At 60.4% G+C, this 52,101-nt stretch carries 49 protein-coding genes, 1 tRNA gene and 1 pseudogene; 31 read left to right on the forward strand and 20 right to left on the reverse strand.

Annotation, left to right across the window (positions count from 1 at the left end; genetic code table 11):
• The 10 genes and pseudogenes from DV520_RS08590 to DV520_RS08630 all read left to right on the forward strand — a co-directional run.
• Nucleotides 1-370 (forward strand): annotated as a pseudogene (locus DV520_RS08590) (argininosuccinate lyase); the annotation flags it as partial.
• The gene (gene argC / locus DV520_RS08595) at nucleotides 367-1,302 is read left to right on the forward strand and encodes an N-acetyl-gamma-glutamyl-phosphate reductase (RefSeq protein ID WP_117142455.1); all 936 of its coding nucleotides are present in this window, start codon (nucleotides 367-369) and stop codon (nucleotides 1,300-1,302) included. The pseudogene DV520_RS08590 and the gene argC, both read left to right, overlap by 4 nt.
• A gap of 66 nt (nucleotides 1,303-1,368) precedes the next feature.
• Entirely contained in the window at nucleotides 1,369-2,604 is a 1,236-nt protein-coding gene (argJ, locus tag DV520_RS08600) for a bifunctional glutamate N-acetyltransferase/amino-acid acetyltransferase ArgJ (protein ID WP_117142456.1), read from the forward strand.
• Between the two features lie 28 nt (nucleotides 2,605-2,632).
• Nucleotides 2,633-3,487 (forward strand): acetylglutamate kinase, encoded by an 855-nt coding sequence (gene argB, locus DV520_RS08605; protein WP_117142479.1) that lies wholly within the window; start codon nucleotides 2,633-2,635, stop codon nucleotides 3,485-3,487.
• 212 nt (nucleotides 3,488-3,699) lie between these two features.
• Complete coding sequence (locus DV520_RS08610; RefSeq protein ID WP_117142480.1) at nucleotides 3,700-4,878, forward strand: aspartate aminotransferase family protein; 1,179 nt, start codon at nucleotides 3,700-3,702, stop codon at nucleotides 4,876-4,878.
• A 21-nt stretch (nucleotides 4,879-4,899) separates the two neighbouring features.
• Entirely contained in the window at nucleotides 4,900-5,808 is a 909-nt protein-coding gene (argF, locus tag DV520_RS08615) for an ornithine carbamoyltransferase (protein WP_117142457.1), read from the forward strand.
• 256 nt (nucleotides 5,809-6,064) lie between these two features.
• Entirely contained in the window at nucleotides 6,065-6,277 is a 213-nt protein-coding gene (locus DV520_RS08620; RefSeq protein ID WP_021920861.1) for a FeoA family protein, read from the forward strand.
• 120 nt (nucleotides 6,278-6,397) lie between these two features.
• Nucleotides 6,398-8,419 (forward strand): ferrous iron transporter B, encoded by a 2,022-nt coding sequence (gene feoB / locus DV520_RS08625; RefSeq protein WP_117142458.1) that lies wholly within the window; start codon nucleotides 6,398-6,400, stop codon nucleotides 8,417-8,419.
• Between the two features lie 4 nt (nucleotides 8,420-8,423).
• Nucleotides 8,424-8,597 (forward strand): FeoB-associated Cys-rich membrane protein, encoded by a 174-nt coding sequence (locus DV520_RS12320; RefSeq protein ID WP_021920864.1) that lies wholly within the window; start codon nucleotides 8,424-8,426, stop codon nucleotides 8,595-8,597.
• A gap of 66 nt (nucleotides 8,598-8,663) precedes the next feature.
• Complete coding sequence (locus DV520_RS08630) at nucleotides 8,664-9,023, forward strand: heavy-metal-associated domain-containing protein (protein WP_021920865.1); 360 nt, start codon at nucleotides 8,664-8,666, stop codon at nucleotides 9,021-9,023.
• A 165-nt stretch (nucleotides 9,024-9,188) separates the two neighbouring features.
• Here DV520_RS08630 and DV520_RS08635 read toward each other — a convergent pair whose 3' ends face one another.
• From DV520_RS08635 to DV520_RS08645, 3 genes are all read right to left on the reverse strand, one after another.
• A complete protein-coding gene (locus DV520_RS08635; protein WP_021920866.1) occupies nucleotides 9,189-9,689 on the reverse strand; it encodes a methylated-DNA--[protein]-cysteine S-methyltransferase in 501 nt (166 codons plus the stop codon).
• An 83-nt stretch (nucleotides 9,690-9,772) separates the two neighbouring features.
• Nucleotides 9,773-10,759 carry an Ig-like domain-containing protein gene (locus DV520_RS08640; protein ID WP_117142459.1) on the reverse strand — a complete coding sequence of 329 codons (987 nt, stop codon included), beginning with the start codon at nucleotides 10,757-10,759 and terminating at the stop codon, nucleotides 9,773-9,775.
• A gap of 54 nt (nucleotides 10,760-10,813) precedes the next feature.
• Nucleotides 10,814-11,941 carry an FtsW/RodA/SpoVE family cell cycle protein gene (locus tag DV520_RS08645; protein WP_021920868.1) on the reverse strand — a complete coding sequence of 376 codons (1,128 nt, stop codon included), beginning with the start codon at nucleotides 11,939-11,941 and terminating at the stop codon, nucleotides 10,814-10,816.
• Between the two features lie 182 nt (nucleotides 11,942-12,123).
• Here DV520_RS08645 and tsaE point away from each other — a divergent pair, with 182 nt between their 5' ends.
• From tsaE to DV520_RS08705, 12 genes are all read left to right on the forward strand, one after another.
• Complete coding sequence (gene tsaE / locus DV520_RS08650; protein ID WP_117142461.1) at nucleotides 12,124-12,549, forward strand: tRNA (adenosine(37)-N6)-threonylcarbamoyltransferase complex ATPase subunit type 1 TsaE; 426 nt, start codon at nucleotides 12,124-12,126, stop codon at nucleotides 12,547-12,549.
• Between the two features lie 35 nt (nucleotides 12,550-12,584).
• Nucleotides 12,585-13,307 carry a tRNA (adenosine(37)-N6)-threonylcarbamoyltransferase complex dimerization subunit type 1 TsaB gene (gene tsaB, locus DV520_RS08655; RefSeq protein ID WP_117142481.1) on the forward strand — a complete coding sequence of 241 codons (723 nt, stop codon included), beginning with the start codon at nucleotides 12,585-12,587 and terminating at the stop codon, nucleotides 13,305-13,307.
• A gap of 23 nt (nucleotides 13,308-13,330) precedes the next feature.
• Nucleotides 13,331-13,960, forward strand: a complete 630-nt coding sequence (gene upp / locus DV520_RS08660) for a uracil phosphoribosyltransferase (RefSeq protein WP_021920871.1) — start codon at nucleotides 13,331-13,333, stop codon at nucleotides 13,958-13,960.
• A 168-nt stretch (nucleotides 13,961-14,128) separates the two neighbouring features.
• A tRNA-Leu gene (locus tag DV520_RS08665) sits at nucleotides 14,129-14,216 on the forward strand.
• A gap of 135 nt (nucleotides 14,217-14,351) precedes the next feature.
• Complete coding sequence (locus DV520_RS08670; RefSeq protein ID WP_021920872.1) at nucleotides 14,352-15,500, forward strand: AI-2E family transporter; 1,149 nt, start codon at nucleotides 14,352-14,354, stop codon at nucleotides 15,498-15,500.
• A 102-nt stretch (nucleotides 15,501-15,602) separates the two neighbouring features.
• Entirely contained in the window at nucleotides 15,603-16,199 is a 597-nt protein-coding gene (locus DV520_RS08675) for a TetR/AcrR family transcriptional regulator (RefSeq protein ID WP_117142462.1), read from the forward strand.
• Nucleotides 16,200-16,269: 70 nt separating this feature from the next.
• The gene (locus tag DV520_RS08680; protein ID WP_117142463.1) at nucleotides 16,270-17,058 is read left to right on the forward strand and encodes a class I SAM-dependent methyltransferase; all 789 of its coding nucleotides are present in this window, start codon (nucleotides 16,270-16,272) and stop codon (nucleotides 17,056-17,058) included.
• A gap of 161 nt (nucleotides 17,059-17,219) precedes the next feature.
• Nucleotides 17,220-18,752 carry an amino acid adenylation domain-containing protein gene (locus tag DV520_RS08685; protein WP_117142464.1) on the forward strand — a complete coding sequence of 511 codons (1,533 nt, stop codon included), beginning with the start codon at nucleotides 17,220-17,222 and terminating at the stop codon, nucleotides 18,750-18,752.
• Complete coding sequence (locus DV520_RS08690) at nucleotides 18,730-19,530, forward strand: GNAT family N-acetyltransferase (protein WP_117142465.1); 801 nt, start codon at nucleotides 18,730-18,732, stop codon at nucleotides 19,528-19,530. Before DV520_RS08685 ends, DV520_RS08690 begins: the two co-directional genes overlap by 23 nt.
• Complete coding sequence (locus tag DV520_RS08695; RefSeq protein WP_021920877.1) at nucleotides 19,527-19,754, forward strand: acyl carrier protein; 228 nt, start codon at nucleotides 19,527-19,529, stop codon at nucleotides 19,752-19,754. Before DV520_RS08690 ends, DV520_RS08695 begins: the two co-directional genes overlap by 4 nt.
• A 2-nt stretch (nucleotides 19,755-19,756) precedes the next feature.
• Nucleotides 19,757-21,331 carry an MBOAT family O-acyltransferase gene (locus DV520_RS08700; protein ID WP_021920878.1) on the forward strand — a complete coding sequence of 525 codons (1,575 nt, stop codon included), beginning with the start codon at nucleotides 19,757-19,759 and terminating at the stop codon, nucleotides 21,329-21,331.
• A 15-nt stretch (nucleotides 21,332-21,346) separates the two neighbouring features.
• The gene (locus tag DV520_RS08705) at nucleotides 21,347-23,197 is read left to right on the forward strand and encodes a polysaccharide deacetylase family protein (RefSeq protein WP_117142466.1); all 1,851 of its coding nucleotides are present in this window, start codon (nucleotides 21,347-21,349) and stop codon (nucleotides 23,195-23,197) included.
• An 85-nt stretch (nucleotides 23,198-23,282) separates the two neighbouring features.
• On the opposite strand, the gene DV520_RS08710 is transcribed toward DV520_RS08705, so the two are convergent.
• Entirely contained in the window at nucleotides 23,283-26,747 is a 3,465-nt protein-coding gene (locus DV520_RS08710; RefSeq protein ID WP_165850078.1) for an S-layer homology domain-containing protein, read from the reverse strand.
• 720 nt (nucleotides 26,748-27,467) lie between these two features.
• A complete protein-coding gene (locus tag DV520_RS08715; protein WP_021920882.1) occupies nucleotides 27,468-28,808 on the reverse strand; it encodes an MATE family efflux transporter in 1,341 nt (446 codons plus the stop codon).
• A gap of 224 nt (nucleotides 28,809-29,032) precedes the next feature.
• On the opposite strand from DV520_RS08715, the gene trkA reads away from it, so the two are divergent.
• From trkA to DV520_RS08730, 3 genes are all read left to right on the forward strand, one after another.
• Nucleotides 29,033-30,397, forward strand: a complete 1,365-nt coding sequence (trkA, locus tag DV520_RS08720; protein WP_117142468.1) for a Trk system potassium transporter TrkA — start codon at nucleotides 29,033-29,035, stop codon at nucleotides 30,395-30,397.
• Between the two features lie 92 nt (nucleotides 30,398-30,489).
• Nucleotides 30,490-31,926, forward strand: a complete 1,437-nt coding sequence (locus DV520_RS08725; RefSeq protein WP_117142469.1) for a TrkH family potassium uptake protein — start codon at nucleotides 30,490-30,492, stop codon at nucleotides 31,924-31,926.
• A 213-nt stretch (nucleotides 31,927-32,139) separates the two neighbouring features.
• On the forward strand, nucleotides 32,140-34,263 hold the full coding sequence (locus DV520_RS08730; RefSeq protein ID WP_021920885.1) for a sodium-translocating pyrophosphatase: 2,124 nt from the start codon (nucleotides 32,140-32,142) through the stop codon (nucleotides 34,261-34,263).
• A 76-nt stretch (nucleotides 34,264-34,339) separates the two neighbouring features.
• On the opposite strand, the gene DV520_RS08735 is transcribed toward DV520_RS08730, so the two are convergent.
• Complete coding sequence (locus tag DV520_RS08735) at nucleotides 34,340-35,047, reverse strand: hypothetical protein (protein WP_021920886.1); 708 nt, start codon at nucleotides 35,045-35,047, stop codon at nucleotides 34,340-34,342.
• 211 nt (nucleotides 35,048-35,258) lie between these two features.
• On the opposite strand from DV520_RS08735, the gene DV520_RS08740 reads away from it, so the two are divergent.
• From DV520_RS08740 to DV520_RS08755, 5 genes are all read left to right on the forward strand, one after another.
• Complete coding sequence (locus DV520_RS08740; RefSeq protein WP_021920887.1) at nucleotides 35,259-36,197, forward strand: metal ABC transporter substrate-binding protein; 939 nt, start codon at nucleotides 35,259-35,261, stop codon at nucleotides 36,195-36,197.
• A complete protein-coding gene (locus tag DV520_RS08745; RefSeq protein ID WP_021920888.1) occupies nucleotides 36,194-36,979 on the forward strand; it encodes a metal ABC transporter ATP-binding protein in 786 nt (261 codons plus the stop codon). The genes DV520_RS08740 and DV520_RS08745 overlap by 4 nt, the downstream gene beginning before the upstream one ends.
• 56 nt (nucleotides 36,980-37,035) lie before the next feature.
• A complete protein-coding gene (locus DV520_RS08750; protein WP_117142483.1) occupies nucleotides 37,036-37,821 on the forward strand; it encodes a metal ABC transporter permease in 786 nt (261 codons plus the stop codon).
• Between the two features lie 123 nt (nucleotides 37,822-37,944).
• Nucleotides 37,945-38,097 carry a hypothetical protein gene (locus DV520_RS12325; protein WP_021920890.1) on the forward strand — a complete coding sequence of 51 codons (153 nt, stop codon included), beginning with the start codon at nucleotides 37,945-37,947 and terminating at the stop codon, nucleotides 38,095-38,097.
• Nucleotides 38,098-38,126: 29 nt separating this feature from the next.
• Nucleotides 38,127-38,453: a PadR family transcriptional regulator gene (locus DV520_RS08755; protein ID WP_117142471.1), complete on the forward strand. Its 327-nt coding sequence runs from the start codon at nucleotides 38,127-38,129 to the stop codon at nucleotides 38,451-38,453.
• A gap of 75 nt (nucleotides 38,454-38,528) precedes the next feature.
• Here the strand turns inward: DV520_RS08755 and DV520_RS08760 are convergent, their stop codons facing one another.
• From DV520_RS08760 to DV520_RS08775, 4 genes are all read right to left on the reverse strand, one after another.
• Complete coding sequence (locus tag DV520_RS08760; protein WP_242984676.1) at nucleotides 38,529-38,969, reverse strand: CD1247 N-terminal domain-containing protein; 441 nt, start codon at nucleotides 38,967-38,969, stop codon at nucleotides 38,529-38,531.
• 29 nt (nucleotides 38,970-38,998) lie between these two features.
• Nucleotides 38,999-39,562 (reverse strand): elongation factor P, encoded by a 564-nt coding sequence (efp, locus tag DV520_RS08765; RefSeq protein ID WP_021920893.1) that lies wholly within the window; start codon nucleotides 39,560-39,562, stop codon nucleotides 38,999-39,001.
• A 216-nt stretch (nucleotides 39,563-39,778) separates the two neighbouring features.
• On the reverse strand, nucleotides 39,779-40,651 hold the full coding sequence (locus DV520_RS08770) for a TIM barrel protein (protein ID WP_021920894.1): 873 nt from the start codon (nucleotides 40,649-40,651) through the stop codon (nucleotides 39,779-39,781).
• Nucleotides 40,648-41,151 (reverse strand): YqeG family HAD IIIA-type phosphatase, encoded by a 504-nt coding sequence (locus DV520_RS08775; protein ID WP_021920895.1) that lies wholly within the window; start codon nucleotides 41,149-41,151, stop codon nucleotides 40,648-40,650. The genes DV520_RS08770 and DV520_RS08775 overlap by 4 nt, the downstream gene beginning before the upstream one ends.
• A 119-nt stretch (nucleotides 41,152-41,270) precedes the next feature.
• Between DV520_RS08775 and DV520_RS08780 the strand changes: the two genes are divergently transcribed.
• Nucleotides 41,271-42,062 carry a hypothetical protein gene (locus tag DV520_RS08780; protein WP_021920896.1) on the forward strand — a complete coding sequence of 264 codons (792 nt, stop codon included), beginning with the start codon at nucleotides 41,271-41,273 and terminating at the stop codon, nucleotides 42,060-42,062.
• 97 nt (nucleotides 42,063-42,159) lie between these two features.
• Here DV520_RS08780 and rpsU read toward each other — a convergent pair whose 3' ends face one another.
• The 10 genes from rpsU to DV520_RS08830 form a co-directional block, all read right to left on the reverse strand.
• The gene (rpsU, locus tag DV520_RS08785) at nucleotides 42,160-42,342 is read right to left on the reverse strand and encodes a 30S ribosomal protein S21 (RefSeq protein WP_021920897.1); all 183 of its coding nucleotides are present in this window, start codon (nucleotides 42,340-42,342) and stop codon (nucleotides 42,160-42,162) included.
• Between the two features lie 195 nt (nucleotides 42,343-42,537).
• Nucleotides 42,538-44,952 (reverse strand): leucine--tRNA ligase, encoded by a 2,415-nt coding sequence (leuS, locus tag DV520_RS08790; RefSeq protein WP_117142474.1) that lies wholly within the window; start codon nucleotides 44,950-44,952, stop codon nucleotides 42,538-42,540.
• 87 nt (nucleotides 44,953-45,039) lie between these two features.
• Entirely contained in the window at nucleotides 45,040-45,402 is a 363-nt protein-coding gene (rsfS, locus tag DV520_RS08795; protein WP_021920899.1) for a ribosome silencing factor, read from the reverse strand.
• A 55-nt stretch (nucleotides 45,403-45,457) separates the two neighbouring features.
• Complete coding sequence (locus DV520_RS08800; protein WP_117142475.1) at nucleotides 45,458-47,050, reverse strand: LCP family glycopolymer transferase; 1,593 nt, start codon at nucleotides 47,048-47,050, stop codon at nucleotides 45,458-45,460.
• Nucleotides 47,047-48,255 (reverse strand): nicotinate (nicotinamide) nucleotide adenylyltransferase, encoded by a 1,209-nt coding sequence (gene nadD / locus DV520_RS08805; protein ID WP_117142476.1) that lies wholly within the window; start codon nucleotides 48,253-48,255, stop codon nucleotides 47,047-47,049. Before nadD ends, DV520_RS08800 begins: the two co-directional genes overlap by 4 nt.
• Before the next feature lie 24 nt (nucleotides 48,256-48,279).
• Nucleotides 48,280-48,609, reverse strand: coding sequence for a YhbY family RNA-binding protein (locus DV520_RS08810; RefSeq protein ID WP_021920750.1), 330 nt, complete (start codon nucleotides 48,607-48,609; stop codon nucleotides 48,280-48,282).
• Nucleotides 48,593-49,192, reverse strand: coding sequence for an XTP/dITP diphosphatase (locus DV520_RS08815; RefSeq protein WP_117142477.1), 600 nt, complete (start codon nucleotides 49,190-49,192; stop codon nucleotides 48,593-48,595). Before DV520_RS08815 ends, DV520_RS08810 begins: the two co-directional genes overlap by 17 nt.
• Nucleotides 49,189-49,914 carry a ribonuclease PH gene (rph, locus tag DV520_RS08820; RefSeq protein ID WP_117142478.1) on the reverse strand — a complete coding sequence of 242 codons (726 nt, stop codon included), beginning with the start codon at nucleotides 49,912-49,914 and terminating at the stop codon, nucleotides 49,189-49,191. Before rph ends, DV520_RS08815 begins: the two co-directional genes overlap by 4 nt.
• A gap of 54 nt (nucleotides 49,915-49,968) precedes the next feature.
• Entirely contained in the window at nucleotides 49,969-50,835 is an 867-nt protein-coding gene (gene ftsY, locus DV520_RS08825) for a signal recognition particle-docking protein FtsY (protein WP_021920753.1), read from the reverse strand.
• Between the two features lie 26 nt (nucleotides 50,836-50,861).
• On the reverse strand, nucleotides 50,862-52,101 hold a 1,240-nt coding region (locus DV520_RS08830; protein ID WP_148881884.1), incomplete at its 5' end, for a coiled-coil domain-containing protein.

The raw sequence follows: 52,101 nt of genomic DNA on the forward strand, positions 1-52,101 counted from the left end.
GCCCGTCTTCACCGCCATGATCGACACCCTCACGGTCAACCGGGCCAACATGCGCCGGGCCGCCAACGGCGGTTTTATCTCCGCCACCGACTGCGCCGACTACCTGGCCAAAAAGGGCATGCCCTTCCGGGAAGCCTACGGCATCGTGGGCAAGCTGGTGGGGCACTGTATGGACACCGGCCACTCCCTGGAGACCCTCCCCCTGGAGGAGTATCAAAAGGTCTCCCCCTATTTCCAGGCCGACGTCTACGACGCCCTCTCCTTAGAAACTTGTGTGGAAGGACGGAAGGTCTACGGCGGACCGGCTCCGGAGGCAGTGAAAGTCCAAATGGAACACCTCAAGCAGTTTATCCAGGAGCGTGAAGCATGAAACCTGTGATTTTCATCGACGGACGGGAGGGCACCACCGGCCTGCAAATCTACGACCGGCTGACCCCCCGCCAGGATATCGAGCTTCTTCTCATTGACGAGGAAAAGCGCAAGGACCCGGCGGAACGGAAGAAATGCCTCAACGCCGCCGACCTGGTCTTCCTGTGCCTGCCCGACGAGGCGGCCCGGGAGGCGGTGGCCATGATTGACAATCCCAACACCCGGGTGATCGACGCCTCCACCGCCCACCGCACCGCCCCTGGTTGGGACTACGGGTTTCCTGAGCTCTCCCCCCACCATCGGGCGAGGATCGTCTGTTCTAAGCGGGTGGCCAACCCGGGCTGCCACGCATCTGGCTTCATTGCCTCCGTGTATCCCCTGGTCCAGTTGGGTCTGATTCCCCCGGACCATCCCCTGTGCGCCTACTCCCTGACCGGTTACTCCGGTGGGGGCAAGAAGCTCATCGCGGAGTATCAGGACCCCCATCGGGACCCCCGGCACGCCTCCGCCCGCATCTACGGCACCAATCTCCACCACAAGCATCTGCCGGAGATGGTCCACGTCTGCGGTCTGGCCGCCCCGCCGGTCTTCCACCCCATCCTGGGGGACTATATCCAGGGCATGGCCACCACCGTCCTGCTCCGCAACGACACCCTGCCCGGCCGCCCCACCGCCCAAGAGATCCACCAGGCGCTGTCCAGCTATTATGCGGGGCAAACCTTTGTCTCCGTGGCGCCTTTTGGCGGAGATGAGCCTGTGATCTACTCTGACACCCTGGTGGGCACCAACCAGCTGCGATTGATCGTCTGCGGTCACGAAGCGCAAACCACTGTGACCGCTCTCTTTGACAACTTAGGCAAAGGGGCCTCCGGCGCGGCGGTCCAAAATATGAATCTGATGCTGGGTTTTGCGGAGACCGCCGGTTTAGAATAACCGGCCGAGAGGGGCTCACTTCCCTATGCTTTTCTACACCATTCTCACCAAGGAGGTTTTTCTGTTATGAACATTATCACCGGCGGTGTCACCGCCCCCAAGGGTTTTCAGGCCGCGGGCATCCACTGCGGCATCAAAGACAACTTCACCACGCCCCAGCCTGACAAAAAGGACCTGGCCATGATCCTCTCCTCCGTCCCCTGCGCTGCCGCGGGCACGTATACCCGCAATGTGGTCAAGGCCGACCCGGTGATCCTCACCAAGGAGCACCTGGCCGACCACCAGGCCCGGGGGATCATTTTTGACAGCGGCAACGCCAACGCCTGCGCCCCCAAGGGCAGGGAGAACGCCCAGCGGATGGCCCAGGCCGCCGCTGCCGCCACCGGCCTGCGGCCCCAGGACTTCGCCGTCTGCTCCACCGGCATCATCGGTGTGGAGCTGAACATCCAGGCCATTGAGAAGGGGGTTCCCTCCCTGGTCGCCGCTCTGGCGGACACCCCCCAGGCCTCCCTGGACGCCGCCCACGCCATCCTCACCACCGACCTGAAGGTGAAGGAGATCGCCGTCACCGTGGAGCTGGGGGGCAAAACCGTCACCATCGGGGCCATCGCCAAGGGCTCCGGCATGATCCACCCCAACATGGGCACCATGCTCTGCGGCATCACCACCGACTGCGCCATTGACGGGGCCCTCCTGCAGGACATGCTCCGCCAGGTGGTCACCAAGACCTTTAACCGCATCACCGTGGACGGGGACACCTCCACCAACGACACCTGCGTCGTTCTGGCCAACGGCCTGGCGGGCAACCCCGCCATCACCGGTCCCGGGGAGGACTACGACATTTTCTTTGCCGCCCTGCGCCACGTCTGCGAGTACGAGGCCAAGATGATCGCCAGCGATGGCGAGGGCGCCGGCCGGCTCATCACCTGCACCGTGATGGGGGCCGAGACCGAGGAGCAGGCCGAGCAGATGGCCAAGGCCGTGGTCCGCTCTCCCCTGGTGAAATGCGCCGTTTTCGGCACCGACGCCAACTGGGGGCGGGTGCTGTGCGCCATCGGCTATTCCGGGGCGCAGTTTGATCCCAAGGACGTGGAGGTGAAGTTCCTCTCCCGGGCAGGAGAACTGCTGGTGTGCGCCGGAGGGCAAGGGGTGGCCTTCGACGAGGCACTGGCCAAGCGGGTCCTGTCGGAGGACGAGGTGGTCATCCAGGTGACCCTCACCAGCGGCAGCGCCACCTGCTCCTGCTGGGGCTGTGACCTGACCTACGACTACGTGAAAATCAACGGCGACTACCGCAGCTAATCCCAAAAGAGAGGACTCTCCCATGGACATGAACAATTATATGGAGCGCTCCACCGTCCTGGTGGAGGCGCTGCCCTACATTCAAAAATGGTACGGAAAGACCATTGTCATCAAGTACGGCGGCAACGCCATGATCTCCGAGGAGCTCCGCAGCGCGGTGATCAGCGACATCATCCTGCTCCACCTGGTGGGCGTCCGCGTGGTGATGGTCCACGGCGGCGGGCCGGAGATCGGCCACATGCTGGAAAAGGTGGGCAAGCAGTCCCGGTTCGTGGACGGCCTGCGGTACACCGACGAGGAGACCATGGACATCGTCCAGCAGGTCCTCTGCGGCAAGGTGAACAAGCACCTGGTCTCCATCATCAACAATCTGGGAGGCAAGGCCATCGGCCTGTGCGGCCTGGACGGGGCCCTCTTCCAGGCCAAGAAGCTGGACGAGAAGTACGGCCTGGTGGGTAAGATCGTCAAGGTGGCCCCTCAGGTGGTCAACGACGCCCTCAGCTGCGGCTACATCCCCGTGATTTCCACCGTGGCCCTGGGCATTGACAACGACACCGCCTACAACATCAACGCCGATACGGCGGCCGCCGAGCTGGCCATCTCCCTGGGGGCGGAGAAGCTCATTCTCCTCACCGATGTCCGCGGCGTGCTCCGGGACCCCAAGGATGACAGCACCCTGATCCGGCAGATCCGCCTGGAGGAGGTCCCCTCCCTGCTCTCCAGCGGGGTTATCGGCGGTGGGATGATTCCCAAAATCCAGTGCTGTGTCAACGCCCTGGAACACGGGGTCCACCGCACCCATATTTTAGATGGACGGATTCCCCACTCCATCCTCACTGAGATGCTGTCCCATCAGGGAATTGGGACGATGCTGTGGGAGTGAAAGAAGAATTTTGGGACCCGCTGCGCTTGGCTCCCAAAATGGGGAGACGACAGCCGACTGCGCGCACGGCCCCTCTGGGGCCGCACACTTGCGGCTGAGAAGTATGTTTTTCCCGGCGAAGCCGGGGAAAACATGGATTAGAAATTCTTTCCCACCCTGCGGGGCGGGAAACTCTGCGAGGCTTTTTGTAAGAGGAAAGGAGTGTGGGGATTGTGACCTTTGCAGAATTGAAGGCCCTGGATGAGACCTATGTGATGCATACCTATGGGCGGTTTCCAGTGGACATTGACCACGGGCAGGGCGCCACCCTGTACAGTCTGTCGGGGCGGAAATACATCGACTTTACCAGCGGCATCGGGGTTAATTCCCTGGGATATGGCAACCCCAAGTGGATGGCCGCCATTACAGAGCAGATTGGGAAGCTGGGGCATATCTCCAATCTGTTTTATACCCAGCCCGGGACCTTGCTGGCCCAGCAGCTGTGCACCCGCAGCGGAATGGACAAGGTCTTTTTCGGCAACTCCGGGGCGGAGGCCAACGAGGCCATGATCAAAGTGGCCCGGAAGTACAGCTTCGATAAGTACGGCAAGGGCCGCAGCACCATTCTCACCCTGAACCGCTCCTTCCATGGGCGGACCATCACCACCCTCACCGCCACCGGGCAGGAGAGCTATCACAACTATTTCTTCCCTTTCAACGAGGCCTTCCGCTACGCCGACCCCACTCTGGAGAGCATCCAGGCCCAGGCGGGGGACGACGTGTGCGCGGTCATGGTAGAACTCATCCAGGGGGAGGGCGGCCTGCGCCCCCTGGAGGTCTCCATGGTCCAGTCCCTGGCCGCCCTGTGCCGGGAGAAGGACTGGCTGCTGCTGGTGGACGAGGTCCAGACCGGCATCGGCCGCACCGGCAGCCTGTTCGCCTTCCAGCAGTTCGGCATCCAGCCGGATGTGGTCTCCTTCGCCAAGGGGATCGCCGGCGGCCTGCCCTTGGGTGGTATCCTCACCAACGAGAAGTGCGCCGGGGTCCTTACCCCTGGAACCCACGGCTCCACCTTCGGAGCCAACCCCGTCTCCACTGCCGCGGGCCTGGCGGTGCTGGAGACCATGGACCAGCCCTTCCTGGACCAGGTCCGGGAGAAGGGCGCCTACCTCCGGGCGGGCATCCAGGCCATCGGCAGCCCGGAACTGGGGGATGTTGTGGGCCTGGGCCTCATGCTGGGCATTGATGTAAAGGGCCCCCGGACCAACAAGGAACTGGCCGCCCTGCTCATCGACCACGGCCTGCTGTGCCTCACCGCCGGGGACCGGCTGCGCCTGCTGCCGCCCCTGGTCATCACCAAGGAGGAAATGGACGAGGGCCTGGCCATTCTGAAGCAGACCCTCATGGGATAAGAGAAAAAGGAGAACACATCCATGAAAAAAGACCTGCTGAAGCTGCTGGACCTGTCCAGCCAGGACATTCTCACCATTTTAGACACCGCCGACCAGCTCAAGGCCATGAAAAAAGCGGGCATCCAGCACCCCTTCCTGGCCGGGAAAACCCTGGCCATGATCTTTGAGAAGAGCTCCACCCGCACCCGGGTCTCCTTTGAGACCGGCATGTACCAGCTGGGGGGCAACGCCATTTACCTCTCCGACAAGGACAGCCAGATCGGCCGCAACGAGCCGGTGGAGGACACCGCCCGGGTGCTCTCCCGGTTCTGTGATGGCATCATGATCCGCACCTTTGCCCAGGAAGAGGTGGAGACCCTGGCCAAATACGCCTCCATCCCCGTGATCAACGGTCTGACCGACTTCTGCCACCCCTGCCAGGTGCTGGCTGATCTCATGACCATCCGGGAGCACAAGGGCAAGCTGGCCGGCCTGAAGCTGTGCTACATCGGTGATGGCAACAACATGGCAAACTCCCTCATCGTGGGCGGCCTCAAGTGCGGCATGACGGTGTCCATCGCCTGCCCCGATGCCTACCGCCCGGACCCTGCCGTTCTGGACTTTGCCCAGCAGTATCCCGGCATGCTCCAGTGCACCCCGGACATCCTGGCCGCCGCCAAGGACGCCGACGTCCTGTACACCGACGTGTGGGCCTCCATGGGACAGGAGGGCGAGTCCAGCCAGCGTAAGCTGGTCTTTGAGGGCTATCAAATCAACGACGCCGTTATGGCCGCCGCCCATCCCGGCGCCATGGTCCAGCACTGCCTGCCCGCCCACCGGGGAGAGGAGATCACCGCAGCGGTCTTTGAGTCCCACGCCGACGAGATCTTCGACGAGGCGGAAAACCGCCTCCACGCCCAAAAGGCCGTGCTGTATCTGCTCATGAAATAACGGAACCTGCCGTTCCATCCACGCCCGCGCCCTTGCGCGGGCGTGGATTTTTTCTTATAAAAATACCCATAAAACACGCCGCTCAGAACTATGTTTTTTCCTTGCTTTTTTGAAAGTTAGGGTTGACAAACTCCGAAAGAGGAGATATACTATGCAAGCAATTAGTTAGAGCTAATTACTTCTCTTTGCTTCACAAGTCAGCCGGCAGTTCGCGGCCGGAGCATGACCCGATTATTATATTTTTAATGGTGATAAAATGAATTTAAGAGATGCAGTAGAAGGTAAGGAGTATGTCGTCCGCCAAATTGACACGGAGGACGAGGATTTGAATGCCTTTTTATTTTCCCTGGGCTGCTACAGCGGAGAACATATTACCGTGGTCTCCCATTTGAAAGGCGGCTGTATTGTCTCCATCAAAGACGGACGCTACAACATTGACCATCAATTGGCCGACGCCATCATCATTTGAGCGTTGGGCGTTGTTGTGCGTCTTCTTCTTTTCGCTATAAGTTAGCTTTTGCTAATTTATAATAGGTATGCGCATCCGAGAGAGAGTCAAATCCAACAAACGACACGGGAGGAATCTGTCATGAGAATTGCCTTGACGGGCAACCCGAACTCCGGTAAGACCACCATGTACAATGCCCTAACAGGCAGGAACGAAAAGGTGGGCAACTGGGCGGGTGTCACGGTAGAGAAAAAGGAACACCCCATCAAAAAAGCCTATTACGGCGGGGAGGAGCAGCTGATCGCTGTGGACCTGCCCGGCGCCTATTCCATGTCTCCCTTCACCAGTGAGGAGAGCATCACCAGCGCCTACGTAAAGCACGAAAATCCCGATGTGATCATCAACATTGTGGACGCCACAAACCTCAGCCGCAGCCTGTTCTTCACCACACAGCTGCTGGAGCTGGGCATTCCCGTGGTGGTGGCCCTGAATAAGAGCGACATCAACGAGAAAAAGGACACCAAGATCGACGTGGACGCCCTGTCGGCCAAGCTGGGCTGTCCGGTCATCCGGACCGTTTCCACCTCCGCAGAGGGCCTGAAGACCGTGGTGGAGACCGCCGTGGCCCGGGCCAACGAGAGCCAGCTCGCCCCATACAGCGAGGGAAACATTGATCTGACCGACAAAAAGGCGGTGGAAAATGCCGACCGGGAGCGGTTTGATTTCGTCAACAAAATCGTCTCCAAGGTAGAGACCCGGAAGGTGCTGACCAAGGATAAGAATTCCGACGACCGGATCGACGCTGTCCTCACCAACCCGGTGGCGGGCATCCTCATCTTTGCCGGCATCATGTTCCTGGTCTTCCAGATTTCCCAGGCCTGGGTCGGCCCCCTCATCGCCGACACCCTGGTGGCCTGGCTGGAGACCTTCCAGGCCTGGGTGGGCACCCTGCTGGAGAATGCCAACCCCTTGCTGTCCGCCTTGCTGGTGGACGGTGTCATCGGCGGCGTGTCCGCCGTTATCGGCTTCCTGCCTCTGGTCATGGTCATGTACTTCCTGATCGCCCTGCTGGAGGACTGCGGCTACATGTCCCGTGCCGCCGTGGTGCTGGACCCCATCTTCAAGAAGGTGGGTCTGTCCGGCAAGTCCGTCATTCCCTTTGTCATCACCACCGGCTGCGCTGTCCCCGGCATCATGGCCAGCCGTACCATCCGCAACGACCGGGAGCGCCGGGCCACCGCCATGCTCTCCCCCTTCATGCCCTGCGGCGCAAAGATCCCCGTGATCGCGCTGTTTGCCGGCGCTTTCTTCGACGGAGCCGGCTGGGTGAGCTTCGTGATGTATGCCACCGGCATCGTTCTGATCTTCCTGGGCGCTCTGCTGGTGAACAAGATCGCCGGCTACAAGGCCAGAAAGTCCTTCTTCATCATGGAGCTGCCGGAATACAAGGCCCCCTCCCTGTGGGGCGCCTTTAAGTCCATGTGCAACCGCGGCTGGGCTTACATCAAAAAGGCCGCCACCATCATCCTGCTGTGCAACACCGTGGTGCAGGTGATGCAGACCTTCGACTGGAGCTTCCAGGTGGCAGAGACAGCGGACTCCTCCATCCTGGCCTCCATCGCCGGCCCCTTCGCCTATCTGCTGGTGCCCATCGTGGGCGTCCTCAGCTGGCAGCTGGCCGCCGCCGCCGTCACCGGCTTCATCGCCAAGGAGAACGTGGTGGGCACCCTGGCCGTCTGCTTCGTGGGTCTGGAGAACCTGATTGACACCGATGAGCTGGCGATGCTGGAGGGCACGGGCGCTGAGATTGCCGGCGTCATCGCCATCACCAAAGTCGCCGCCCTGGCTTACCTCATGTTCAACCTGTATACACCGCCTTGCTTCGCCGCCATCGGCGCCATGAACTCCGAGATGAAGAGCGGCAAGTGGGTCTGGGCCGGCATCGGCCTGCAGCTGTGCACAGGCTACACGGTGGCCTACCTGGTCTACACCATCGGCACCCTGGTGACCGCCCCCTCCACGCTGAACGTCGGCGCCGCTGTGGCTGGTTTGATCGCTGTCCTGATTATGGCCGCTGTCATCGTCTGCATGGTCCACAGAACCAATCGGAAGATCAAAGAGGACTATGCCCTGGCCGGCAATCAGGCTGCCATGAGCCGGTAAAGTTATGGTAGACGTCATCATTGTGGCCATCTTGGTCTGCATCATCGGCGGAATCCTGTTTTACCTGTATCGGGCCAAAAAACGGGGGGAAGTCTGCATCGGCTGCCCGTATGGCAGACAGTGCACAGGACACTGCGGCGGACATGGCCAAGAGACCAAACACAAGAAGAAACATTGATCCATTGACGGAAGGGGATGTGCGCCTTGGGGCCGCATCCCCTTCCCCCAAAAAGGAGGCACTGCAATGGGAACGGAAAATATCATCCTTCTCGTCCTTGTCGTCGTGGTTGTCGCCATCGGGCTCTGGTCTACCGTCCGTCACTTCCGCGGCAAGGGCGGCGGCTGCTGCGGCGGCGGAGATTACAAGCCCCGGAAAAAGAAGCTGTCCCATGTGGCCGGACAAAAGACCTTCCAGGTGGAGGGCATGCACTGCGAGCACTGCAAAGTCCGGGTCGAAGAAGCCGTCAACGACATCAAAGGCGCGGCCGGCAAGGTTGACCTGAAAAAGGGGCTTTTGACCGTGTCATACGCCGAATCCCTGGATGATGAGCAAGTAAAGCAGAAAGTCGAGCGAGCGGGCTACCACCTGACAGGCACACGTTAATCCCCAAAGGTGCCCCTGTCTCCTTTCTGTCTCTTTCCATTTCGAAAACAGCAAACCCCTGTCCCAGGCACCGTTTGGCCTGGGACAGGGGTTTTTCACTTGGGAAGCCTGCCAGACGCCTCTCCCCTGAGAGAAGGCCGGCAGGGCGGGATGTAGGGCAACGTCTCACCGGGCTCTCACCCCCCGTTTTCCCACCCGTCTGGGCGGTTTGGACTCTGGGATGGAGAGCCCTTCCAGCCTCAGCAGAAACCGCTTGCGCTCCACTCCGCTGGAATAGCCGCCCAGGGTTCCGTCCGCGGCGATGACCCGGTGGCAGGGGATGAGAATGGGCAGGGGGTTCCTCCCGTTGGCCTGTCCCACCGCCTGGAACGCCCGGGGAGACCCCACTTGGGCCGCCAGCTCCCGGTAGGAGATTACCCTTCCGTATGGGATATCGCACAGGCTCTGCCAAACCCGGCGCTGGAATGCCGTTCCATCCGGGTTGAGGGGGAGGGAAAACGCTTGCCGCTGACCGGCGAAATACGCTTCCAACTGGCGCTTTGCCTCTCGGAAGAGAGGCAGGTCGTCATAACTGCCATAGTCCCCATAGACCAGGGCAGTCAGGTGGTCGTCTTCCGCGAACAGGGTCAGAGGGCCTAAGGGTGAATGGATCACAGCTTGCTCCATGGCGTGCTCTCTTTCTTGGGCAGGACGCGGAGCCCTGGTTGCTGGGCTCCGCGTCCGTAGGCAAAGACGTTCACAGGTTTAGTTTACCAAATCCTGTCCCGAAAGTCCAGCACTTCCAGGGCCGAGAGAAGCATTTCCGCCGCCTGGGCCCGGGTAAGGGACGGGCTGAGGGACAGAGACCCGTCCTCCTCCGGGTTCAAAACCCCCACGGCCTCCAGATTGACCACGGACTGGTAGGCCCAGGCGGGGGCCGCGTCCTGGGACAAGGCCCCCGTGGCCGCCACGTCAGAGACCTGGAGCAGGCGGTTGAGCATCACCGCCGCCTCCGTCTGGGTAATCACCCGGTCAGGAGCGAATTCCGCCCCGTCGCCGTCCCCGCCGCTTCCCTGGACCATCCCGGCCCGAAGGGCTGAGGCCACATAGGGCTTGGCCCAGACGGAAATACTATCGTCGTCGGCAAAGCCGGTCATGGTGGCCTCGGGAAGGGTCTCCAGCCCCACCACGTCCATGGCCATGGCCAAAAACTCCTCCCGGGTCACAGGGGCCTCCGGCCGGAAGAACCAGGTCTCCCCCATCTGTTCCCCCACAAAAATATCCCGCTCCGCCAGGGCAATGGCCGCCTTGTGGGCGGGGTTGCCGGCCATGTCGGAATACGTGACCTTGGTATCCGGCTTCTGAATCTTGATCGAAACCACTGCGGGCTGGGAAACATTCCCCTCCCCATCCTCTGCCACATAGGTGAAGGAGTCCTTCCCCGTCTTGTTCTCATAGGGGGTATAGGTGAAGCGGGCCGAGCCCTCCTCGGCAAAGGTGATGGCCCCCCGGGCAGGGTTTTTGGTCACCCGGAAGGTCAAGGGGTCCCCTTCCGGGTCCACCGCGGAAAAGGTCCCACTGACCGCCACATCACGGTAGGTGGTCAAGGAAAAGTTCTCCGCGATGGGCAGGGACTGGTCTCCCCTCGCGGTATCGTCCTGGTCAAACAGCGCAAACGCCGGCAGGACCATGGAAAAGGAAAGGGCGGCGAGGATCACCAGGAACCCCAGCCGCCGGGAAAAACGGGACTGTGCCATTGGAATGACCTCCTCTTTGGAAAGTTGTCCTTAGTCTGTCCCCGGCCCGGGGGCTTATGCGCCCGGCCAATTGCCGCTTCCTCCCAGCTTCTCCTGTTTCATGGACATGACAATCCCCACCCCGCCGAAGGCGGTGAGCAGGGAGGACCCGCCGTAGCTGAAAAAGGGCAGCGTCACCCCCACCACAGGGGCCACGTACAGACACATGCCAATGTTCAAAATCGTCTGCGCGCCAAAGACGCCCGCCACGCCCATGGCCACCGCGGCAAACAGCGGGTCCCGGCTTCGGTGAGCCAGCCAGACGCAGCGAAACAGAATGGCCCCCAGCAGGGCCAGGATCAGCAGGCAGCCCACCAGGCCCAGCTCCTCCCCCGCCACGGAAAAAATGAAATCCGTGTGCCGGGCGGGCAGGGCCGACGGGGAGGGGCTCTGGGTCTGGGTCCCCTGGAGGTATCCCTGGCCCGTGACCTGGCCCGAACCAATGGCCAGCAGGCTGCGCTCCTGCTGGAATCCCTTTCCCAAGGGGTCCAGCCCATGGTCGAACACCACCAAAAACCGCATGCGTACATACTCCGGCAGCCGGGGCCAGAGCAAAACCACCGCTCCCACGCCCGCGGCCACCTCCCCCAGGAGCCAGAGGGGATGAACCCCCGCCGACCAGAGCATCACCAGGTAGACCGCCAGATAGACCGCCACCATGCCAATGTCCCCGGACACCCCATAGAGCAGCGCGCACAGGGCCAGGACATGGAGCAGCAGCAGAAACACCGCCTTGGGCCGGTTCAATCCCTTCTCCCCCAGCTTTCTCAGCTGAAGAGCCAGCAGGAGCAGAAAGGAGATTTTGACCACCTCCGCCGGCTGCAAATTGAATCCGCCCCCGGGCAGGGAGATCCAGCTCTTGTTCCCGGTTCCGTCGTCATTGCCCAGGGGGACCAGCAGGAGCAGAAGCCCCACATTGACCACAGGCAGCAGCCACCACAACTTCTCCAGCAGCTTTCTCACATCCAGCACGGACAGAAGCAGGCACAGGACAACCCCTCCCCCCAGCGCCACAGCCTGCTTTCCCACCAAGCCATGGAGGGTTTCCTCATACCGGGTGGCGCTGAAAATCAGCGCCAGGCCATACAGCGCCGCACTGAGGCAGAGAAAAAACAGCGGCCACTCCCGCTTTTTTCGTCCCACGGCACACGCCTCCCTTCCCATTCTCCCGGGGCTTGTCCCCCAGCGGGTCGTTTCTCCCTTCATCATACCCTGAACTGGCAATAAATTTTGTCGCAGAGGGGTGCAACTTTGCTCATTTTATGATAAAATACCCTCAATCTACTGGCGTCCCCCATGGCCGCCAGGAAAGGAACGGAACTGCCATGGAACGATATTCAGCAAGCGAACAGGAAACCGAGGCCATCGGCCGGGAGATGGCCCAGCGGCTGGCCCCGGGTGCTGTGGTGGCCTTCACCGGCGACCTGGGGGCGGGAAAGACCGCCTTTGTCCGGGGCATGGCCCAGGGCCTGGGCATTTCCCAGCGGGTGACCAGCCCCACCTTCACCATCGTCAACGAGTATGAGGGCGGCACCCTGCCTCTGTTCCACTTTGACATGTACCGCCTGCGGGACGCCGATGACCTGTTTGACATCGGCTGGGAGGATTTTCTCCGCCGGGGCGGCGTCTGCGCGGTGGAGTGGAGTGAAACCATCCAGGAGGCGCTGGAACCGGACACCATCTACGTGGACATCCGCCGGGGGGCAGAGACGAACCAGCGGATTCTCACCATCCGGGGACCCGGATGGTGACCCCCCAAACCAAGGGAAAGGACGGGTCTCATCCTGTGAAAATCTTAGCTTTGGAATCCTCCGCCGTGGCGGCCTCCGCCGCCCTGTGCGAGGACGAAACCCTCATTGCCCAGGCCTTCCAAAACAGCGGCCTGACCCACAGCCAAACCCTGCTGCCCATGGTGGAGCACCTGCTTCAGGGCTGCTCCCTCACCCCGGCGGACCTGGACCTCATCGCCGTGGCGGCGGGCCCCGGGTCCTTTACCGGGCTGCGCATCGGGGTTGCCACCGCCAAAGGGCTGGCCTGGGCCGCCCAGCGCCCCTGCGCCGGCTGCTCCACCTTGGAGTCCATGGCCTGGAACCTGGCTGGGTTCTCCGGCCAGGTCTGCGCCGCCATGGATGCCCGCCGGCATCAAATCTACAACGCCCGGTTTCAGGTGGATGGGCAGTGCCCCCGCCGCCTGACGCCGGACCGGGCCATCTCTCTGGACGACCTGGTTCAGGAGCTGGCAGGGACCCAAACCCCTCAACTGGTGGTGGGGGACGGCGCCCAGCTCTGCTATGACGCGTTGACCGCCGCGGGCATCCCCGCTGTTTTGGCCCCCCCCAATCTGCGGATGCAGAGCGCCTGGGGGGTGGCCCGTCAGGCCCTGGCGCTGGCCCAGGCCGGCCAGACGCTCTCCCCCGCGCAGCTTGTGCCGGTTTATCACCGGCTGTCTCAGGCGGAGCGGGAACGACTGGAACGGGAGCAGGCCGCCCAGACGCCCCATCCACAATAAATAGAAAGGGAGAAATGGAACAAATGGAAATGGTACACGTATTGGATCACCCCCTGCTGCAGCACAAGCTCTCCATCCTGCGGGATGAGACCACCGGGGTCAAGGATTTTCGGGAGATTGTCTGCGAAATCGCCACCCTCATGTGCTATGACGCCACCCGGAACCTCCCCCTCCAGGCTGTGGAGGTGCAGACCCCCGTGGCCAAGGCGGTGACCTACCAGCTGGCCGGTAAAAAGCTGGCCATTGTCCCCGTTCTCCGGGCGGGGCTGGGCATGGTGGAGGGCATCCTCACCCTCATCCCCTCCGCCAAAGTGGGGCACATCGGCCTGTTTCGGGACCCGGACACCCTGGAGCCTGTGAAATACTACTGCAAAATGCCCACGGACATCGCCGATCGGGACGTCATCATCCTGGACCCCATGCTGGCCACCGGCGGCTCCGCCTCCGCCGCCATCTCCTTTGTCAAGGAGTACGGCGTGAAAAACATCAAGCTGATGAACATCCTGGCCGCCCCCGAGGGCATCGCCCGGGTACGGAAGGACCACCCTGATGTGGAGATCTACGTGGCCGCGGTGGACGACCAGCTCAACGACCACGGCTACATCGTCCCCGGCCTGGGGGACGCCGGGGACCGGATTTTCGGAACCAAGTAAGGAAGCGATTCCCTCTCTCCGCCCCGGGCGGGCCCGGTCCGCCCGGGGCGGAAAACTTTTTCCAAAAAATCTGAAAAAAGTCGAAAAAATCCCTTGACAGCTGCCCACCCCTATGGTATTATAAGTCTCGCACTGAACGAGACACGGAACTCCGACAGAGCAAACAACGCGCGAGTGGTGGAATTGGCAGACTCGCTAGATTCAGGTTCTAGTGTGCAATACGCACGTGCGGGTTCAAGTCCCGCCTCGCGCACCAAACAGCCCTAACCAAACGGTTAGGGCTGTTTTCTTTCTCTCTTCCCTGGGCATTCCCCAGGTTCCGCTCCCAAAGGATTGACTTTTCCAACCATTTCCTGTAAAATGGCCCACCATAGGAGAGGACGGTGTTCCGATGGACTTAAACAAGAAAAACATGAAGCGGATAGCCCTGCTCATCGCCTTCGGGCTGCTGCTCTATTGGGGGCTCAACCACCCTGGGCAGGCCGGACAGATGCTTTCCACGGTCTTTTCCATCTTCCTGCCCTTTCTGCTGGGCGGCTGTCTGGCCTTTCTGCTCAATGTCATTCTCCGCCCCGTGGAACGGGGTTGGCGGCGCGCCTGGGGAAAACGGTACGGCCCCCGGCAAAAACGGGCCCAGCGGCCGGTGTGCCTGCTGGTGAGCACTCTGCTGCTGGTGGGGGTTGTCTTCGCCATCTTCTTCATTGTGGTCCCTGCCCTGAAGGACAGCGTGGTAAACTTTGTCAGCCTGCTCCCCAGCCGGCTGACCCATCTGGAGCACTGGTGGAACAACCTGGCGGGTTTTCTGGAGGCCCACTCCATTCAGCTGCCGGAATTCTCGCTCAATTCCGCAGAGCTGCAAAACAACATCACCTCCTTTCTCTCCAAGTATGGAGAGGATTTTCTCAACACCACCATCGGCATCACCTCCTCCATCTTCTCTCTGGTGGTCAACCTGGTGCTTGCCCTCGCCTTCTCCCTCTATCTGCTGGCCCAGAAAGAGACTCTGACCGGTCAGGCGAAAAAGGTGGTCCGGGCTCTCTTCTCGGAAAAATGGGCCCACTGGATCACCGACGTGGCCCGCATGACCAACCGGACCTTCTCCAATTTTGTCACCGGCCAGCTCACAGAGGCGGTTATTCTGGGCACCCTGTGCTTCCTGGGTATGCTGATCTTCCGCCTGCCCTATGCCGGGGTGATCTCGGTCCTGGTGGGCTTCACCGCCCTCATCCCCATCTTCGGCGCCTTCATCGGGGTGGGCATCGGGGCTTTCCTGATTCTTCTGGTCAGTCCCATAAAAGCCCTGTGGTTTATCCTCTTCTTCGTCATTCTCCAGCAGCTGGAGGGCAACCTCATCTACCCCCGGGTGGTGGGCAAGTCCGTGGGGCTGCCCGGGATCTGGGTCCTGGCCGCGGTGACGGTGGGCGGCAACGCCTTTGGGCTGGCGGGCATGCTGCTGGCCGTTCCCCTCTGTTCCGTTCTCTACACTTTGGCCAGGCAGGGTGTCAACGCCCGTTTGGCCCGCAAAGGGCTGTCCTCTTGACGTGGGCAGCCCCTTCGATTTTTCCCCATCCCCCTTGCCTTTGGGATGGGATCGTAGTATAATGGTTAGCAAACGCAAACCATCTAAAAGAGGAGGCCGCCGATGGGGGAACAAGATCAGCAGACCAGACAGCGCCTGCTGCGCTGCGCCAAGGCGGAGTTTCTCTCCCGGGGGTTTGAGCACGCCTCCCTGCGCCGCATCTGCGGGGCTGCCGGGGTGACCACGGGAGCGGTCTATTTTTTCTTCCAAAACAAGGAGGATTTGTTCGCCCAGATCGTACAGGACACTGCCCAACAACTGACCCAGCTGGGACATGAACTGGCCTCGGAGGAATTGGAACACCCAGACACTGGCCCCGACTGCGACCTCCGCTTCATGGCCTTTCTGTACCGCCACCGGGAGGAGGCCCTGCTCCTGCTGGAAGGGGCCAAGGGGACGCGATATGCGTCCTTTCGAGAGGAACTGTATGACACGATGCGGTCCGCCTTTTCCCTGTTTTTTCACCGGTACGGCGCACCGGACGCGGATGCGGAACTGATCCGGATTTTGGTGGAAATGCGGATGAAGGGAACTCTGGAACTGCTCAAGGGAGAGTATTCTATGGAACATGTGCTGCGGCTGACCCAACAGACCGGAATTTACGCCGACGGCGGTTTTCGGTCTCTGATCGCTTTCTTACAAAAAAACAGCAAAGGCTAAAGCCCGGAGCGAATGCTCCGGGCTTTTTACATAACAAAACATAACAACCGTTATCTAAGGAGGAACACACATGGATCAGAAGAAAACAGACTATGGGAACTGGGTCCCCCTGGCCCTCATGAAAAGGCTGGCCGCCATAGCCGGTGCGCTTCTGGCGGGCGAAGTCCTGCTGATTGTTCTGGATGGCCCCACGGCACTTACGCTCCTTGTGGGGGGATTGCTGGCCGCCGCCGTGATACTCTGGCTGTACATGCTTCGCTGCCGCGTTCTGTTCGACTTCAACCGGGGCGGTCTCATGGGACAGGTCCACCAGTATTTGACGGACCATCTGCCCTGGGACGGCCGGGGCACCCTGCTGGACATCGGCTGCGGCTCCGGCGCCCTCACCATCCGCTGCGCCAAACGGTTTCCCAACGCCAGCCTGGTGGGGGTGGACTACTGGGGCGCGGCGTGGAGCTACGCCAAGGAACAGTGCCAGCAGAACGCCGCCGCCGAAGGGGTCTCCCACCGGGTTCGCTTCCAAAAGGGGGACGCCGCCCACCTGGCCTTCCCCGACGAAACCTTCGAGGCCGCCGTCAGCAACTTTGTCTTCCATGAGGTCCGCACCCAGCCGGACAAGCGTGAGGTGGTACGGGAAGCCCTGCGGGTGGTCAAGAAAGGGGGCTGCTTCGCCTTCCAGGACCTCTTTGAGAAGGAATCCTTGTACGGAGACATGACGGACTTTTTGTCCCAGCTTCGGCAGGCAGGGGTGCAGGAGCTCCATTACATCCCCCATGTGGAGCGGCAGGGTTTTATTCCCCGCTATGTGCAGGCCCCGTGGATGCTCTCTGACGTGGGCCTTCTGTATGGGAGGAAATAGCCTTCTCTTTCCTTCCCCTCCGGGTCCCGGAGGGGAAGGTTCTTGCGCTTTTGTGTAGAATATGGTATGATATGATGTCTTAAAAGCAATTCAGTCTGAACACCTTCTGGTAGATCGTTTTCATCCCAGAACGGTTGTTCTCCTTTTGGGAGGCTCCTGAGATGCTGCAGAAAAACGTTTTAGACTATTTGGACTCCTCGGCCGCCCGGTTCCCCCATAAATTGGCTTTTGCCGATGAAGCCCGTTCCTTCACCTTCGGCCAGCTGCGGGCCTGCGCCCGGGGCCTGGGCACCGCGTTGGCCGATCTGGGTCCCCAGCACAACCGGCCCGTGGCGGTGCTGGTCAACCACACCGCGGCCAACCTGGCCGCCTTCTTTGGGGTGTTGGAAGCCGGACATTTCTATGTCCCCCTGGACCTTCAAATGCCTCTGCCCCGGCTGCGGGGGATTCTGGAGACCCTCTCCCCTGCCGCGCTGGTCTACCCCGCCGGGGAGGAGACCCTGGCCCAGGCCCTGGCGGACCTGTGCCCGGTGCTGTGTGCGGAGGAGGGATTTGCCCATCCCCCCCAGGACGCCCTGCTGGATGCCCGCCGGGGGCGGGTGCTGGACATCGACCCGGTGTACGCCATTTTCACCTCCGGCTCCACCGGCACCCCCAAGGGGATCGTCATCGCCCACCGCAGCGTCATTGACTTCACCGAGTGGATGGCCGACGCCTGTCAGTTTACCCACCAGGACGTGATGGGCAATCAGGCCCCCTTCTACTTTGACCTGTCTGTAAAGGACATCTATCTGACGCTGAAATGCGGGGCCACCACCCACATCATTCCCAAGAAGGATTTCCTCTTCCCCACCCTCCTCATGGATTTCCTGGAGGAAAAGAAGGTCACCGCCCTGGTGTGGGCCACCTCCGCTTTCCATCTGGTGGCCAACTCCGGCGTGCTGGAGAAAAAGGTTCCCTCCCACCTGCGTACCGTCATTCTGGGTGGAGAGGCCCTTCAGGCCAAGCAGCTCAACCGCTGGCGGGCCGCCCTGCCAGCGGTGCAGTACACCAACCTGTACGGCCCCACGGAAGTCACTGTGGACTGTACCTGGTACCCCATCCAGCGGGAATTCGCCGACGGCGAGAGAATTCCCATCGGCCGGGCCTGCGCCAACAAAGAGGTCTTTCTCCTGGATGAGCACCTCCAGCCCGTGCCCCCAGGACAGCCGGGGGAGCTCTGCGTCCGGGGCATCGGTCTGGCCAAGGGATATTTTGGCCAGTGGGACAAGACCCGGTCGGCTTTTATTCAGGACCCCCGCAACCCCAACTACCCCGATCTTATCTACCGAACCGGCGACCTGGCGGTGATGGACGAAGCAGGTCTGTTCACCTTCCTGACCCGACAGGACGGCCAGATCAAGCACATGGGGTACCGCATCGAGCTGGGTGAGATCGAGACCGTGCTCAACAGCATCCCCTCCATGGAAGAGGTGGCCTGCCTGTTTGACCCGGAAAGAGACCGGATTCACTGTATCTACACCGGCAGCCAGGAGAGCAAGGACATCGCCAAGCTGGCCCGGGCCAGCCTGCCCCGGTATATGGTGCCCAATCTCTACCATAAGGTGGCGGTGATGCCCCACAATCCCAACGGAAAAATCGACCGGCCCAAGCTGAAAGAGGAATGGATTCATGGAAACGATCACCGCCTATGAGGACCTGGCCCGACTGGTCACCGGACACTTCCACCGGGGCGTGCGGACCAACACCATGGTCAGCCCAGAGGAATATGGACCGGCCATTGCCGCCGGCACCCTTCGGGCGCAGGCCACCCCGGCGGGGCTGCTGCTGCTGCGGGACCGGGGGGACCACACCCGCCTCACCTTTTATCTGGGGGATCTGACCGTTCCCCTGGGCGCGGAGCTGCCCCCTCCCACCGTCACCGAAGTGGCTTTCCGCCCCCGGGACACAGGACTTCGGGAGACCGTCTCCTATCTGACCGCCCAGGGCTTTGTCCCTGTGCTGGAGCGGCTTCGTCTCTCCCGCCCCGCGGGAGAGACGGGAGAGCCGGCTCTCCCCCTTTCTACCCCGGCGCCGGAGGCGCTCTCCTCTGTGCAGGCCTTTTTGCAGTCCAATTTCTCCCCCCTGACCGGCTGCCTTCCCAACCGGGAAGAACTGGACCGGGACCTGCGCCAGGGCCGTGTACTCACCTTGGAGGAAGGGGGCGCGATCACAGGTCTGCTCCACTTTTCCCTGGTAGGGAACACCGGAGAAATCCGTCATTTGGCGGTCCGATCCGATCTCCGGGGCACCGGGCGCACCCGCCCTCTGCTGGACGGGTATCTCCGTGCCATCGGCGGTGTCAAAAGTGTTGTGTGGACCCGCTCTGACGATTTGGCCGCCCAAACCGCCTATCAGCGGCGGGGCTTCGTCCCGGACGGACGCCGCTCCGTTGTGCTGTGCTATCCTGAGAAAGAAGGTATGAAACCATGAAAGAAGAACTTCTCCAAATCTTGACCGAGGCAGTGCCCGGCGTGGACTTTGAGGCTGAAACCGCCTTGGTAGACGACGAAATTCTGGAATCCCTGGACATTGTCACCATTGTCTCTGAGATCAAAGACGTCTTTGACGTGGAAATCACGGTGGATGACCTGGTCCCCGAGAATTTTAACTCTGTGGAGGCCATTCTGGCCCTGATCCAGGCCCGAAAAGCGTAACCATGTCCTTTACCACACTCCCCTTTCTGGTCCTGGTGGCCCTGTCGGTGGCGGCGTATTACCTGCTGCCCCAGCGCGTCCAGTGGATGGCCCTGCTGGCGGCCAGCATGGTTTTCTACTGTGTGGGCGGGGGCAAGACCGTCCTCTATGTCTTCTACACCGCTGTCATCGTCTATGGGTCGGGGCTTCTCCTGGGGCGGTTCAATGACCTGCGCCGGGCCGCCCCCAAAGAGGAGAAAAAGGCGATCACCGCGCGATACAAACCCTATCGCCGGGCTGTGGTTCTGGTCGCCTGCCTGGCGAACTTTGGCCTGCTCTATGTGCTGAAATACTGGAACTTCACCGCGGACCTCTTCCAGCCCCTGGCCGACCAGCTCCGCCCCGGGACCCAAATCCCCCTGTCTGAGCTGGTTCTGCCCCTGGGCATCTCCTTTTTCATGTTCCAGTCTGTGGGCTACGTCATCGACGTCTACCGGGACAAGTACGCGCCAGAGAAGAACTTCGCCAAACTTCTTCTCTTTGTCTCCTTCTTCCCCCAGATGGTTCAGGGTCCCATCAGCCGGTTCAACGACCTGGCGCCCCAGCTCTTTGCCCGGCGCAGTTTGGATTACACCGATCTAAAGTACGGCATCCAGCTGATCCTTTGGGGGTATTTCAAAAAGATGGTGATTGCGGACCGGGCCGCCGTGCTGGTGAACACCGTGCTGGACGACCCCTGGTCTTACAGCGGCAGCATTCTCGCGGTGGGTGTTCTCTTCTACTGTATTCAGCTGTACGGGGATTTCTCCGGCGGCATTGACATCACCCGTGGGGTGGCCAGGCTGTTCGGCATCGACCTGGCGGAGAACTTTCGCCGCCCTCTGTTCTCCACCTCCCTGACCGACTTCTGGCGGCGCTGGCACATCACATTGGGGGCCTGGATGCGGGACTACCTCTTCTACCCTCTCTCCCTGTCCAAGCCCTTTGGCAAGCTGGGCAAGTTCACCCGGAAGCATCTGAAGGGCAAGCTGGGGAAAATTCTCCCCACCTCCCTGGCCACTTTCCTGGTCTATTTTGTCATCGGCATCTGGCACGGCGCCAACTGGCGGTATGTGGCCTTCGGCTTCTGGAACGGCGGAATCATCACCCTTTCCCTGCTGCTGGCCCCGTATTTTTTGCGCTGGAAGCAGGCCCTACGTATCAACGACAAGTCCAAAGGCTGGCATCTGTTCCAGCTGGTCCGCACCAATCTTTTGGTCTTTTTCGGCCGGTACATCACCCGGGCGCCCCGGTTCCTCACCGCGGTTTGGATGGTGAAGGAGACCTTTCTCCACCCCAACCTGCCCGACCTTTGGAACGGCACCCTGATGACCCTGGGACTCGGCGGCGGAGACTTTCTGATCCTCTTTTTGGGCGTGGCTACCCTGCTGCTGGCCGAATGGTATCAGGAGAAAAAAGGCCCCATCCGTCCCATGCTGGAACGGCAGTCCCCCTTCCTGCAATGGGTGGCCATTCTGGTGCCGCTGGTGGTCCTGTTCTGCTTCGGCGTGCTGCGGGCCGACTACATCTCCTCGGATTTTATCTACAAGCAATTCTAACAACAGGAGGTTCCCATGGATTCCAAACGATGGCTGGCCTGTTTTCTGGCTACGGTTCTGTTGCTGGGGGCTGCCGTGGTCGGGTTCAACTACTGGGTGGACCCCTTTGGGGTCTTTTCCCATAAGTCCCTGGAGTGGCCCTCCTACGAGATGACCATAAACCCCCGCACCGCCAAAATCACCTATCTGAAAGACCATCACCAGGACTATGACTCCTATATTTTAGGCTGTTCCTCCACCAGCTCCTTCCCGGTAGAGTCCCTCAATTCCTACCTGGACGCCAGCTTTTACAACATGATTATGTACGGTGCGGACATGCTGGATGTGGAAGAGCAGGCGTTCTACCTGGTGGAGAACTATGAAGTCAAAAATCTGGTGGTCAACGTCTATCTGGACAACGCGAAAGACTACAACACCGAGCCAGACCCTCTGTCCTACGCCATGCCCCCGGAGACCACAGGGAAAAACGCCGCCGCGTTTTTGTCCAAATACCTCTTCATGGACCCCCGCCACAGTCTGGACAAGCTGAAGGCCCTGCGGAAGGACACCTACCTCACCCAGACCTTCGATGTCTTTGACCCTGTTACCGGCGCCTACGACAAAAAAGTACGGGATGCCGAGCCCATCGGAAATATGGACCGATACCTGGAGGCATATCCCGTTTTCGCCAACTACCCTGAGGCCACCAACACCACCAACGAGGAGGCCATCACCGGAACCCTGGAGAGTCTGACCCGCATCCGGGACCTGTGCCAGGAGAACGGGATCAACCTCATTGTCCTCTGCGCCCCGGTGTACGCGGATTACATGGACTATTTTTCCTGGGACCAAGTGGCCGACTTTTACACCCGTCTGGCCCAGGTCACACCCTACTGGGATTTCTCTTACAGCTCGGTCAGCTTTGAACCCCGGTACTTCTACGACGAGACCCACTTCCGCAACTGCGTGGGTGAGATGGCTCTGGCCCGGATATTCGGGGATGACTCCCTGTACATTCCCGATGACTTCGGTGTCTATGTCACCTCGGACAACGTCCAGGAGCACCTTGCGGACATGGCCCAGGCCGCGCCTCTGGCCGCACAGTCCTATACCGCGGAGGTTCCCGTGCTCATGTACCACCACATCGACCAGGAGGGCAACGACTCCACCGCCATGACCCCCGCGCTCTTCGAGGCCCAGATCGCCGCCCTGGCCCAGGCAGGCTACACCGCCGTTTTCCCGGACGACTTGGCCGCCTATGTGAACCAGGGCAAGGCCCTGCCGGACAAGCCCATCGTCATCACCTTTGACGACGGCTACCTGAGCAACTACGAATATGCCTGGCCCATTTTGGAAAAGTACGGCATGGTGGCCACCATCTTTATGGTGGGGGCCACCACGGGAAATACCGAGCACTACAAAGACACCGCGTACCCCATTACCCCCCACTTCTCCTACGAGCAGGGGGCGGAGATGGTGGCCTCCGGGGTGATCTCCCTGCAGAGCCACACCTATGACATGCACCAGTGGGGCCCCTACGAGTCCACAGACCAGCCCCGGGAGACCATCCTGCCCTTAGAGGGGGAATCGGAGGCGGACTACCGGGCATCCCTCTCCGCCGACTGTCAAAAAATCCGGCAGGCCATTCAGAACGGCACGGGGGAAGAAAACGTCCACGTTATCGCCTATCCCAGCGGCCGGTACAATTCCCTTGCCCAGGTCACCTTGCTGGAAAACGGCTTTGACATCTCCTTCACCACCGAGGAGGGCACCAATACCCTCATCAAGGGGCAGCCCCAGTCTCTGCTGGGCTTGCACCGCTACAACATGAACCAGTCTGTCTCCGTGGAACAACTGATGGAATGGGTTTCCCCGGCACGGGGATAGTCCCTCTCTAACCGTGAAAGAGCCCCCAGCGCCCTTCTGGCGCTGGGGGCTCTTTCGGTTTTCTTCGCCGCAAAACCCTGATTGATTATTCATACTGGGACCAGTCGGGGGTCTCCCGCAGCTGGATCCAGGTCTCATAGATGCCTGTGGTGCGTTCATAGTCGTGGCTGTTGGTGGCCTCCTGGATGGCCAGGTAGTACCACTGGCTGGGGTCCTGGTTGTCCGGCCAGGTAACCATGTCCTTCAGCAGGACCTCGGGGCTCTGGGGATTGCGCTGGAGGACGCGGTTGATCATGGTCACCGCCTCAGCCCGGGTGATGGCCTTGTCCGGCCGGAAGGTGTTGTCCTCATAGCCCATAATCCAGCCCAGGGACACCGCCCGTTCCACTTCCTCCTTGGCCCAGTGGCCCGCCAGATCGGGGAAGGTGGCGCCGTCCGCGTTCTCCCCGGTGTCAAACCGGGCGCAGATGGCCGCGAATTCCGCCCGGGTGATAGGGGCATTGGGGACGAAGGTATCCGGGGTCCGGCCCCTCAAGATGCCCAGCTCCGCCATGGTGGAGATGGCCGTGTTGTACCAGTCACCGGCGCCAACGTCAGCAAAGGCGCTGTCAGTGGTCAGGTTCTCCTGGCGCACCTGGTCCTGGAGCAGCCGGAAGAAGATGGTGGCCACTTCGGCCCGGCTGATGTTCCCGCCGGGGCGCACTGTGCCGTCCTCATAGCCCACCACATAAGCGTAGTGGTCCTCTCCATTGAGCATGCCGGGGACATCCGTCTCTTCCCAACCGGCGTAGACCGTTTTGTTCGAGGTCATCTTGATCTCCGTGATGGCCTGGGTCAGTTCCTTGTCGGCATACCAGCCGGTGAAGGTATACCCCTCCCGGGTGGGCACCTTGTCCAGTTGGACCACAGTATTTCTGACGTACCGTTCGTCTTTGTACTGCATGCCCCCGTTGGAGTCATAGGACAGGGTATACCGGGTGGTCACACCGCCCCCCGAAGATTCCTTCACCCAGGTCAGCGCCATGGCACCGATGGAGTAATTTTTCTCACTGGCAAAATCGGCAGGCACGGTAAACTTGATCCCTGCTTTCTCATTCGTGACCTCAACTTTCCGAATGGAAGTCTTTTTAATATTGTCCAGCGCGCCTTCTCCGCTGTCTGCCTGGGTATAGGTGCGGTTCAGGTCGTCGAAACGATAGAGCGCAAATTCCGTGTTCTGGTCGGTTCCCGCAGGATAGGGCAGATAAATGTCATACGCCCCCTGGGCGCAAACCAGCAGGTTGCTGTCGTTGGCGTCAATCAGGTCCAGGTATTTCATGGCGTACTGGCGGTTGGGGTCGGCCTCTACCTTGACATCACTTGTTGTCGCACCCTCCAGTGTGCCCTCCAGACGCTGCTGCAATACTTTCATAAAGGGGTCTTCCGCCGCCGCAGCACTGAGCAATTCGTCGTGGAGCAGACGAATATCCGCGTCTGCGTTCGGTATCTGGCCCGCAAGGTTGTTTACCAGGTAGTTCGTGCTATCCGGAATCACCGCGGTCGCGTCCTTTACCGCGCCGGTCGGCTCGCCGGACTGAATCGCGCTGGCGAACTGATCGATATTCTCAATACCAGCTACGTCGGAAACATTGCGGATGTGCAGCAGACTGTCTTCTGTCTTGATCTTGCAGCCATTGATCGTAATATTGGTAAGCTTAATTCCATCGCTCGGCTCCACTTTGGCAACATAGGTGCCCGGCTTGTGGTCATCTTCCAGCAGGGTGCCATCTTTATCGTAATAGTTGATTACGAACGGATATTGGCCATGGTGCTCAGACTTGTTCCAAACATTGCCATTCACTTTGATCTCTGCATCCTCATCCAAGCCAACAAAGCGCGGATCAGGGAAGCAGTTGGAAGCTGTTGGATCATCGTGGTTGTGCTCGCCGCCCGCGATGTACTTGGTCAGCTCGATTGGCTTGAGGATAAAGGGCTTGGCGGCCAGCTTCCACTGATGCTTGGCCACGAGTAGAGCGGTGCTATCCTCTGCCACAAGCTGAGGGCTGATAGTCGTACCCTGCGGGAAAGCAAAGAATGTACCGCCAACATCGTGGGCAGTCTTGGAATACAGAAATACACGGCCATCACGGATAGGACGATCGTAGCCAGTCGTTTCACCATTTTCATCCGTTTCAAATGTTACGCCATCCGCCGTTGTTACCGTGCCGCCAACAGTAAAATAATTTGCACCGGCAATATACAGCGTGCTGTCTTTCTTCATATCAAACGCGCCGCTGATTTCATTACCAGAACCAGTGAGGTTCAGTTTAGCACCTTCACCCATGTTCACGTTTTCATTCAATACTCTGTCATGCTTATCAAGAAGAGTCTCTTCCGAACTATATTGCTGCAAAGTACTGCCATTTGTAATGTTAACGTGCTGGAAGCCTCTCAACTGTGTGAGCGGAACATTGCCACTGATATGAACCGTTGCATTAGGATGTCGTTGGGCAATACCATAGGAAGTATCGCTGTTATAAATATATTCGGCGTTACTTTCGGTAGAGCCTCCTCCATTAACAAAAATCTCAACCTTGTTAGCGGTACCAGCGCCGTCACCGGTGGCGTGAATATAGTTACACTTGCATTCATTCAGCGTCAGCGTTGCGTTGCCCAGAACCATGTCTCCGCCAGCTTGGTTTTTATTCTGCCCACTGACAAAGATACCGCGATGCATATAGGCTCCGTTTGAATCCGCGCCGATGCTGTTTGTCAGCGTTATATTAACATCGCCGGTGACCAGAGGCAATGCGGCTGTGATACCGCAGCCACCGCCATAGAGATACTGTACCGTAGAATGGTCCACAGTAATCTCAACGTTGCCTTTGACCTGAATGTCTCTGTTGTTCCCTCCCCAGGCAACATATCCGCCGCCAAAAATACGATGGAATTGGCTTTCAAAGCGGCAATTATCAATGTCAATCTTGACTGGCCCCGTCGTGCCCGTAATCTTCTCTGCGTTCGACTTGCCCGCGTCGTAGCATCCGCCGACAATACAGTCCACCAAATTGCCGGTGATTCCATTCAGAGTAATATGTACCTCACCGCCAACGTTGGTCGTCGCGGTTTTAATATCAGAATTGGTGCCGATCATGCTCGGATCATTGCTCAAAATGTGGCCGCCGCCCGCAACAGCAATCTTATCTGGTTGAGAGGAAGATACCTCGGTATCGCCGGCCCACGCGCCACCGCTGATGGTAATGTTGGTGTTTTTGCCAACATTTGCGGCCCCTTCATCCTCATCCACCAGGCCGCCGCCGACAACGGAGTACACATGAACGCCTTCGCCTTTCAGTTCGACGTTGGTGTTGCCGGATACGTCGCTGCATCGGCCGCCGCCATAGACATATACGATGGATTTTTCGTTTTTAAGTTGCATCTCCAAAATCAGATGCGTGTCGCCGGTAACATCGTTCTCCCGGTTGCCGCCACCGAAAATGTATACCGAGGACTTCACCATATTGGAGCTGGAACTATTGGGGGAGCTTTTCCATTCTGGTGTATCGATCACAGAGGACTCTGTCAGGTGAAGCGTATGGCCGTTTGCAAAAATAAAAGTAGGAAGCGACGCTCCGCCATTCGCTTGTGCGTATTGCTGCTTGGAGAATGCCAGGGTCAAATTTTCAACTGTGAGATCTCCCTGTAACGAAAGCCAAACATTTTCTTTGCCATAATACCCGGCAAATTTTAATACAGCGTTCTCGTTCGCGCCGCAGATCGTAATATCTTTCTCCGGCGTCGTCCAGTTCTCCATTTCTACCGTGCCGACAACGACGAACACATTGCCATCTTTGGCATTGGCCATTGCTTCATCAAATTTCAACGCGCTTTGGGCAGATTGGCCATCGCCGTCTGCAACACCATCCTGCGACACATAGATCGCCCCTGTGGGAATATCCGGCGCAGGCCCCTCCTCCGCCGCAACTGCCACAGTCGGCACCATCGTCAGCAGCATGCAAAACAATAGCAATACCGATAAACCTCTCTTTTTCATTGCTTCCTCCTCCATTTTTGCAGCTGTCAAAACGTGTACCTTTTGACAGTGTTGACAATCTGGCGAAATGACATGATTGTTTAATCAAAAATGATAATTTTTCAGGAGAAAACTCTTGCATTTTCTGCCATTTTGTTATAAAATCATCCCAACAAAAACAGCTATCAAAAGGTACACCTTTTGATAGCTGTTCTATCTTTCTGACACCTTTCCCCTTCGGACACGCACCCCACTCCCTTAGGATTCCTCTCCCTGCACCAAGGCCCGCCGCCAGACCCCAGTCCGTTCATAGAGGTACCCCAGGGGCACCGAGGAGGCCGGCGCGATGGCGCAGGCCCAGAAAATTCCCACCAGGCCATAGAAATGGTTCAAAATCAGGGCCAGGATCACCCGGACCACAATGCAGTTGAGCAGGCTGGACCCCAAGGCAAACATGGTATGCCCCGCCCCCATGGGCAGGGCGTTGTACACCATAAAGCTGGCATAGAAAATCTGCCCTAAAATCTCAATGCGGAGATTCCTCACGGCAATCTCCATGGTCCCCTGGTCGGGGTGAAACACCGACAGAATCTGCGGGGCCAGGAGTTCAATCCCCAGAATGAGCACCGCCGTAACCGCCAGGGACAGGCGCATGGCCACATGGACCACCCGGCTGGCCCGGTCAAACTTTTTTGCACCCAGACACTGGGCCACCATGGTGGTGGCCGCAGTATAGAGGGCGATGGTTACCAGCAGAGCCACGTCCTTTACCTTGGCGCAGATCCCGCTGGCCGCGGAGGCCTCCACCCCGTAGGCGTTGATAAGAAAGGTCATCGCCAGCCAGGACAGCCCCACCACCGTCATCTGCACCGCGCAGGGAATCCCCAGCTTGAGAATCTGGACCATCTTATCCTTGTGGAAAGAAATCTGCCGCCGAACCAGGCCAAACAAGTCCCGGTGACGCAGCACATACACCAGGCAGACCACAAAGCTGGCCCACTGGGCAAGCACCGTGGCCAGGGCCGCGCCCCGCACGCCCCATCGGAAGCCCCCCATAAACAGACAGTCCAGCGCAATGTTGCAGCCCGCTGTCACGGCCACACAGTAAAAGGGCTGCTTGGAGTTGCCCACAGAGCGGAGCATGGCCGCCAAGGCATTGTATCCGAAGATGGCAATGAGACCGGCGGAACACACCTGGAGATAGGCCGTAGCCTCCTCCAGCGCCGGCGCCCGGAGGGCCGCCAGAATGGGACGGCTAAGCAGGAAGAGCAGCACGGACAGAAGCGCCCCCGCAGACAGGGCGAAACCGAACATCGTCCGATTCGTCTTGACCCGGTTGGACCGGTCCTTGCTGCCAAAATACTGCCCCATGAGAATGTTGCCCCCGGTGGTAATTCCCATGATAATTTGGGTTAAAATCATCATAACCTGACTGGCGTTGTTGATGGCGGAAATGCCATCCTTGCCAATAAACCATCCGGCCACAATCAAGTCCGTTATGGAGTAGGCCGACTGCAGCAGGGAAGAGAGCACCACCGGCCCGGCGTAAAGGATCAATTTTTTCCAGATGACGCCCTCCGTCAAGTCCATTTGATGCATAATCCTTCCCCCCTGCTTCCACATTTCTCAGGGCAAACCCCAACCTCTTCTGTATCATAACACAGTTTTTCTCTTTTTCAAAGAAAAACCCCCGTTCCCGCCCAAAGATTGGACAGCTTCTTAATTGCTTCTTAATCTTATCTGTGCTATGATAATACAATCTTTATGCGACAACTTTCTCATTTCAGCGGGTTCCCTCCCGCTTTTGGAAAGGCGGATCTGCTTTGAACATTCTTATCGTCGGGGCGGGCAAGGTGGGCTCCACTTTGGCCGCCTATCTCTCCCGGGAAGACCACAACGTGACCATCATCGACCAAAACGACACCGCCATCCACCGGGCCAGCGACACCCTGGATGTGATGTGTATCAAGGGCCCTGGCGCCGCTCCCTCCGTGCTGCGGGAGGCCGGGGTGGAGGATGCCGATCTGGTCCTGGCCACCACCAACCTGGATGAGGTCAACATGCTCTGCGCCCTCACCGCCAAGCGTCTGGGCGCCAAGTTCACCATCGCCCGCATTCGGGACCTGGCCTACACCGACGACCTGCCCGCCCTGCAGAAGGACCTGAACATCGACGCGGTCATCAACCCTGAATATGCCACCGCCCTGGAGATTTCCCGGCTGCTCCGCTTCCCAGCCGCAGCCAACGTGGACACCTTCTTCCGGGGAAAGGTGGAGATGCTGGGCATTCGTGTGCAGGAGGGAGACCCTATGGTGGGGATTCCTCTGTCCGACCTTTTCCGTCGGGCCAGCAGTCTGTCGATCCTCTTCTCCGCCGCAGAGCGGAAGGGAGAGGTGATCATCCCCAACGGAGACTTTGTACCCCGGGTGGGGGACAAGCTGTATGTCACCGGCTCCCCCAAGGACCTCTCTTCCTACCTGCGCACCCTGGGCCGGGACCTGCCGGGAATCCACTCCGCCTTTCTCATCGGCGGCAGCCGCATCGCCCATTACCTGTCCAAGATGCTCCTCTCCATGGGGGTGCGGGTAACCTTGGTGGAGAGCAACGAGGCACACTGCCGCCGGCTCTCAGAGTCCCTCCCAGAGGCTCTCATTCTCCACGGGGACGGTACCGACCAGGAGCTCTTGCTCTCAGAGCACTTCACCAACAACGACGCTTTCATCGCTCTGACCGGGCGGGATGAGGACAACCTGATCTCCGCCCTCTACGCCCAGCAGCAGGGACTGCGCAAGGTGGTGGCCAAGTGCAACCGGGTCAACTACTCCTCCGTGGTCCAGGCCGCCGGTCTGGACTGCGTGGTGGCCCCCAAGCTCATCACCGTGGCCCGGATTCTCCGGCTGGTTCGGGGCTTTGAGGATAAGAGCGGCAGCGTCATGACGGCCCTGTACCGCATCTCCGACACCGATGTGGAGGCCGCTGAGTTCATCCTCCACGAAAATACCCCTCATCTGGGCATTCCCCTGAAGGACCTGGAAATTCGAAAGGGCTTTCTGATCGTCGCCCTGCTCCACGAAAATCAAGTGGTTGTCCCCTCCGGCGGCACGGTGCTCTCCCCTGGGGATCGGGTAATCGTCATTTCCCATGGCCAGGGCATCCAGACCTTCCGGGATATCTTCTTAAAACCATAGCAGTCCCCGTCCCTTCCACTTTCTCGGAGTCGTTCCGCCCCTCCCCTGCGGTCAAAGGGCGGCCCCTCCCCGCTCTGTCTGTGACATAGATTATGAATTACAAACTGATGCTGCGCACGTTAGGACGTACTTTGCAGCTGGAAGCTCTGTGCCTGCTGCTTCCGCTGGTGGTCTGCCTGATTTACCGGGAGGACCCCAAGCCTTTTTTGTATACCATTGGATTGGTTGGCCTGCTGGGCAGCCTGCTGGTTCGCCTTCGGGCCCGGCCGGATTTCTTCTCCCGGGAGGGCTTCGCCGTGGTGGGGCTCATCTGGGTTTTTCTCAGCTTGTTCGGCGCCCTTCCCTTCTGGTTCTCTGGAGAATTCGCCTCTTTTGCCGACTGTTTCTTTGAAATTGTCTCTGGTTTCACCACCACCGGCGCCTCGATTCTCACTGAGGTGGAGTCCCTCCCCCGCGGCATTCTGTTTTGGCGCTCCTTCTCCTCCTGGATTGGGGGAATGGGGGTATTGATCTTCACCCTGGCTTTCCTGCCCAAGGTGGGGGGCCGGACCCAGGTGCTGGTCCAGGCGGAGGCCACAGGCCCGGTGAGCAACAAGCTGGTGCCCAAGACCGCCCTGTCCGCCCGTATCCTCTATCTGATCTACATCTCCCTCACCCTTTTGGAAATTCTCGCCCTCTGCTTGGCCGGCATGCCCTTCTACGACGCTGTGGTCAACACCTTCGCCACCGTCTGCACCGGCGGCTTCTCTGTGCGGAATCTGAGCATCGCCTCCTATGGCCTGCCCGCCTGTGAGGTCATCATCACAGTCTTCATGCTCCTATGTTCCCTGAATTTTGCCGTTTTTTTTCTGGTCCTCACCGGGCGGCTGCGCCAGGCGCTGGGCAGTGATGAGCTCCGGTTCTTCCTTCTCGCCGTGGCGCTGTCCTCGGCCATTGTCTTTTTCAACGTCCTTCCCCTGTATGAATCCGCCGGCCATGCCCTGCGGGACACCCTATTTCAGGTGTCCTCAGTGGTCTCCACCACAGGCTTTTCCACGGCGGACTTCGCCCTCTGGCCCACCGTCTCCCAGTTTGTCCTGGTGCTGCTGATGTTCCTGGGCGGATGCGCCGGCAGCACCGCCGGCGGTCTCAAAGCCTCCCGGGTGCTGTTGTTGCTCCGCTGCGCCCGCCGCTCCCTCCGCCGGCTCTCCCATCCCCGGGCGGTGAAGGTGGTCAAGCTGGACGGCAAGGCGGTGGATGAGGAGACCCTGAACACCGTCTTTGTCTTCTTCACCTGCTTCTTCCTGGTCCTGGGCGGGACCTGTTTGGTGGTGAGCCTGGACGGCTTTTCCCTGACCACCTCCTGCTCTGCCGCCCTGGCCTGCATCAGCAACACCGGCCCCGGTCTGGAGGCGGTGGGGCCCTTGGGCAATTTTGCCGCCTTTTCTTCCCTGAGCAAAGTGGTGCTCTCCATGGCCATGCTGGTGGGACGTCTGGAGATCTTCCCCATCTTGATTCTTTTCCAGCCCTCTACCTGGGGCCGGAATTGAGGGGAAAAAGAGCCCGGAATTCCCTCTTTGTAACTCTGCCCTTTTTCGCCAATTCCTCCCTCTCTTTTTTGTGGTTTTTGTGAAATTTATTTGAATTCACAAAAAAAAGAGGGAGAGACTTGCAAATCCTTTCGGTTATGCTAAAATTGGTGTGTTATTCGTTTCCGCATTGTCTTTCCCAGGCAATGTGCAAAAAGAAAAGGAGTGTCGTTCGTGGAAAATTATCTGTGGATCGGCTTCATCGGCGCTGTTCTGGCGCTGCTGTTTGCCGCAATCCAACGCAAGAAAGTCATGTCCTACTCAGAGGGCAATGCCACGATGCAGAAGATCGCGCAGTCCATCCGCGAGGGTGCCAACGCCTATCTGAAGCATCAGTACTCCACCGTCGCAAAGGTCTTTGCTGTGGTCTTTGTGGTTCTGGTGATCATCGCCTTTGCCAGCGGCGGCGAGATGCTGTCCAAATTCACCCCCTTCGCGTTCCTCACCGGCGGGATCTGGTCCATGCTGGCCGGCCTGATCGGCATGAAGATCGCCACCAATTCCAACGCCCGTACCGCCCAGGCCGCATCGGAGAGCCTGAACCGCGGTCTGCGGGTGGCTTTCTCCTCCGGCGCGGTTATGGGCTTCACCGTGGTGGGCCTGGGCATGCTGGACATCAGCATCTGGCTGATGATTCTCCACTTCGGCGCCGGCATCACCGATCCTGTCCAGCTGGGCAACATCATCGTGATGAACGGCATCGGCGCCTCCTTCATGGCTCTGTTTGCCCGTGTGGGCGGCGGCATCTACACCAAGGCCGCTGACGTGGGCGCTGACCTGGTGGGCAAGGTGGAGGCCGGCATCCCCGAGGATGACCCCCGCAACCCCGCCACCATCGCCGACAACGTGGGCGACAACGTGGGCGACGTGGCCGGCATGGGCGCCGACCTGTATGAGTCCTACGTGGGTTCCATCCTGGCCACCTTCGCGCTGGGTGCCTGCGCCGGCTACGGCTGGCAGGGCATGCTGCTGCCCATGGCGCTGGCCGTGTGCGGCATCATCTGCTCCATCATCGGCTCCTTCCTGGTCAAGACCAAGGAGGACGCCACCCAGAAGAGCCTGCTGACCTCCCTGCGGACCGGTACCTACACCGCCGCCATCCTCTCCGCCATCGTGGCCGCCCCCCTGTGCTACTTCATTCTCGGCCCGGAGAACAACTGCTGGGGCATCTTCATTGCCATCCTCTGCGGTTTGATCGGCGGTACTCTCATCGGCTACTTCACCGAGTATTTTACCTCTGATAACTATAAGCCCACCAAAAAGCTGGCCGCCGCTTCCGAGACCGGCGCCGCTACCATCATCATCGGCGGCATTTCCCTGGGCCTGATGTCCACCATCGCCTCCATCCTGATCGTGGCGGTGGCCATCCTGATCTCCTACTTCGCCGCAGGCGGCACCACCTCCATCCTGGATGAGATGGGCGGCTTCAGCCTCTCTTTCAACCAGGGCCTGTACGGCATCGGCATCGCCGGCGTGGGCATGCTCTCCACCCTGGGCATCACCCTGGCCACCGACGCCTACGGCCCCGTGGCGGACAACGCTGGCGGCATTGCCGAGATGTCCGGCCTGCCCGAAGAAGTTCGTGACCGTACCGACGCCCTGGACTCCCTGGGCAACACCACCGCTGCCACCGGCAAGGGCTTTGCCATCGGCTCCGCTTCCCTGACCGCGCTGGCTCTGCTGGTCTCCTATGTCAACATTGTACAGGACCGTACCGTGGAGAACCTGAACTTCACCCTGACCAGCCCCACTGTGCTGGTTGGCCTGTTCATCGGCGCCATGCTGACCTTTGTCTTCTCCGCCATGACCATGCGCTCTGTGCAGACCGCAGCCCAGTCCATCGTGGTAGAGGTTCGCCGCCAGTTCCGGGAGATCGCCGGTATCATGGAAGGCAAGACCGACCCCGAGTACGGCAAGTGCGTGGCGCTGTGCACCAAGGGTGCCCTGCATGAGATGGTGGCCCCCGCTCTGCTGGCCATCATTGTTCCCATCATCACCGGCCTGATCCTGGGCCCCACCGGCGTGGTGGGCCTGCTGGGCGGCGTCTCCGTCACTGGCTTTGCCATGGCTGTGTTTATGTCCAACGCCGGCGGCGCTTGGGACAACGCCAAGAAGTACATTGAACGGGGCAACCACGGCGGCAAGGGTTCCGAGCAGCACAAGGCAGCCGTGGTAGGCGACACCGTGGGCGATCCTTTCAAGGATACCTCCGGTCCCTCCCTGAACATCCTGATTAAGCTGTGCTCCACCGTCTCCATTGTGTTCTCCGGTTTGGTGCTGGCATTCCATCTTCTGTAACAGAAAGCTTAACATGAGTAAAAAACGGACCGTCCTTTTTGGACGGTCCGTTTTTTACTCCATACGGGTGGCAAAATCAGCCGACATCCCTCAGCCGGCGCACCAGGATAAACGGGGTCATCTGTTCCTCTTGTCCCGCCGGATTGTCGCGGATCACCTCCGTGAGCCAAGTCTCCGGCGCGGTGATGCCCGATGACTTTCCCATCAGCTCCACGCCCAGGCCGTTGGCATCGACGATATAGCTCTGCACCCCCGTTTTTTCATAGACCTGGTCACACAGCAGGTCCGGCTCCGTGGGAATGCGGATGCCCAAATCCGCATAGGCGGGGATGTCCTCCCCATAGAACCCATCCAGTCCCCGGACCTCCGGCCCCAGCAGACGGTAAAAGGTCCCATGAATCCCTCGGAGCTTGTCCAACCCCGCCCGCAAGGCCGCCCACAAAACCCGGGCCCGTCCCTCCTGGTCCAGGGCAAACTGCATCTTGACCGGCAGTCCCATGCCCGGGCCGGCAGGCGTCTGGCGGACACACTTGGCCAGCAGGCGGGCCAGCCAGGTCACTTGAATCTCCTGCCGGTGGATCACCCGTCCCTGGCACAGGGCGGCCACCTTTTCACTCACCGCCACCCAGTCCCCTGGCCGGTAGACCGGCACCACATAGCGGCGAAAGAGGTCCAGATAGTCCTCCCCCACCTCCACAAAGTGCGTCCGAATGCCATGACGGAGGTACCGTTCCCCCGCCACCTCAATTTCCAGCGCCTTACCGGGATTGTGATAGTATTCCATGTAACATTCCTCCTGGGATTGATTGCTTCCCAGGATACCCCGCCTCCTCATCGGGACGTCACCGGAGTTTCCTCCAAACGCAATCCAGAATCTTATGTTTTTCTTTCCTTTCTTAAAACTTTCTTGCTTTTTTCCGGCTTTTCCTTTTACAAACTTGACGGCCTGGGGTATAATGAATTACCATCCGATATCTTATGAAAGGAGGGAGCCGATGAGACGAACCTGCCTGCTCTTTTTGGGTGGCCTCTTTCTGCTGTTGTCCGCCTGCGCCCCCAACCCCAGCGACGGAACAGAAGACAGCCGGACCCAAATCGTCGCCACCACCTACCCTGTGTATCTCTTCGCCTGCGAGGTGACCCGCGGCGTTCCGGACTGCACCGTCACCCTGATGATCGACCAGCCCATCGGCTGCCTGCATGACTACACCCTCACCGTAAAAGATATGAAGGCCCTGGAACGGGCCGACATCATCGTGTGCAACGGCGCCGGCCTGGAGGAGTCCATGGAAAGCGCCTTGGAGACTGTGGGCGATACGCCCCAGATTGACTGCGCCCAGGGCATCCCTCTGCTGGAGGGGGAGGACGCAGGACACCATCACGAAGGGGGAATCCTCCCTGCCGGCCATGAGCATGAGGCGGACGCCCACATTTGGATGGACCCTCTGCGGGCCTGCTCCATGTTGGAGAATTTGGCCGGCGGCCTGTCCCAGCTGGACCCGGACCACGCGGCTCTGTATGCCACCAACGCGCGGCTGGCAAGGGAACAGCTCACCCAGGCCTATGACCTGATGAAGACCTCCCTGGAATCCCTCTCCTGTCGGGAACTTATCACCTTCCACGACGGATTTTCCTATTTCGCCGACGCCTTCGACCTGACCATCCTCCGCGCCATGGAGGAGGAAGCCGGCAGCGAGGCCTCCGCCCGTGAGGTGGCGGACATCGTGGCGGAGATCCGCCTTCACCAGCTTCCCGCCATCTTTACCGAGGTCAACGGGGCCGATGCCACCGCGCAGATGATTCACCGGGAATGTGGTGTTCCCATATTCTCCCTGGATCTGATGATGAGCGACCACGGGCAGGACCCCGGCATCGCCGCCTATCTGGCGATGCTGCAAACCAATGTCAACACCCTTCGGGAGGCGTACGCATGAGATTTTCCAAACAGAACCACAGCCGCATCCCCATGCCCGGCAAACCGGGGACCTGCCGGCTCCAGGTCCGCGACCTGGGCGTGACCCTGGAGGGGGAGAGCATCCTGCGGGATATCACCTTCCAGCTCAACTGCCGGGAAATCATGGCCCTGATCGGCCCCAATGGCGCCGGGAAGTCCTCCCTGTTCCGCAGCATCCTGGGCCAGATTCCCTACTCCGGTTCGATCCAGTTTCAGCTGGCCGGGGGATATCCCTCCCACCCCAAAATCGGCTACGTCCCCCAGAGCCCCAGTTTCGACCGGGGCTATCCCATCAGTGTCCTGGATTTCTTCGCCGCCGCCATCAGCCGCTGGCCGGTTTTCCTGCCTGTCCCCGGCCATCTGCGGGACAAGGTAACCGAGTGCCTGGCCCGGGTCCACGGTGAGGCGCTGATTCAAAAGCGCATCGGCACCCTCTCCGGCGGGGAGCTCCAGCGGGTGCTGCTGGCCCTGGCGCTGGAGCCCATTCCGCAGATTCTCATTTTGGACGAGCCTCTGTCCGGGGTCGATGTGGGGGGAGAGCATCTGCTGCTGGATATGCTGGACGAGATCCGGCAGAAATATGATCTCTCCATCCTCTTCTCCACCCACGATTTCTCCACCCTGCGCCATTATGCTGACAAGGTCATCCTCCTTCAGCAGGCCATTTTGAAGGTGGGAACCCCTGGAGAGGTCCTCCACTCCCCGGAATTTCAGGCGGTCTTCCACTTGAACCTGGGAGAGGAAGGGGGGTGTGCCCAGTGAATTTCTGGTATTGGCTCCTCTCCTGGCTCCCCTTTGAATGGGCCGCCCCGGACACCATGCTCTTTATGAAAAATGCCCTGCTGGCAGTCCTGGTGGTCACACCTCTGTTCGGTCTGCTGTCCACCATGGTGGTGGAGAGCCGTATGGCTTTCTTTTCCGACGCTCTGGGGCACTCCGCCTTCACCGGCATGGCCATTGGGGCTCTCTGCGGCCTGGCACAGCCGGTGGGCGCGGCGGTCCTCTTCTCCGTGGTCATCGCCCTGCTCTTTACCCTGGTCCGGCAGAAAACCCACATGGCCAGCGACACAGCCATCAGTGTCTTCTCCTCCGCTGCCGTGGCCCTGGGCATTTTTTTGAGCACCTTGGGCGGCCAGAGCTTTACCAAATTCAACAACCTTCTCATCGGCGACATTCTCAGTGTGGCCCCCGGGGAAATCGGCCTGCTGGCTCTGATTCTGCTGGGCCTGCTGGTGCTGTGGATCACTTCCTTTAACCAGATGATGCTCTCTTCCGTTCACCAGGCCCTGGCTGACAGCCGGGGCATCCGGGTGGTCTGGAAAAACTTCCTCTTTACCGCCGCCATCGCCGTGGTGGTGACCATCACCATGACCTGGGTGGGCCTGCTGGTCATCAACGCCCTGCTGGTGCTCCCCGGCGCCGCCGCCCGGAACGTGGCTCGGAACCTGCCTCAGTACCACCTGGTCTCCGTCCTGGGCGGGGTGGTATGCGGCATCGGCGGGCTGATAGTCTCCTACTACCTGGGCACCTCCACCGGCGCCTCCATCACCCTTCTGCTGGCTCTGTGGTTCTTCCTAACCCTCCTGCTGAAGCGGACCCGCTGACCATTCTTACGAAAAGAACAGCTCGGACTATGTCCGAGCTGTTCTTTTCTTGACATACCTCGAAACACAAGGTACGCTGTTTTTAGATAGAAACGGTCGTTCTTTTTCAAAGGAGGTGTTCCCATGGACACGCCCTTCCGTACCTACACCCAACAAGTCACCTCCCACCTTCGTCATGTCACACCCCAGGAAAAAGCAGCCCTGCAAGAGGAATTGGAAGCGCATCTGGAGGACCACACCGAGGCCCCCGCCTCCTTCTGTGCCATTGTCTTTTGACTGACCATCCCTGGAACGGAGGTTTTCTCATGGAACATAAACAATCGCTGGAGCACTCATCTTTGCCGCTTCTTTCCCTGCTCCGGGACCAGGACCGATATGGCTATGAAATGATCTCAGAGCTGGAGCGCCGGTCGGATCATACCTTTCAAATGAAGGAAGGCACCTTATACCCCGTGCTGAAAAAGCTGGAAGCCGGCGGCTGCGTCACGTCCTACCCGGCGGAAGCCAATGGCCGCACCCGGAAATATTACCGCATCACCCAACGGGGCCTTGTCCAGCTGGCCCAGGAAACCGCCGCCTGGGAGCGATACGCCCACGGCATCCACTCGGTTTTAGGGACCACACCGGGATAGTTCCCCCTTTCCCCAAGCAAAAACAATAACGCCCCCAGCCAGGCCGGCTGGGGGCGTTGCGCGTTTCTTGTCCGATTATTCCTCGTCCTCTGCTTCCGCCTCGTCCACCAAATCCATGGAGAACTTGTCGCCGCAGTTGGGGCAAGTGACCTCACCAATGTCCAGGATGCTCTCGTCGATGACAATGTCCTCGCCGCAGCTGGGGCACTCGATTTCAAAGAAATCGTCGTCGTCCAGAGAGGAGCAGCAGCAACCGCCGCCGCAGGCGTCCTCGTCGTCCTCATCCTCCCAATCCTCAAAGACCATGGTCTCCACATCGGACAGGTCCTCCGCCACGGATTCCACCTCGTCGGTGAGGGCTTCCACCTCAACCTCCAGGTCCTCCACCGCGAACCCCACGTCCTCCAGGATATCAATGATCTTGGCAATGAGCTTTCCCTCCTTGGAGGGCTTTTCCTGCAGGTCCAGGCCATCGGCCAGTCCCTTCAGATACGCAACCTTTTCCGAAATCGTCATCGTTGCACCATCCTTTCCCATGCCGGGACTCAGCCCTTGGCACGCTCCAGATACTCGCCTGTGCGGGTGTCAATCTTAATCTTGTCGCCGGGGTTGATGAACAGAGGCACCTTGATCTCCGCGCCGGTCTCCACCGTGGCGGGCTTGGTCACGTTGGTGGCGGTGTCCCCCTTGAACCCGGGGTCGGTCTCGGTGACCTCCAGCTCCACAAAGGTGGGGGGCTCCACCGCGAAGACCTTGCCCTTGTAGCTGTTGACCTTGCAGGGCATGTTCTCCTTGACAAACCGGAAGTTGTCCCCCAGCAGCTCTGCGGCAATGGGGATCATGTCATAGGTCTCCTGGTCCATAAAGTAGTACAGGTCGCCGTCGTTGTAGCTGTACTCCATGTCCTTCTTCTCCACATACGCATTCTCAAACTTGGCCGTGGGGTTAAAGGAGGTCTCGGTCACAGCGCCGGTGATGACATTCTTCATCTTGGTGCGCACGAAAGCAGCGCCCTTTCCGGGCTTTACGTGCTGGAATTCCACGACCTGCATAACCTGGCCGTCCATCTCAAAGGTAACGCCATTCCGAAATTCGCCGGCAGAAATCATAGTTCTTCATCCTCCAAACAAAATTGCCGTATCGGCGTCCCGCCGACGGCTGACATCCTCGGCAGGCCCCCTTTGGGAGACCCGCCGGCAAAGCGGCAAACCGCGCCGCTTTTATTCCATAAGCGTTCTCTATTTTACAATACCTTTCTGATTTTTGCAAGGGAATTTCCCCTCCCCAGGGGCTTTCCTGGGGATTTTCTTTCGATTTCTCCCTTCTCAGCCCTCCGCCGTCTCCCCCAAGGCCCGGAGATAGGCCCCCTTCATCCATAAGGCGTCCACATCCTGGGTCCCGGCGCTCTCACAGATCACTCTGGGGGACCAGCCCCTGCGGGCCAGCGCCTCACAGAGGGGCGCCGGGTCCGGACCAAAATCAGGCTGGTCAAAGGTTAAGTGCCGGGCCTCTCCCCCCCGGGGCGTATAGGCAATCTTGGAAAAATGGCTGTGAAACTGGCTGGCCCGGGCCACCCCCAGTTCCCGGACCATCTGGTCCAGCATACGCTCCACCGCCTCCGGGCCGTCCAACGCCCCCAGGGAGCGGGCATACAGGTGGCCAAAGTCCACGCAGGGCAGCAGGCCCTCCGCCTCCGTGCAGAGGGTCAGAACCTCTTCCAGGTCCCCCAGCTGATTGATCTTTCCCATGGTCTCCGGGCACAAGAGGATATCCTGATACCCCTCCTCGTCACACCGGTGCCGCAGCGTTCGGAAGCACTGCCGCGCGGTGGCCAAGGCCGCCTGGCGGGTCCGTTTCTGGATCGCCCCGGTATGGACCACCACCCGGTCCGCCCCCATCCACCGGGCCACCCGGCAGGCGGCCAGGACATACCCTGCGGTCTTGGCCTGGCTGTCCGGTTCGGGATTGGCCGGGTTGACAAAGTAGGGTGCGTGGAGGGAGAGGGCAATCCCCGCCTGAGCAGCGGCCTGCCCAATGGCCCGGGCAGTGGCCTCCCCCACCGTGACCCCTTTTCCGCACTGGTACTCATAGGCGTCCAGTCCCCGCTCCCGCAGCCAGCCGGGCATCTGCTTGGACTGTTTCTTTCCCGCGGCATAAAACCCCTCCGGGTTGCCGGCGGTGCCAAACCGCGCCCTCACAGCCCCGACCCCTTTCCGGCTCCGGCGCGGAAGGGGGTCTCCAAACCGTAACGCAGGCCTCGAAACACGGTGCCAAACTGGATGGGGTGGACCAGCAGCGTCAGCACACCGGCCCGGTTGCCCCCCCAGATATCCGTAAAAATCTGGTCCCCCACAATGGCTGTCTCCTCCGGCGCGGCCCCCATCCGGGCCATCGCCCGCTGAAAGCCCCCCACCTTGGGCTTGCCCGCATGGCCCTCGTAGGGAATACCCAGAGCCTCCGCGAATCGCTGGGCCCGGCCGGGCTTGCGGCTGTTGGAGAGCAGAAACAGGGTGATCCCCGCCTGGTCCAGCGCCTGCTTCCAGGCCCGCACCGGCTGGGTGGGGGTGTGGACTCCATAGGGCACCAGGGTGTTGTCCAAATCGGCCAGCAGGAGGCGAACTCCCCGGGCCCGCAGCCGGGCCAAATCAATGGCGTGGATGCTTTCAAAATAAAAATCAGGGACCAACGGAAATTTCACGGCATCACCTTCTAAACAATCTCTTGTCCGCATACTTTTGGAGCAGACGTTTGGTGGGGGAACCATCTGTTCCCTGATTATACACGAACCGAAACCAATGGACAAGGGGGTTCCTTTTTATGATGTATCCTTCCCCGCGGCAATTCCTGCTCACGCCGCCCCAATCCTTGGACCAGGCCCAAACTTGGGGTCTTCCTCTGGCCCACATGGCCTATCAACTGGATGAGACTGGTCAACTTTGCCAGGCCCCTCTCCCGCCCCATGGCAAGGGTGGTTTGATGTTGGTGGGGGTACCCACCTCTCCTGCTGGACAATGTGATCCCCGCCGGGCAGTCCGGGACATTCTTACCGTCTGCCAGGGGCGCGGCTTCGGCGGCGTCATTCTGGACCTGGAGCAGCCGCCCACCCGGTTCCTCTCCCAGCTCATCTGCGGCCTGGAGGAGGGGCTGACCCAGCGGAAACGGACCCTTTTCCTGCCTGAGTCCTATGGAAATTACAGCGACCGGGCGTCCATCTATCTGACCTCCGCCATCTCCGGAGGTTCTTTGCGGCGGCGGTTGGAGGAGGCCATCGACACCTACGGCCCCCACCGGCTGGTTCTCTGCCTCCGGCGGGCCCGGGACGATTTCTTTCTCCCCTCCGTCAAGGGGCAGGGCCGGCCCATCTCCCAGGAAACCTTAGAGCGGCTGCAGCGCCGCCTGAACCCCTCGGTGTTCTTCTCCCCGGACCTCTGCGCCCACTACTTCACCTACATGAGCCGGGAGACCGGGGCCCACTTCATCCTCTTTGACGACGGGGAAAGTCTGGAGAAAAAACGGACATTGGCCCAGGAACTGGGCATCTCCCGGTTTTTCCTGCTCTATCCAGAGATCGCGGAATTCCTGCCCAGGCTGGTCCGCCAGGAGGCTTGAGCATACGCAGGCTGTCTGGAGCCGACGCAGGTTTTCCCCGGGGCGTACGCCATGAAAAAACCCTGTCCGGGCACAACCGGACAGGGTTTTCAAGCTATTAATAATACTTTTTACGATTCTTCCGCGCTGCTTCGGACTTCTTGCGGCGCTTCACGCTGGGGCTTTCGTAGTGCTCTCTTTTCCGCACCTCAGCCAGGACGCCAGACTTGGCGCAGCTGCGCTTAAACCGTTTCAGAGCGCTTTCCAGAGATTCATTCTCTCTCACATGGACTTCAGACATTCGTTTTCCCTCCCTCCGAAGTGGTGGACTGTATCTTCCACGCACCAAAGGGCCATCGTAAAATATGGCTTTAACAGTGGTATTATATGCAATTTACAGAAGATTGTCAAGGTGTATTCCTAAGAATTTTATCATTTCCCGCGCATACCAAGGAAATACCCCTTCCATATTCGCCGCCTTAGAGGCGACCCCTCGTCATGCCTTGGGCTTCAGGATCAGATTCACCAGCTTATTGGGGACATGGATGACCTTAACGAGCTCCTTCCCCTCCATCAGCTTGGCAATCTTGGCCTCGGCGGTGACCGCCGCCAAAACGGCATCCTGGTCGCTGTCCGTGGCCACGGTGACGGTGGTCTTCAGCTTGCCGCCCACCTGCACCGCAATGGTGACCTCCGAGGCCACCGTTTTGCTCTCATCATAGGCCGGCCAAGCAGAGGTGCTGGCCATGCCCTCCCAGCCAAACCGCTCCCACAGCTCATCGGCCATGTGGGGGGCAAAGGGCGAGAGGAGCTGGAGCATGGTGCGGAACTCCGCCTGGTTGACCCCTTTATCATAGAACTGATTGGTGAGGGTCATCAGCGCGGCAATGGCCGTGTTGAACTTCATGTTCTCAATGTCATCCGAGACCTTCTTAATGGTCTTGTGCAGGAGGGCCTCGTTTTCCTTGCCGTAGGCTTCGGCCGGCGTAACCTGCTCGGCCAGATTCCAGATGCGGTCCAGGAACCGTTTGCAGCCCTTTACCGCGTTGTCAGACCAAGCGGCCGCCTTCTCAAAGTCCCCGATGAACATGATATACATCCGCATGGTGTCCGCGCCGTACTGGGCAACCACGTCGTTGGGGTTGACCACGTTCCCCCGGGACTTGGACATCTTCTCGCCGCCCTCGCCCAGGATCATCCCATGGCTGGTCCGCTTGTGATAGGGCTCCGCATAGGGAACCACGCCCAGGTCATAGAGGAACTTATGCCAGAACCGGGAGTAGAGGAGATGGAGGGTGGTGTGCTCCATTCCGCCGTTGTACCAGTCCACCTGGCCCCAGTAGCGCAGCGCCTCCTGGGAGGCCAAGGCCTTGTCATTGTGGGGGTCCATGTACCGCAGGAAGTACCAGGAAGACCCAGCCCACTGGGGCATGGTGTCGGTCTCCCGCTGGGCCGGGCCGCCGCAGCAGGGGCAGGTGGTGTTCACCCAGTCGGTCATGGTCGCCAGGGGGGACTCCCCGTTGTCGGTGGGCTCATAGCTGCTCACCTCGGGCAGCAGCAGGGGGAGCTGCTCCTCCGGCAGAGGAACCCAGCCGCACTTGTCGCAGTGGACCAGGGGAATGGGCTCCCCCCAATACCGCTGGCGGGAAAAGACCCAGTCCCGGAGCTTATAGTTGACCTTCTCATGGCCAATTCCCTTCTCCTCCAGCCACTTCTTCATCACTGGAATGGCTTCCTTCACCGTCAGGCCGTTGAGGAAGTCGGAGTTCACCATGATCCCGGTGTCGTCCTTCAGGGTAAAGGCCGCCTTCTCGATGTCCCCGCCCTGGACCACTTCAATGATCTCACAGCCAAACTTCTTGGCAAATTCCCAGTCCCGGTCGTCGTGGGCCGGCACCGCCATGATCGCCCCGGTGCCGTAGGACACCAGAACATAGTCCGAGATGAAAATCGGGATCTTCTTTCCGTTGACGGGGTTGATCCCCGCAACGCCCTCCAGCTTCACCCCGGTCTTTTCCTTGGCCAGCTCGGTCCGCTCAAAGTCAGACTTCCGGGCCGCGGCCTCCACATAGGCGGTGACCTGGTCCCAGTTGCCGATGGCGTTCTTCCACCGGGCAATGTAGGGGTGCTCCGGCGAGAGCACCATGTAGGTGGCGCCAAAGAGGGTGTCGGGGCGGGTGGTATAGATGACCAGGTCATCCCCCTGGGTGGTGGGGAAGGTCACCTCCGCGCCGGTGGAGCGGCCAATCCAGTTTTTCTGCTGAATCTTCACCCGCTCGATGAAGTCCACCTGGTCCAGGTCGTCAATCAGGCGCTGGGCATACTCGGTGATCTTCAGCATCCACTGGCTCTTCTCCTTCCGGATGACCTCGGAGCCGCAGCGTTCACAGACGCCGTTGACCACCTCCTCGTTGGCCAGCACGCACTTACAGGAGGTGCACCAGTTGACGGGCATGGAGGTCTTGTATGCCAGGCCCTTCTTGAACAGCTGGAGGAAAATCCACTGGGTCCATTTGTAATACTTGGGGTCGGTGGTGTCCACCACCCGGTCCCAGTCAAAGGAGTAGCCCAGCATCTTCAGCTGCTTGGTAAAGTTGGCGATGTTGTCGTGGGTCACCTTGGCGGGGTGAATGTGGTTCTTGATGGCATAGTTCTCCGTGGGCAGGCCGAAGGCGTCATAGCCCATGGGGAAGAGCACATTGTAGCCGTCCATCCGCCGCTTCCGGGCCACCACGTCCATGGCGGTATAGGGCCGGGCGTGGCCCACATGGAGTCCCTGGCCGGAGGGATAGGGGAACTCCACCAGGGCGTAAAATTTGGGCTTGTCCCCGCCGGTCTCGGCATGGTAACAGTTCTCCTTGGCCCAGCGGTCCTGCCATTTGCGCTCAATGCGGTTAAACTCGTACTTCAATCTGATCACACTTTCCTGTTTTTATAATCGAGTCGATTTCAAATTGTCACGTGACAGCCAGCCGGGGGGCTTCCCCGGCCGGGGGATTCACTCTCCGGGCTGGAGCACCTGGCTCAGGTCCACCACCTTGGCGTCCTCCCACAGGCGGTCCAGGTCATAAAAGGCCCGGGCCTCCTTGTCAAACAGGTGGACCACCACGTCGCCGTAGTCCTGCAGAATCCAGGTTCCTCCCCGGTGCCCCTCCACGTGATGGGGGAGGATGCCCGCCTCCTTCATGGCTCTCTCCCCTGCGTCGGCCAGCGCCTTGAGCTGGGGGGCTGAGGTGCCCGTACACAGGACGAAGTAGTCTGCCAGAGTGGTTACGCTGTCGGTCTCCAGCACCCGGATGTCCTTGCCCTTCTTGCTGTCCAGTGCCTGGGCCAGCAGCAGGGCCATCTCTTTTGGTGTCATAGGCTCTTCCTTTCTCATCGCTGGGCCCGCCCTGGCGGGCGGAGGTCCCAGCGGTTTAGTCTGTGGTCTGTCCTTGGGCGGCATCCCCCGCAGCCTGCCCGGTCTGGGCTGTGGTGTCACTCTCCACAGGCAGATTGTTCACCGTGGTGTCCTGAACCACATGCTGCATGTCCGGGGTGATGTCCTCCAGATAGGGGTTCATATATTGGTTGATCAGGTCCCGCAGGGCACTGGAGTTGACGAAGACATAGGACTGGTAATTCTGATAGGTGGGGCTCCACATGGTGCCCGTATAGTCTCCTGGCAGGTTGTGGAAGCGGATGCTCCCCTCCTTCAGTCCCAGGGCCCGTTCCCCGAACCAGATCATCTCTCCATAGTCCAGGTTGCTCTCCAGGTTTCGGTCCACAATGTCCACGATCTCGCCGATCTTGGTCAGGGTCCCCAGGCTCACCATCTCCTTGGCCAGCGCCCGGAGGAAGGAGTGCTGGACTTCAACCCGGCCCACATCCCCCACGGAGAGGCTCTCCCCGCTGTTGTTTTTCCGCCAGCGCAGGACCTTTACCGCGTCCTCTCCGTTCAGGTGCTGCATTCCTTTTTTGTAATGAATGTGCAGGTCCTGGGTGGGGTCATCGTAGTCCATGTTATAGGGCACCTCATAATCCACGCCGCCGATGGCATCCACCAGCTCCGCCACCGCGTCCAGCTCCACCACGAAATAGTAGTCCGGGGTATAGCCGATGAGGTTTTTAATCTGCTTCTGGACCCCCTCAATGCCCTGTCGGTTGTACACCGAGTTGATCTTGGGAATCTCCCCCGGCACATCCACCATGGTATCCCGGTAGATGCTCAGCACGTCCACCGTGCCGTTTTTCACGTCGTAACAGCCCACCATCATGGTGTCCGTGTTGCCGCCGCCGCCTTGGCCATCATCCCGGCCCACCAGAAGGAAGGTATACACGTCTTCCCGCCGGCCAACCCCCAGGCTGCCGGGATCGGTCCCCGCCTCCTGGTTCTCATGGGTGGGGATATCCGGCGGCCGGACATAGATCTGGTGGATCACAAACCCAATGGCCAGCAGCGCCAGCAAAACCAGCAGCACCGTCACCAAAATCTTCCGCCGCCGCCTTTTTCGGGGGGGCGGACCGCCGGCCCCTCTGGGGGGAGGTCCGCCGCGGCCGCCGGTTCCTCCGGCAGGAGGGGGGGACTTTCGCTTTCGCTGGGGCGCCTTCTGTCCCCCCGGCCGCAGTTCCGGGAGCGGCTGCCACTCGTCAGAGGCAGGTTCCCTGTCCTGGGGGGGCGGGGCCGGCCGGCTGGGGCGCCGGGGCGGGTCAACCGGGGGCTCTGACCGGCGGTCTCCCCGGCTTTTGGGCCAGGGATCATCCCAGAGCTCCTCCTGAATCTGCCGCCGCTCCGCCGCCCAGTCGTCGCCCTTCTGGGCCGCCCGGCGGTCCTGGTCATACAGCCGGTCCCGGGGGTCCTCCCAAAAAGCTGCCCGGTAATCCTCGGGCATGGCATCCTGTTCCTGATAGATGCGGGAATAGACCCCCCGCTGGGCCTCGCGGTAGGCCTGCTCCTGCTTGCGCAGGCGGGAGCGTTCTTCCTTCTCTCTCTGTCTCATCTCTTCCTCGGAAAAGGATCGATTGTTCACCGCAGCTTCCTCCTCAGGTCATCCAGGGTCCCCTGGGTGTTCTGATGGACCACCGCACCTCGTTCCCGCAGCTCTTCCACGGTCATCTCCAGCCCCAAAATCATAGCCTGGTCCAAGTCCTCCCAAACCAGACGGCGCAGCTCCTCCACCCCGTCAAAGGCCCGGCTGGGCTCCATATAATCGGCCAGATACAGCACTTTGTCCAGCTTGGTCATCCCCGGTTTGCCCGTGGTGTGGCAGAAAATGGCGTCGTAGACATCATCAGGCTCCCCAAACACATACTTGGCCAGGGCAGCTCCGGTCTTGGCGTGGAGGAACTTGACCGAAACCCGCTCCAATTCATCCAGCGCAATCCCATACTTGTCACAGGCCGCCACCTGAGTCTCCAGGTCCCAATACTTGGTGCAGTCGTGAAGGATCGCCGCCCGGCGGGCCTTTTCCGGGTCCACACCCCAGAACTTGGCCAGAGCCACCGCCGTTTCCTCCGTCCCCTTGATGTGGGGCAAACGTTTGGCCTTGACCATGGAGTAGGAGATGGCCCGAAGGTGCTTGTCGCTGAGGTGCCGCAAATCCGCCTGGGTGCCGAAGAGCTTTTCCCGCAGAATATATCCATAGACCGGCGTCCATAGATACTGGGCGGGGTCCACGTTGCCCCCGGTCCACTCAGAGGCCAGCATACGCCGCAGGTCCCGGGAGGCGATCTCCGTCACCTTGGGCAGGTTCACCACCGTGGTCCGGGCGTGAAAGGTCTCTGCTAAGTACTGACTCTGCTCCTCAAAGAGCGCCTGGGTATCTTCCTCACTGCGGGAGAAGGCCGCCACGCCGGCATACTGGAAAATCCGCTCAGGCTGATACCAGTTTTGCACGGTGAGGAACATGTCCGTTCCCATGAGCAGCCACAGCTCATCCTCTGGAAAGGTCTCATGGAGGGCCTCCACCGTGTCGGCGGTGTAGCTCTTTCCCTCCCGGCGGATCTCCAGGTCCGAGACCTCCGCCCGGGGGCCCAGGCCATCGGCCATGAGGGCGGCCATCTCCAGCCTCTGCTGGGGCGTGGCCGCCTCCTCGGCCAGGTCCTTGTGGGGCGGTTCGCAGTCGGGAATGATGATCAGCCGGTCCAGGTTCATTTGTTCCAGGGCTGTCCGGGCCGCCTCCATGTGTCCCAAATGGGGCGGGTCAAAGGTCCCGCCATAGATTCCAATCTTCATGAAGTGATTCCACCTGCTTTCCCATTATGTTTGGGTCGGTTTCTTCCGGTCCTTCACCAACACGATCTTGTCTTTTTTCTCTCTGCTATGGCTCTCTCGATAAAGTACAAATTTGGTCCCAATGACCTGCACGCCTTCGCTTCGGGTGCGTTTGGCCAGCTCCTGGCAGGCCTCCCGGGCGGTGAGCATGGCGCTCTCCAGCACCCGGCATTTGATGAGCTCCCGGGCCTCCAGGGCCTCATTGGCCTGCTGCACCAGATTGTCTCCAATGCCGTCCTTTCCGATCTGCACAATCGTGTCCAGACCGTTGGCCATGCCCCGCAGCTGGGCTCTCTGTTTACTGGTCAGTTCCATTGTGTCGTTTCTCCCATTCCGTCTGAAATCCCGCCAGGGCACGGGCCCGGTGCGAGATTTGATTTTTTTCTTCCGGGGTCAGCTGGGCCATGGTCTTGCCCAGTTGGGGCAGGAAAAAGATGGGGTCATAGCCAAAGCCCCCCGCCCCGCTGGGTCCCTCGGCCAGAACGCCGGGGCACTCTCCCCGGGCCAGAATTTCAGACCCATCGGGAAAGGCGCAGCAGATCACGCTGACGAACCGGCAGGTCCGGTGGGACTGGCCCGCCATATTCCTCAGCAGCAGCTGCCACCGGCCGGTGTCGTCCAGGCCGGGGCCGCCGTACCGGGCGGAATAGACCCCAGGCGCCCCGTCCAGGGCATCCACCATAAGGCCGGAGTCATCGGCGATGGCGGGCAGCCCCGTGGCCTCCATCACCGCCTTGGCTTTGATTCGGGCATTTGCCTCAAAGGTGGTCCCCGTCTCCTCCGGCTCCAGGTCCACGCCCACATCCCGTTGGGAGAGGACTTCCACCCCCATCTGGGAGAGGATGGCCCGCATCTCCGTTATCTTTTTGGCATTGTGACTGGCCAGTACAACCTTCATAGGGCGCCTCCTTCCAGAACCGCCGCCTGGATGGCCAGAAGCTCCCGAATCCCCTTGGCGCACAGGTCCACCAGCTGACGCTGTTCCTGGATGGTAAAGGCCCGGCCCTCGCCGGTGCCCTGGAGCTCCACCAGATCCCCCTCCCGGGTCATCACGCAGTTGAGGTCCACCATGGCGCCGGAGTCCTCCTCGTAGCACAGGTCCAGCAGGGGGACATCGTCCACGATGCCCGCGGACACCGCCGCAACCTGGGTGGTCAGCGGCATCTCCCGGAGCACCCCCTCCTCCATGAGCTTCCGGCACGCCAGGGCCAGGGCCACGTATCCCCCGGTCACAGAGGCGGTCCGGGTGCCGCCGTCCCCCTGGAGTACATCGCAGTCGATGGTGATGGTCCGCTCCCCCAGCTTCCTGCTGTCCACCGCGGCCCGGAGGGCCCGGCCCACCAGCCGCTGGATCTCCGCCGACCGGGGCGCCAGCTTGAGCTTGGAGATGTCCCGGCGGCTGCGCTCCCGGTTGGCCCGGGGGAGCATGGAATACTCTGCGGTCACCCAGCCCTCCCCGTCGGGCACATGGGGCGGGGTGCGCTCCTCCACGCTGGCGGTGCACAGCACATGGGTGTTGCCCCAGCGAATGAGGCAGCTACCCTCGGCAAACTTGTTGATGTGAGGAAGGATCTCCACAGGGCGCAACGCATCCTGCGCCCTTGCATCCATACGAGCCATATTGGTTGCTCCTTTCTATCCTCGACTCCCCGTCTCCGGGGAATCCCCAATGACTTATACCAGGGCCTCGGCGAAGGCCGCCGGGTCAAAGGGCTGGAGATCGTCGATCCCCTCCCCCAGGCCCACGTACTTCACCGGTACGCCCATCTCCTTGGCAATGGCCAAAACCACGCCGCCTTTGGCCGTCCCGTCCAGCTTGGTGAGCACAATGCCGGTGATCCCGGCGCTCTGGCTGAACTGCTTGGCCTGGATCAGGCCGTTCTGTCCCGTGGTGGCGTCCAGAACCAGCAGAACCTCTTTGGAGCTGCTCTCCCCTTCCCGGTCAATGACCCGGCGGATCTTGTTCAGTTCGTTCATCAGGTTCTGCTTGTTGTGCAGCCGTCCGGCGGTGTCCACCAGAACCACATCCACCCGTCTGGCCCGGGCGGCGTTCATGGCGTCAAAGACCACGGCGGCGGGGTCGGACCCCTCCTCGTGCTTGACGATCTCCACCTGGGCCCGCTCGGCCCAGACAGACAGCTGCTCCGCGGCGGCGGCCCGGAAGGTATCCCCCGCCGCCAGCAGGACCCGGTTCCCATCGGCCTTCAGGCGGTTGGCCAGCTTGCCGATGGTGGTGGTCTTGCCCACGCCGTTGACCCCGATCATCAGGATCACCGCCGGCTTGCCGGACAGGTCCAGGCCGGGCTCTCCCACCGCCAGCATTTCCACCAAAATCTCCCGCAGGCAGGCTTTTACCTCCTCCGGCTCTTTGATCTTCCGCTCCTTTACCCGCTCCCGCAGGGTCTCCACCGCCTCCAGGGTGGTCTCCATCCCCATATCCGAGAGGATCAGGGACTCCTCCAGTTCCTCAAAAAAGTCCTCATCCACGGAGAACAGGCCGGAGAAAATATTGAGCTTCTTAATTTTATTAAACAATCCCATGGGGATGCCTCCTTGTTCGGTGTCTTTTAGGCCGGGGCGCCGTCCAGCAATGCTTCCGCTTGATGCAGGTCCAGCTTCAGCACCCGGCTGACCCCCTGCCGCTCCATGGTGACACCATAGAGGACATCGGCGGCCTCCATGGTCTCCCGGCGGTGGGTAATGAGCAGAAACTGGGTCTCTGAGGCCACCGCCCGCAGGTAGCGGATAAACCGGGCGCCGTTGGCCTCGTCCAGAGCCGCCTCAATCTCGTCCACCACGCAGAAGGGGGTGGGGTGAATCTTCAAAATGGCAAAGTACAGGGCGATGGCCACCAGGGACCGCTCTCCTCCAGAGAGAAGGCTGATGGCCCGCAGGGTCTTGCCCGGGGGCTGGGCCCTGATCTCAATGCCGCAGCGGAGCACGTCCGTCTCGTCCTCCAGGGACAAGGTCCCCTGCCCACCGCCAAAGAGGTCCGCGAAGGTCTGGGAAAAGGCCGCCTGAATCCGGGCAAACTCCCGACGGAAAATGGCCTCCATCTCCTGGGTGATCTCCTGGATCACTCCCTCCAATTCCCTTTGGGCGGTCTCCACGTCGTTTTTTTGGTCCTTGAGGTAGCCATACCGCTCCTCCACCCGCTGAAATTCCTCCACCGCCCCCAGGTTTACAGTGCCCAGGGCCTGTATGGCCTGGTTCAGCTGAACCGTGCGCCGCTGGGCCTGGGCCGCGTCCTCCACAGGGACCCGGACCGCCAGCGCCCCCTGGTGGGTCATGCCATAGGTGTCCCACAGCCGGTCCAGGAGGCGTTTTTCCTCCATGCCGGCCTGCAGCTTTCTCTGCTCCAGCACCCCGGCCTCTCGCTGCAGCCGCAGCTGCAGGTCATTCTGGGCCCGGGCCGCCCGGTCATTCTCCACCCGGGCCCGCTCCAGGGCCAGCTTTTGACCGGTGCTCTGCTCCAGCTGGACAGACAGTGCCCGCCGGGCAGCCTCCAGGGTTTCCACCTTGGCCTCCCGCTGGGCAATCTCCTTTTCCAGCGCCTGGGTTTGCTGGACCGTGTCCCGGAGCAGCCCGTCCTGGCGGGCCTGGTCTGCCTCAGCGGTCCGCAGCTGGTGCCGCAGCTGGGCAAGCAGCGGAGAGAATGCCCCCATGGTGCCCCGTAAAGATGCCAGTTCCTCTCCCAGGGTCCGAAGGGTCTCCTCCTGGTCGTTCTGGCTGCGAAGCAATGTTTCCGGCGGCGTGGGGCCGGCACTTTGGCGGGCCTCCAGGGCCTCCGCCGCCCGCTGGGTTTCC

Source organism: Evtepia gabavorous, from assembly GCF_003425665.1.
Taxonomy (GTDB): Bacteria; Bacillota; Clostridia; order Oscillospirales; family Oscillospiraceae; genus Evtepia; species Evtepia gabavorous.

Excerpts from the sequence above, each read along its gene's own strand:
- tsaE (WP_117142461.1), top strand. The coding sequence starts at position 12,124 with ATGGAACGATATTCAGCAAGCGAACAGGAAACCGAGGCCATCGGCCGG.
- argJ (WP_117142456.1), top strand. The coding sequence starts at position 1,369 with ATGAACATTATCACCGGCGGTGTCACCGCCCCCAAGGGTTTTCAGGCC.
- rpsU (WP_021920897.1), bottom strand. The coding sequence starts at position 42,342 with ATGTCTGAAGTCCATGTGAGAGAGAATGAATCTCTGGAAAGCGCTCTG.
- DV520_RS12325 (WP_021920890.1), top strand. The coding sequence starts at position 37,945 with ATGGACACGCCCTTCCGTACCTACACCCAACAAGTCACCTCCCACCTT.
- DV520_RS08740 (WP_021920887.1), top strand. The coding sequence starts at position 35,259 with ATGAGACGAACCTGCCTGCTCTTTTTGGGTGGCCTCTTTCTGCTGTTG.
- argC (WP_117142455.1), top strand. The coding sequence starts at position 367 with ATGAAACCTGTGATTTTCATCGACGGACGGGAGGGCACCACCGGCCTG.
- argB (WP_117142479.1), top strand. The coding sequence starts at position 2,633 with ATGAACAATTATATGGAGCGCTCCACCGTCCTGGTGGAGGCGCTGCCC.
- DV520_RS08685 (WP_117142464.1), top strand. The coding sequence starts at position 17,220 with ATGCTGCAGAAAAACGTTTTAGACTATTTGGACTCCTCGGCCGCCCGG.
- DV520_RS08700 (WP_021920878.1), top strand. The coding sequence starts at position 19,757 with ATGTCCTTTACCACACTCCCCTTTCTGGTCCTGGTGGCCCTGTCGGTG.
- nadD (WP_117142476.1), bottom strand. The coding sequence starts at position 48,255 with ATGAAGATTGGAATCTATGGCGGGACCTTTGACCCGCCCCATTTGGGA.
- DV520_RS08705 (WP_117142466.1), top strand. The coding sequence starts at position 21,347 with ATGGATTCCAAACGATGGCTGGCCTGTTTTCTGGCTACGGTTCTGTTG.
- DV520_RS08750 (WP_117142483.1), top strand. The coding sequence starts at position 37,036 with ATGCTCTTTATGAAAAATGCCCTGCTGGCAGTCCTGGTGGTCACACCT.
- rsfS (WP_021920899.1), bottom strand. The coding sequence starts at position 45,402 with ATGACACCAAAAGAGATGGCCCTGCTGCTGGCCCAGGCACTGGACAGC.
- DV520_RS08810 (WP_021920750.1), bottom strand. The coding sequence starts at position 48,609 with ATGGAACTGACCAGTAAACAGAGAGCCCAGCTGCGGGGCATGGCCAAC.
- argF (WP_117142457.1), top strand. The coding sequence starts at position 4,900 with ATGAAAAAAGACCTGCTGAAGCTGCTGGACCTGTCCAGCCAGGACATT.
- DV520_RS08780 (WP_021920896.1), top strand. The coding sequence starts at position 41,271 with ATGATGTATCCTTCCCCGCGGCAATTCCTGCTCACGCCGCCCCAATCC.
- DV520_RS08630 (WP_021920865.1), top strand. The coding sequence starts at position 8,664 with ATGGGAACGGAAAATATCATCCTTCTCGTCCTTGTCGTCGTGGTTGTC.
- upp (WP_021920871.1), top strand. The coding sequence starts at position 13,331 with ATGGAAATGGTACACGTATTGGATCACCCCCTGCTGCAGCACAAGCTC.
- DV520_RS08760 (WP_242984676.1), bottom strand. The coding sequence starts at position 38,969 with ATGACGATTTCGGAAAAGGTTGCGTATCTGAAGGGACTGGCCGATGGC.
- DV520_RS08690 (WP_117142465.1), top strand. The coding sequence starts at position 18,730 with ATGGAAACGATCACCGCCTATGAGGACCTGGCCCGACTGGTCACCGGA.
- DV520_RS08725 (WP_117142469.1), top strand. The coding sequence starts at position 30,490 with ATGAATTACAAACTGATGCTGCGCACGTTAGGACGTACTTTGCAGCTG.
- rph (WP_117142478.1), bottom strand. The coding sequence starts at position 49,914 with ATGGCTCGTATGGATGCAAGGGCGCAGGATGCGTTGCGCCCTGTGGAG.
- DV520_RS08755 (WP_117142471.1), top strand. The coding sequence starts at position 38,127 with ATGGAACATAAACAATCGCTGGAGCACTCATCTTTGCCGCTTCTTTCC.
- DV520_RS08680 (WP_117142463.1), top strand. The coding sequence starts at position 16,270 with ATGGATCAGAAGAAAACAGACTATGGGAACTGGGTCCCCCTGGCCCTC.
- DV520_RS08675 (WP_117142462.1), top strand. The coding sequence starts at position 15,603 with ATGGGGGAACAAGATCAGCAGACCAGACAGCGCCTGCTGCGCTGCGCC.
- efp (WP_021920893.1), bottom strand. The coding sequence starts at position 39,562 with ATGATTTCTGCCGGCGAATTTCGGAATGGCGTTACCTTTGAGATGGAC.
- DV520_RS08695 (WP_021920877.1), top strand. The coding sequence starts at position 19,527 with ATGAAAGAAGAACTTCTCCAAATCTTGACCGAGGCAGTGCCCGGCGTG.
- feoB (WP_117142458.1), top strand. The coding sequence starts at position 6,398 with ATGAGAATTGCCTTGACGGGCAACCCGAACTCCGGTAAGACCACCATG.
- DV520_RS08620 (WP_021920861.1), top strand. The coding sequence starts at position 6,065 with ATGAATTTAAGAGATGCAGTAGAAGGTAAGGAGTATGTCGTCCGCCAA.
- DV520_RS08735 (WP_021920886.1), bottom strand. The coding sequence starts at position 35,047 with ATGGAATACTATCACAATCCCGGTAAGGCGCTGGAAATTGAGGTGGCG.
- DV520_RS08635 (WP_021920866.1), bottom strand. The coding sequence starts at position 9,689 with ATGGAGCAAGCTGTGATCCATTCACCCTTAGGCCCTCTGACCCTGTTC.
- DV520_RS08745 (WP_021920888.1), top strand. The coding sequence starts at position 36,194 with ATGAGATTTTCCAAACAGAACCACAGCCGCATCCCCATGCCCGGCAAA.
- DV520_RS08640 (WP_117142459.1), bottom strand. The coding sequence starts at position 10,759 with ATGGCACAGTCCCGTTTTTCCCGGCGGCTGGGGTTCCTGGTGATCCTC.
- ftsY (WP_021920753.1), bottom strand. The coding sequence starts at position 50,835 with ATGGGATTGTTTAATAAAATTAAGAAGCTCAATATTTTCTCCGGCCTG.
- DV520_RS08715 (WP_021920882.1), bottom strand. The coding sequence starts at position 28,808 with ATGCATCAAATGGACTTGACGGAGGGCGTCATCTGGAAAAAATTGATC.
- DV520_RS08815 (WP_117142477.1), bottom strand. The coding sequence starts at position 49,192 with ATGAAGGTTGTACTGGCCAGTCACAATGCCAAAAAGATAACGGAGATG.
- DV520_RS08670 (WP_021920872.1), top strand. The coding sequence starts at position 14,352 with ATGGACTTAAACAAGAAAAACATGAAGCGGATAGCCCTGCTCATCGCC.
- DV520_RS12320 (WP_021920864.1), top strand. The coding sequence starts at position 8,424 with ATGGTAGACGTCATCATTGTGGCCATCTTGGTCTGCATCATCGGCGGA.